This is a genomic window from Luteibacter sp. NPDC104163 (assembly GCF_055584245.1).
This window is the reverse complement of sequence record NZ_JBVJMK010000004.1, coordinates 174,612-229,489: the sequence shown is the minus strand read 5'-3', so window position 1 is coordinate 229,489 and position 54,878 is coordinate 174,612. Positions and strand designations below refer to the sequence as shown.

Annotated in this window: 62 protein-coding genes and 5 tRNA genes (2 of these 67 cut by a window edge); 10 read left to right on the top strand and 57 right to left on the bottom strand. The window is 64.2% G+C overall.

Going from position 1 to position 54,878, the window contains the following annotated elements:
* Positions 1-457 carry the 5' portion of a hypothetical protein gene (locus ACZ6YI_RS07525; RefSeq protein ID WP_465778066.1) on the bottom strand. 143 nt of this gene lie to the left of the window's left edge, so only the first 457 of its 600 coding nucleotides appear in the window; its start codon is at positions 455-457; the stop codon falls past the left edge of the window.
* Positions 458-656: 199 nt separating this feature from the next.
* On the opposite strand from ACZ6YI_RS07525, the gene ACZ6YI_RS07520 reads away from it, so the two are divergent.
* Entirely contained in the window at positions 657-2,171 is a 1,515-nt protein-coding gene (locus ACZ6YI_RS07520) for an acetyl-CoA hydrolase/transferase family protein (RefSeq protein WP_465778065.1), read from the top strand.
* Positions 2,172-2,273: 102 nt separating this feature from the next.
* On the opposite strand, the gene ACZ6YI_RS07515 is transcribed toward ACZ6YI_RS07520, so the two are convergent.
* From ACZ6YI_RS07515 to ACZ6YI_RS07285, 47 genes are all read right to left on the bottom strand, one after another.
* A complete protein-coding gene (locus ACZ6YI_RS07515; protein WP_465778064.1) occupies positions 2,274-3,647 on the bottom strand; it encodes a class II 3-deoxy-7-phosphoheptulonate synthase in 1,374 nt (457 codons plus the stop codon).
* Positions 3,648-3,658: 11 nt separating this feature from the next.
* Complete coding sequence (locus ACZ6YI_RS07510) at positions 3,659-4,195, bottom strand: disulfide bond formation protein B (RefSeq protein ID WP_465778063.1); 537 nt, start codon at positions 4,193-4,195, stop codon at positions 3,659-3,661.
* 260 nt (positions 4,196-4,455) lie between these two features.
* Positions 4,456-4,839, bottom strand: a complete 384-nt coding sequence (gene rplQ / locus ACZ6YI_RS07505) for a 50S ribosomal protein L17 (protein WP_465778062.1) — start codon at positions 4,837-4,839, stop codon at positions 4,456-4,458.
* A 210-nt stretch (positions 4,840-5,049) separates the two neighbouring features.
* Complete coding sequence (locus ACZ6YI_RS07500) at positions 5,050-6,048, bottom strand: DNA-directed RNA polymerase subunit alpha (RefSeq protein WP_045831144.1); 999 nt, start codon at positions 6,046-6,048, stop codon at positions 5,050-5,052.
* Positions 6,049-6,064: 16 nt separating this feature from the next.
* Positions 6,065-6,691 (bottom strand): 30S ribosomal protein S4, encoded by a 627-nt coding sequence (gene rpsD, locus ACZ6YI_RS07495; protein ID WP_029213873.1) that lies wholly within the window; start codon positions 6,689-6,691, stop codon positions 6,065-6,067.
* An 11-nt stretch (positions 6,692-6,702) separates the two neighbouring features.
* A complete protein-coding gene (rpsK, locus tag ACZ6YI_RS07490) occupies positions 6,703-7,089 on the bottom strand; it encodes a 30S ribosomal protein S11 (protein ID WP_007513384.1) in 387 nt (128 codons plus the stop codon).
* A gap of 12 nt (positions 7,090-7,101) precedes the next feature.
* Positions 7,102-7,458 carry a 30S ribosomal protein S13 gene (rpsM, locus tag ACZ6YI_RS07485; protein ID WP_144916975.1) on the bottom strand — a complete coding sequence of 119 codons (357 nt, stop codon included), beginning with the start codon at positions 7,456-7,458 and terminating at the stop codon, positions 7,102-7,104.
* Positions 7,459-7,585: 127 nt separating this feature from the next.
* Positions 7,586-8,905: a preprotein translocase subunit SecY gene (gene secY / locus ACZ6YI_RS07480; protein ID WP_465778061.1), complete on the bottom strand. Its 1,320-nt coding sequence runs from the start codon at positions 8,903-8,905 to the stop codon at positions 7,586-7,588.
* Positions 8,906-8,909: 4 nt separating this feature from the next.
* Entirely contained in the window at positions 8,910-9,341 is a 432-nt protein-coding gene (rplO, locus tag ACZ6YI_RS07475; RefSeq protein WP_440325439.1) for a 50S ribosomal protein L15, read from the bottom strand.
* Positions 9,342-9,347: 6 nt separating this feature from the next.
* Positions 9,348-9,545: a 50S ribosomal protein L30 gene (gene rpmD / locus ACZ6YI_RS07470; protein ID WP_440325441.1), complete on the bottom strand. Its 198-nt coding sequence runs from the start codon at positions 9,543-9,545 to the stop codon at positions 9,348-9,350.
* Complete coding sequence (gene rpsE / locus ACZ6YI_RS07465; RefSeq protein ID WP_029213879.1) at positions 9,538-10,047, bottom strand: 30S ribosomal protein S5; 510 nt, start codon at positions 10,045-10,047, stop codon at positions 9,538-9,540. Before rpsE ends, rpmD begins: the two co-directional genes overlap by 8 nt.
* Before the next feature lie 124 nt (positions 10,048-10,171).
* Positions 10,172-10,522 (bottom strand): 50S ribosomal protein L18, encoded by a 351-nt coding sequence (rplR, locus tag ACZ6YI_RS07460; RefSeq protein WP_440325444.1) that lies wholly within the window; start codon positions 10,520-10,522, stop codon positions 10,172-10,174.
* A 30-nt stretch (positions 10,523-10,552) separates the two neighbouring features.
* Positions 10,553-11,080 (bottom strand): 50S ribosomal protein L6, encoded by a 528-nt coding sequence (gene rplF, locus ACZ6YI_RS07455; protein ID WP_440325446.1) that lies wholly within the window; start codon positions 11,078-11,080, stop codon positions 10,553-10,555.
* Positions 11,081-11,091: 11 nt separating this feature from the next.
* Positions 11,092-11,487 carry a 30S ribosomal protein S8 gene (gene rpsH, locus ACZ6YI_RS07450; protein ID WP_440325448.1) on the bottom strand — a complete coding sequence of 132 codons (396 nt, stop codon included), beginning with the start codon at positions 11,485-11,487 and terminating at the stop codon, positions 11,092-11,094.
* A 201-nt stretch (positions 11,488-11,688) separates the two neighbouring features.
* A complete protein-coding gene (gene rpsN / locus ACZ6YI_RS07445; protein WP_247433841.1) occupies positions 11,689-11,994 on the bottom strand; it encodes a 30S ribosomal protein S14 in 306 nt (101 codons plus the stop codon).
* 14 nt (positions 11,995-12,008) lie between these two features.
* Positions 12,009-12,548, bottom strand: a complete 540-nt coding sequence (gene rplE / locus ACZ6YI_RS07440) for a 50S ribosomal protein L5 (protein ID WP_440325450.1) — start codon at positions 12,546-12,548, stop codon at positions 12,009-12,011.
* Between the two features lie 12 nt (positions 12,549-12,560).
* Positions 12,561-12,872 (bottom strand): 50S ribosomal protein L24, encoded by a 312-nt coding sequence (gene rplX, locus ACZ6YI_RS07435; protein WP_440325452.1) that lies wholly within the window; start codon positions 12,870-12,872, stop codon positions 12,561-12,563.
* A 14-nt stretch (positions 12,873-12,886) separates the two neighbouring features.
* The gene (gene rplN / locus ACZ6YI_RS07430) at positions 12,887-13,255 is read right to left on the bottom strand and encodes a 50S ribosomal protein L14 (RefSeq protein WP_029213886.1); all 369 of its coding nucleotides are present in this window, start codon (positions 13,253-13,255) and stop codon (positions 12,887-12,889) included.
* A gap of 11 nt (positions 13,256-13,266) precedes the next feature.
* On the bottom strand, positions 13,267-13,527 hold the full coding sequence (rpsQ, locus tag ACZ6YI_RS07425; protein ID WP_139980301.1) for a 30S ribosomal protein S17: 261 nt from the start codon (positions 13,525-13,527) through the stop codon (positions 13,267-13,269).
* Positions 13,528-13,539: 12 nt separating this feature from the next.
* Positions 13,540-13,725 carry a 50S ribosomal protein L29 gene (gene rpmC, locus ACZ6YI_RS07420; RefSeq protein WP_440325454.1) on the bottom strand — a complete coding sequence of 62 codons (186 nt, stop codon included), beginning with the start codon at positions 13,723-13,725 and terminating at the stop codon, positions 13,540-13,542.
* The gene (gene rplP, locus ACZ6YI_RS07415; protein WP_247333719.1) at positions 13,725-14,138 is read right to left on the bottom strand and encodes a 50S ribosomal protein L16; all 414 of its coding nucleotides are present in this window, start codon (positions 14,136-14,138) and stop codon (positions 13,725-13,727) included. Before rplP ends, rpmC begins: the two co-directional genes overlap by 1 nt.
* 11 nt (positions 14,139-14,149) lie before the next feature.
* Positions 14,150-14,887 (bottom strand): 30S ribosomal protein S3, encoded by a 738-nt coding sequence (gene rpsC, locus ACZ6YI_RS07410; RefSeq protein WP_216155020.1) that lies wholly within the window; start codon positions 14,885-14,887, stop codon positions 14,150-14,152.
* A 15-nt stretch (positions 14,888-14,902) separates the two neighbouring features.
* The gene (gene rplV / locus ACZ6YI_RS07405) at positions 14,903-15,238 is read right to left on the bottom strand and encodes a 50S ribosomal protein L22 (protein WP_045831128.1); all 336 of its coding nucleotides are present in this window, start codon (positions 15,236-15,238) and stop codon (positions 14,903-14,905) included.
* Positions 15,238-15,510 (bottom strand): 30S ribosomal protein S19, encoded by a 273-nt coding sequence (rpsS, locus tag ACZ6YI_RS07400; RefSeq protein ID WP_029213892.1) that lies wholly within the window; start codon positions 15,508-15,510, stop codon positions 15,238-15,240. Before rpsS ends, rplV begins: the two co-directional genes overlap by 1 nt.
* Before the next feature lie 13 nt (positions 15,511-15,523).
* Positions 15,524-16,345, bottom strand: coding sequence for a 50S ribosomal protein L2 (gene rplB / locus ACZ6YI_RS07395; protein WP_247433827.1), 822 nt, complete (start codon positions 16,343-16,345; stop codon positions 15,524-15,526).
* Positions 16,346-16,363: 18 nt separating this feature from the next.
* The gene (gene rplW, locus ACZ6YI_RS07390; RefSeq protein ID WP_465778060.1) at positions 16,364-16,657 is read right to left on the bottom strand and encodes a 50S ribosomal protein L23; all 294 of its coding nucleotides are present in this window, start codon (positions 16,655-16,657) and stop codon (positions 16,364-16,366) included.
* Positions 16,654-17,256, bottom strand: coding sequence for a 50S ribosomal protein L4 (gene rplD, locus ACZ6YI_RS07385; protein WP_465778059.1), 603 nt, complete (start codon positions 17,254-17,256; stop codon positions 16,654-16,656). The genes rplW and rplD overlap by 4 nt, the downstream gene beginning before the upstream one ends.
* A gap of 11 nt (positions 17,257-17,267) precedes the next feature.
* Entirely contained in the window at positions 17,268-17,909 is a 642-nt protein-coding gene (gene rplC, locus ACZ6YI_RS07380; protein ID WP_440327824.1) for a 50S ribosomal protein L3, read from the bottom strand.
* A gap of 20 nt (positions 17,910-17,929) precedes the next feature.
* Positions 17,930-18,241: a 30S ribosomal protein S10 gene (rpsJ, locus tag ACZ6YI_RS07375; RefSeq protein WP_014402136.1), complete on the bottom strand. Its 312-nt coding sequence runs from the start codon at positions 18,239-18,241 to the stop codon at positions 17,930-17,932.
* A gap of 456 nt (positions 18,242-18,697) precedes the next feature.
* A complete protein-coding gene (gene tuf / locus ACZ6YI_RS07370; protein WP_440327825.1) occupies positions 18,698-19,888 on the bottom strand; it encodes an elongation factor Tu in 1,191 nt (396 codons plus the stop codon).
* A gap of 50 nt (positions 19,889-19,938) precedes the next feature.
* Positions 19,939-22,068, bottom strand: coding sequence for an elongation factor G (gene fusA, locus ACZ6YI_RS07365; RefSeq protein ID WP_465778058.1), 2,130 nt, complete (start codon positions 22,066-22,068; stop codon positions 19,939-19,941).
* Positions 22,069-22,100: 32 nt separating this feature from the next.
* Entirely contained in the window at positions 22,101-22,568 is a 468-nt protein-coding gene (gene rpsG / locus ACZ6YI_RS07360; protein ID WP_045829437.1) for a 30S ribosomal protein S7, read from the bottom strand.
* Positions 22,569-22,584: 16 nt separating this feature from the next.
* Positions 22,585-22,959 (bottom strand): 30S ribosomal protein S12, encoded by a 375-nt coding sequence (gene rpsL, locus ACZ6YI_RS07355; RefSeq protein WP_036115505.1) that lies wholly within the window; start codon positions 22,957-22,959, stop codon positions 22,585-22,587.
* A gap of 173 nt (positions 22,960-23,132) precedes the next feature.
* Complete coding sequence (gene rpoC / locus ACZ6YI_RS07350) at positions 23,133-27,347, bottom strand: DNA-directed RNA polymerase subunit beta' (protein ID WP_465778057.1); 4,215 nt, start codon at positions 27,345-27,347, stop codon at positions 23,133-23,135.
* Between the two features lie 25 nt (positions 27,348-27,372).
* Positions 27,373-31,545: a DNA-directed RNA polymerase subunit beta gene (gene rpoB / locus ACZ6YI_RS07345; protein ID WP_465778056.1), complete on the bottom strand. Its 4,173-nt coding sequence runs from the start codon at positions 31,543-31,545 to the stop codon at positions 27,373-27,375.
* A 239-nt stretch (positions 31,546-31,784) separates the two neighbouring features.
* Positions 31,785-32,156, bottom strand: a complete 372-nt coding sequence (rplL, locus tag ACZ6YI_RS07340; RefSeq protein WP_440327381.1) for a 50S ribosomal protein L7/L12 — start codon at positions 32,154-32,156, stop codon at positions 31,785-31,787.
* 49 nt (positions 32,157-32,205) lie between these two features.
* Complete coding sequence (gene rplJ / locus ACZ6YI_RS07335) at positions 32,206-32,730, bottom strand: 50S ribosomal protein L10 (RefSeq protein ID WP_247433808.1); 525 nt, start codon at positions 32,728-32,730, stop codon at positions 32,206-32,208.
* A 335-nt stretch (positions 32,731-33,065) separates the two neighbouring features.
* Positions 33,066-33,773: a 50S ribosomal protein L1 gene (gene rplA / locus ACZ6YI_RS07330; RefSeq protein WP_440327377.1), complete on the bottom strand. Its 708-nt coding sequence runs from the start codon at positions 33,771-33,773 to the stop codon at positions 33,066-33,068.
* A 3-nt stretch (positions 33,774-33,776) separates the two neighbouring features.
* A complete protein-coding gene (rplK, locus tag ACZ6YI_RS07325) occupies positions 33,777-34,205 on the bottom strand; it encodes a 50S ribosomal protein L11 (RefSeq protein ID WP_045829444.1) in 429 nt (142 codons plus the stop codon).
* Between the two features lie 192 nt (positions 34,206-34,397).
* Positions 34,398-34,958, bottom strand: coding sequence for a transcription termination/antitermination protein NusG (gene nusG / locus ACZ6YI_RS07320; protein WP_465778055.1), 561 nt, complete (start codon positions 34,956-34,958; stop codon positions 34,398-34,400).
* Between the two features lie 8 nt (positions 34,959-34,966).
* Entirely contained in the window at positions 34,967-35,362 is a 396-nt protein-coding gene (gene secE / locus ACZ6YI_RS07315; protein ID WP_440325104.1) for a preprotein translocase subunit SecE, read from the bottom strand.
* Positions 35,363-35,375: 13 nt separating this feature from the next.
* Positions 35,376-35,451: transfer RNA gene (locus ACZ6YI_RS07310), tRNA-Trp, on the bottom strand.
* Between the two features lie 93 nt (positions 35,452-35,544).
* Positions 35,545-36,735, bottom strand: a complete 1,191-nt coding sequence (tuf, locus tag ACZ6YI_RS07305; protein ID WP_440325102.1) for an elongation factor Tu — start codon at positions 36,733-36,735, stop codon at positions 35,545-35,547.
* 60 nt (positions 36,736-36,795) lie between these two features.
* A tRNA-Thr gene (locus tag ACZ6YI_RS07300) sits at positions 36,796-36,871 on the bottom strand.
* A 26-nt stretch (positions 36,872-36,897) separates the two neighbouring features.
* A tRNA-Gly gene (locus ACZ6YI_RS07295) sits at positions 36,898-36,971 on the bottom strand.
* A 17-nt stretch (positions 36,972-36,988) separates the two neighbouring features.
* Positions 36,989-37,074, bottom strand: a tRNA-Tyr gene (locus ACZ6YI_RS07290).
* Positions 37,075-37,242: 168 nt separating this feature from the next.
* Positions 37,243-37,728, bottom strand: coding sequence for an acyl-CoA thioesterase (locus ACZ6YI_RS07285; RefSeq protein ID WP_440325101.1), 486 nt, complete (start codon positions 37,726-37,728; stop codon positions 37,243-37,245).
* 105 nt (positions 37,729-37,833) lie between these two features.
* Between ACZ6YI_RS07285 and ACZ6YI_RS07280 the strand changes: the two genes are divergently transcribed.
* Genes ACZ6YI_RS07280 through ACZ6YI_RS07270 form a run of 3 tightly spaced genes read left to right on the top strand, consistent with a single transcriptional unit; the run spans position 37,834 to position 40,530 of the window.
* Positions 37,834-39,747: a SpoIIE family protein phosphatase gene (locus ACZ6YI_RS07280; RefSeq protein ID WP_465778054.1), complete on the top strand. Its 1,914-nt coding sequence runs from the start codon at positions 37,834-37,836 to the stop codon at positions 39,745-39,747.
* A complete protein-coding gene (locus tag ACZ6YI_RS07275) occupies positions 39,728-40,147 on the top strand; it encodes an ATP-binding protein (RefSeq protein ID WP_440325097.1) in 420 nt (139 codons plus the stop codon). The genes ACZ6YI_RS07280 and ACZ6YI_RS07275 overlap by 20 nt, the downstream gene beginning before the upstream one ends.
* Before the next feature lie 2 nt (positions 40,148-40,149).
* Positions 40,150-40,530, top strand: a complete 381-nt coding sequence (locus tag ACZ6YI_RS07270; protein WP_440325096.1) for an STAS domain-containing protein — start codon at positions 40,150-40,152, stop codon at positions 40,528-40,530.
* A 110-nt stretch (positions 40,531-40,640) separates the two neighbouring features.
* Here the strand turns inward: ACZ6YI_RS07270 and ACZ6YI_RS07265 are convergent, their stop codons facing one another.
* The gene (locus ACZ6YI_RS07265) at positions 40,641-41,105 is read right to left on the bottom strand and encodes a MarR family winged helix-turn-helix transcriptional regulator (protein ID WP_465778053.1); all 465 of its coding nucleotides are present in this window, start codon (positions 41,103-41,105) and stop codon (positions 40,641-40,643) included.
* Positions 41,106-41,205: 100 nt separating this feature from the next.
* Here ACZ6YI_RS07265 and ACZ6YI_RS07260 point away from each other — a divergent pair, with 100 nt between their 5' ends.
* The 3 genes from ACZ6YI_RS07260 (at position 41,206) to ACZ6YI_RS07250 (ending at position 43,972) form a co-directional block, all read left to right on the top strand.
* Complete coding sequence (locus tag ACZ6YI_RS07260) at positions 41,206-41,484, top strand: hypothetical protein (protein WP_465778052.1); 279 nt, start codon at positions 41,206-41,208, stop codon at positions 41,482-41,484.
* Positions 41,485-41,540: 56 nt separating this feature from the next.
* The gene (locus ACZ6YI_RS07255) at positions 41,541-42,338 is read left to right on the top strand and encodes a nucleotidyltransferase domain-containing protein (RefSeq protein ID WP_465778051.1); all 798 of its coding nucleotides are present in this window, start codon (positions 41,541-41,543) and stop codon (positions 42,336-42,338) included.
* Positions 42,339-42,643: 305 nt separating this feature from the next.
* Positions 42,644-43,972: a hypothetical protein gene (locus ACZ6YI_RS07250; protein WP_465778050.1), complete on the top strand. Its 1,329-nt coding sequence runs from the start codon at positions 42,644-42,646 to the stop codon at positions 43,970-43,972.
* 229 nt (positions 43,973-44,201) lie between these two features.
* Here the strand turns inward: ACZ6YI_RS07250 and ychF are convergent, their stop codons facing one another.
* The 8 genes from ychF to ACZ6YI_RS07210 all read right to left on the bottom strand — a co-directional run bounded on the left by ychF (position 44,202) and on the right by ACZ6YI_RS07210 (position 51,724).
* Positions 44,202-45,293, bottom strand: coding sequence for a redox-regulated ATPase YchF (gene ychF / locus ACZ6YI_RS07245; protein WP_465778049.1), 1,092 nt, complete (start codon positions 45,291-45,293; stop codon positions 44,202-44,204).
* Positions 45,294-45,327: 34 nt separating this feature from the next.
* Complete coding sequence (pth, locus tag ACZ6YI_RS07240) at positions 45,328-45,906, bottom strand: aminoacyl-tRNA hydrolase (protein WP_440328590.1); 579 nt, start codon at positions 45,904-45,906, stop codon at positions 45,328-45,330.
* A 51-nt stretch (positions 45,907-45,957) separates the two neighbouring features.
* The gene (locus ACZ6YI_RS07235; RefSeq protein ID WP_465778048.1) at positions 45,958-46,593 is read right to left on the bottom strand and encodes a 50S ribosomal protein L25/general stress protein Ctc; all 636 of its coding nucleotides are present in this window, start codon (positions 46,591-46,593) and stop codon (positions 45,958-45,960) included.
* A gap of 82 nt (positions 46,594-46,675) precedes the next feature.
* Complete coding sequence (locus ACZ6YI_RS07230; RefSeq protein WP_440328586.1) at positions 46,676-47,632, bottom strand: ribose-phosphate diphosphokinase; 957 nt, start codon at positions 47,630-47,632, stop codon at positions 46,676-46,678.
* Between the two features lie 56 nt (positions 47,633-47,688).
* A tRNA-Gln gene (locus tag ACZ6YI_RS07225) sits at positions 47,689-47,765 on the bottom strand.
* A gap of 48 nt (positions 47,766-47,813) precedes the next feature.
* A complete protein-coding gene (ispE, locus tag ACZ6YI_RS07220) occupies positions 47,814-49,217 on the bottom strand; it encodes a 4-(cytidine 5'-diphospho)-2-C-methyl-D-erythritol kinase (RefSeq protein WP_465778047.1) in 1,404 nt (467 codons plus the stop codon).
* Complete coding sequence (lolB, locus tag ACZ6YI_RS07215; RefSeq protein ID WP_465778046.1) at positions 49,199-49,813, bottom strand: lipoprotein insertase outer membrane protein LolB; 615 nt, start codon at positions 49,811-49,813, stop codon at positions 49,199-49,201. Before lolB ends, ispE begins: the two co-directional genes overlap by 19 nt.
* 162 nt (positions 49,814-49,975) lie before the next feature.
* Positions 49,976-51,724: a tetratricopeptide repeat protein gene (locus ACZ6YI_RS07210; protein ID WP_465778045.1), complete on the bottom strand. Its 1,749-nt coding sequence runs from the start codon at positions 51,722-51,724 to the stop codon at positions 49,976-49,978.
* Between the two features lie 117 nt (positions 51,725-51,841).
* Between ACZ6YI_RS07210 and hemA the strand changes: the two genes are divergently transcribed.
* The 3 genes from hemA to ppk2 form a co-directional block, all read left to right on the top strand.
* The gene (hemA, locus tag ACZ6YI_RS07205; protein WP_465778044.1) at positions 51,842-53,113 is read left to right on the top strand and encodes a glutamyl-tRNA reductase; all 1,272 of its coding nucleotides are present in this window, start codon (positions 51,842-51,844) and stop codon (positions 53,111-53,113) included.
* A gap of 32 nt (positions 53,114-53,145) precedes the next feature.
* Entirely contained in the window at positions 53,146-54,228 is a 1,083-nt protein-coding gene (prfA, locus tag ACZ6YI_RS07200) for a peptide chain release factor 1 (RefSeq protein WP_465778043.1), read from the top strand.
* A 136-nt stretch (positions 54,229-54,364) separates the two neighbouring features.
* Positions 54,365-54,878 carry the 5' portion of a polyphosphate kinase 2 gene (gene ppk2, locus ACZ6YI_RS07195; protein WP_440328576.1) on the top strand. 260 nt of this gene lie beyond the right edge of the window, so 514 of the gene's 774 nt are visible here — the first part of the coding sequence; the start codon lies at positions 54,365-54,367; its stop codon lies beyond the right edge, outside the window.

The following is a 54,878-nucleotide window of genomic DNA, read 5'->3' as shown; positions in this document are numbered from 1 at the left end:
TGAAGCCCATGCGCTCCAGTTCCTGCGTGAAGTGGCCGAAATCGGGCGTGCAGATCGGCGTCGCGGACGGCCGGTCTTCGCCCACCGGGGAGAAGATCAGGTCGACGCGCGGCCCCACCGTGCCGACCTGCTGCCGCTCGACACTGAAGGCCCAGCCACCGGAAAGTGGCTGTGCATAACCGAAGTGATCCGTGCTGAGGCGCTTGATCGGCAGCCCCAGGCGCTCGCCCATGGCTTCGGGCGTGAGTTCCGCGACCGATGGCGTCGTGCGAATCAGTTCCAGCATGCCGTGCATGGCCTGCTCGGCGGTGACGTGGGCGGCGGACGCGTTCATGCGGGGTGTCTCCTTCGCTTCGGTAGCGTGCGTGAGCGGGGCCGAGGCGGCCAGTAAGGTGGCGAGGGCCAGCCGCATGGGCTGGCCGCACAAACCGGGGTGGCGCAAGCGTTGCCGGGGCATCGCGACTCCTTCCATGGCCGCCAGTTCGCGGCCCGCCCGAGCGTAGCAAAAGCCTTGCTGCGATTCCGGCACCGTGTCTCGGTTCGTTCAGCCCCGGCCACGCCCTGCCGCACGTTGCCATACCACCATGGTCGGATGGGCCGTGCCTCGATGCGGGTGGGAAAATAAGCGGTCCCCCTCCGCAGCACCGGCTCTCCCCATGTCTTCCGATCGCATCCGCTCCTCCCTCCTGCGCGACCGCGTGGTCAGCGCGGAGGCCGCCGCCGCCTTCATCCAGCCCGGCGAGACCGTGGCCATGAGTGGTTTCACGGGCTCGGGGTATCCGAAAGCCGTGCCACTGGCACTCGCCCGCCGCATCGAGGATGCGCACGTGGCCGGCCAGGCCTTCCGGATCCGCCTGATGACCGGCGCCTCCACCGCGCCCGAACTGGATGGCGCCCTGGCCAAGGCCGATGGCATTGCACTGCGCATGCCGTTCCAGACCGACCCGGATGCGCGACAGCGGATCAATGCGGGCACGCTCGATTACATCGACATCCACCTGAGCCACGTCGCGCAGCACGTGTGGTTCGGCTTTTACGGCGAGATCGATACCGCCGTGGTCGAGGTCGCCGGTATTCGCGAGGATGGCTCGCTCATCCCGTCCACCTCCATCGGCAATAACAAGACGTGGCTGGACCTGGCGAAGAAGGTGATCATCGAGGTCAACGACTGGCAGCCGGAAGGGATCGACGGCATGCACGATGTGTACTACGGCACCGCCCTACCCCCACAGCGCAAGCCGATTCCCCTGTTGCAGGCCGACGACCGCATCGGCGAAACGTCGTTGCGCGTGGATCCTGACAAGGTCGTGGCCGTCGTGCGCACGCACGGCCCGGATCGCAACAGTCCCTTCGCACCGGTGGACGTCACGAGCAAGCGCATCGCCGCGCACCTGATCGAGTTCCTCCAGCACGAGGTGAAGAAGGACCGGCTGCCGGCCAACCTGCTGCCGCTGCAGTCGGGCGTGGGCAACATTCCCAATGCCGTGCTGGCAGGCCTTTCGGAAAGTGGCTTCCGTGACATGGCCGCGTTCACCGAGGTGATCCAGGATGGCATGCTCGACATGCTGCGCGACGGCGTATTGCGCGTGGCGTCATGCACCGGGTTCGCGTTGAGCCCGGCCGCGAACGAAGAGTTCAAGCGGAATATCGAGTTCTACCGCGAGCGGATCATCATGCGCACGCAGGAGATCTCGAATCACCCGGAACTGGTGCGCCGGCTCGGCTGCATCGCGATGAACGGGATGATCGAAGCCGACCTTTACGGCAACGTGAACTCCACGCACGTGATGGGCAGCAAGATCATGAACGGCATCGGCGGCTCGGGCGATTTCGCGCGCAACAGCTTCCTGTCGATCTTCCTCAGCCCGAGCACGGCGAAGAACGGCAGCATCTCGGCCCTGGTTCCCATGGTGAGCCACGTGGACCACACCGAGCACGACGTGTCGATCATCGTGACGGAACACGGCCTGGCCGACCTGCGCGGCCTGCCGCCGCGGCATCGTGCGCGGCAGATCCTCGACCATTGCGTGGACCCGTCGTACCGGGCGCAGCTCGAGGACTACTTCGACCGGGCCTCGCGGGCGAGCTTCGGCAAGCACACGCCGCATCTGCTGCCCGAGGCGCTGTCGTGGCACCAGCGGTGGCTGGACACGGGGACGATGCTGGGCTGACGGCGATGCGGGAGTGAGCCTGCGAACGATGCTCTTTGACGAAGAGCTATCGCTCGCAAGCTCACTCCCACAGGTGGGCTACCGGATGGGCTACCGGATGGCTTACGCCATGCCGCCCGATTTGCGAACAATAAGCATGGCCAGTTCGAGTGACTGCTCGTAGTTCAGGCGAGGATCCACCATCGACTTGTAGGCGCGGTCGAGGTCCTGCTCGACGAGGCCGCGGGCGCCGCCGAGGCATTCCGTTACGTTCTCGCCCGTCAGCTCCAGATGCACGCCACCCAGGCGCGTGCCGGCGGCCGCGTGGATATCGAAGGCCTGGTCGAGTTCGCCGGCGATGTTCGCGAAGCGGCGGGTCTTGTAGCCGTTGCTGGTGCTCTCGGTGTTGCCGTGCATCGGGTCGGCGACCCAGAGCACCCGGCGCCCGTCGCGCTTCACCGCCTCGAGCAGCGGCTGCAACTGGGTGGCGATCTTGTCGTTGCCCATGCGGTGGATCAGGGTCAGGCGGCCCGGCTCGTCATTCGGGTTCAGCACGTCAATCAGGCGCAGCAGGTCGTCCGGCTGCACGGTCGGGCCAACCTTCACCGCGATCGGGTTGCGGATGCCGCGGAAGTACTCCGTATGCGCGCCATCGAGCGCCGCCGTGCGCATGCCGATCCACGGGAAATGGGTGGACAGGTTGAACCAGCCGTCCTGGCGCGGCACCTGGCGGGTCAGCGCCTCTTCGTAGTGCAGCAGCAGGGCTTCGTGCGAGGTGTAGAAATCCACGCGCGAGTAGCTGGAGATCGACTGCCCGGCCAGCGTTTCCATGAAGCGCAGCGAGTCACCGATGCTGGCGACCATGCGCTTGTACTCGGCGGCGAGCGGCGAATGCTCGACCCAAGCGAGGTCCCAGTATTCCGGGTGATGCAGATCGGCGAACCCACCGTCGATCAGCGCGCGCACGAAGTTCATGGTCATCGCCGAACGGGCATGCGCCTTGATCAGGCGCTGCGGATCCGCACGGCGCGCCTCCGGCGTGAACGCCGGGCTGTTGACCAGATCGCCACGGAACGCGGGCAGCGTGACGCCATCGCGCGTTTCCGTATCGGCCGAACGCGGCTTCGCGTACTGGCCAGCAAACCGGCCCACGCGCAGTACCGGCTTCTTCAGCCCGTGGACGAGCACAAGGCTCATCTGCAGCAGGACCTTGAGCCGGTTGGAAATGATCGGGCTGGTGCAGTCAGCGAAGCTCTCGGCGCAATCGCCGCCCTGCAGGAGGAACCGCTCACCCACCTGGGCTTCCGCGATGCGCTGCTTCAGCGCATTGATTTCCCATGAGGTGACCAGCGGCGGCAGTTCGCCCAGCTGGGCGAGCGAGGCCTGCAGCTCGTTCTGGTCTTCATAGGTCGGCTGCTGCAGCGCGGTCCGCGAACGCCAGGTGCCCGGCGCCCAGTCGGCGGCGGGGGGAAGGACGGCTTTGAGGGAATGCGGCATGACGGCGGGACCTACGTAGAAGCGCTGGGGATGGCGCGGGAAGACAGGGAACGGTTTGAGCGGCGCAGGGCCAGCCAGGCCCACACGGTGAGGACGACGAACCACAGGAGGGTCCATGCCGGCATCGGCAGGCCCAGGATCGGTTCGATCTTCGCGCACTCACCGGAGCCGGTGAATGCGAGCTTGAGCATTTTCAAAAAGGGAAAGGCATCGAACAGGTAGCCGAGGCCGGGGCCACAGGCGGGCACCTGGTCCGCCGGCAGGCTCTGCAGCCAGAGGTGGCGGCCAGCGGTCGCGATGCCCCAGGCGCCGCCCAGGGTGATCAGGCTGGCGTATACGACACGCGCGCCCTGCTTCACCGGGCCGTGCAGCGCACCGATCAGGAAGAACAGGCCCATCACGCAGACCGCGATGCGCTGGAAGATGCACAGCGGGCACGGGTCGAGGTGCATCTGGTACTGGGCGTACAGGGCAAAGCCCATGAGGCCAGCACAGATGAGGAAACCAGCGAGATAGCGCGAACGGTACGACCAGGCGAGAGGATTCATTCGGGGATGGTGCGGTGCGGGGACACCCACGTTAACCCGATGTGCACGTGTTTGTCAGCAGGCGAAAGAAGTTTCGTTTGTAACGACGTCAAGGACTTGCGTCCGTTGCGACTCTTTTGTGGGAGCGCGCTTGCGCGCGAGGAACGGTCCCGCAAGGGCCATCGCGCGCAAGCGCGCTCCCACGGGCCCTGGCACGCGCAAAAGAAAAACCCCGGTTGATTGCTCAACCGGGGTTTCGGGTACTGCTGGAACCGGGACGCTTACTCGGCGTCGACGGCTTCACCCTGCGGGCGATCGACCAGCTCGACGTACGCCATCGGGGCGTTGTCGCCCGGGCGGAAGCCGCACTTGAGGATGCGCAGGTAGCCACCGGGGCGCTGCTGGTAACGCGGGCCCAGCTCCATGAAGAGCTTGCCGACAGCCTGCTTGTCGCGCAGACGCGCGAAAGCGAGACGACGGTTGGCGACGCCATCGGTCTTGGCGAGCGTGATGAGCGGCTCGGCGACGCGACGGAGTTCCTTCGCCTTGGGAAGGGTGGTGCGGATCAGCTCGTGCTTGATCAGCGACGCGGCCATGTTCTTGAACATGGCTTCGCGGTGGCTGCTCGTACGGTTGAGCTTGCGACCGGATTTCTGGTGGCGCATGGCGTTTACTCTCTAAGGTCTGTTGTTATGAAAAGGCGGCCAGGATGAGCCGACTTCCCGCGGTTTCCCGCTATTCGAGGCTGTCAAAACGCCCCGTTATAAGAGCACGGCCTCTATGGGCCGCTTTGGAAATCCCGTGGAAATGCGCGTGGCATCCGCGGGTTGGCGCAAAGGATCGGGGCGATCGAAAACCGATCGCCCCGTGGTGCATCAGCCCAGCTGCATGCCGTGCGAAAGGCCCGGCGGCGGCCAGTTTTCAAGCTTCATGCCGAGGGCCAGACCGCGGCCACCCAGCACATCCTTGATTTCCGTCAGCGACTTCTTGCCCAGGTTCGGGGTCTTGAGCAGTTCCACTTCGGTCTTCTGAACCAGATCGCCGATGTAGTAGATGCTCTCCGCCTTGAGGCAGTTCGCCGAACGGACCGTCAGCTCGAGGTCATCGATAGGACGGAGCAGCAGCGGATCGAAACCGCCCTTCTCCGCCTTGGTCGAATCGGACTCGCGGCGCGAGAAGTCGCCGAACACCGACAGCTGATCGTTGATGATTTCCGCTGCCTTACGGACAGCGTCTTCAGCGCCGATGGTGCCGTTCGTTTCGATATCAAGCACGAGCTTGTCGAGGTTGGTGCGCTGCTCGACACGAGCCGCGTCCACTTCGTAAGCCACGCGCAGGACCGGCGCGAACGACGCGTCGAGCTGCAGACGGCCGATCGGCCGCGTTTCGTCATCCGGGTGCTGACGTGCGCTGGCCGGCTGGTAGCCGACGCCCTTGCGCACCTTCAGGCGCATGTTCAGTGCCACATCCTTGGTGAGGTGGCAGATCACATGATCCGGGTTGACGATTTCGACGGTGTGGTCGACGGCGATGTCGCCGGCCGTGACCACGCCCTTGCCCTTCTTCGACAGCGTCAGGGTGACTTCGTCACCGCTGTGCTGGCGAATCGCGACGTCCTTGAGGTTCAGGAGAACCTCAATGACGTCTTCCTGGAGACCTTCCAGGGTGGTGTACTCGTGCAGCACGCCGTCGATTTCGACTTCGACGATGGCGCTGCCCGGAATCGAAGAGAGCAGCACGCGACGCAGCGCGTTGCCCAGGGTGTGGCCAAAACCACGCTCGAGCGGCTCGACCACCACCTTCGCGCGGTTAGCGCCAAGCTGCTCGACGCTGAGGCCACGAGGCCGCAGCACACTAGTTGACGATACTGCCATGCAAGGCTCCGGTGGATTACTTCGAGTAAAGCTCGACGATCAGGGCTTCGTTGATATCGGCCGGCAGATCACCACGATCCGGCACAGCCTTGAACGTGCCTGCGAACTTCTTGCTGTCGACCTCGACCCACGACGGACGAAGATCCATCGTGTCGTAGATCGTCGCCGCTTCCTGCACACGCAGCTGCGTGCGGGCCTTCTCGGTCAGCGAAACCTCATCGCCCGGACGGACGTGGTACGAGGGAACGTTGACCTTCTTGCCGTTGACCGTCACCGACTTATGGGCGACGAGCTGGCGGGCCTGGGCGCGGGTGACCGCAAAACCCATGCGGTACACGACGTTGTCGAGACGGCTTTCCAGGAGGCGAAGCAGGTTTTCACCCGTGTTGCCCTTCTGGGTCGAAGCCTTGGTGTAGTAGTTGCTGAACTGACGCTCGAGCACACCGTAGATGCGCTTGACCTTCTGCTTCTCACGAAGCTGAACAGCGTAGTCGGACAGACGGGCGCGCTTGTTGGCGCCATGCTGGCCGGGCTTGTTTTCGAGCTTGCACTTGGAATCAAGCGCGCGGGCCGGGCTCTTCAGACCGAGGTCGGCACCTTCACGACGCGCAAGTTTGCAGGTAGCTCCACGATAACGGGCCATGGGTATGCTCCTTAGACGCGACGCTTCTTGGGGGGACGGCAGCCGTTATGCGGAATCGGCGTGACGTCAATAATGTTGAGCACCTTGTAGCCCAACGCGTTGAGAGAACGCACGGCCGACTCGCGGCCCGGGCCGGGGCCCTTGATGCGAACTTCCACGGTCTTCACACCGTAGTCGCCAGCGGCGCGGCCAGCCTTTTCGGCGGCAACCTGCGCTGCGAACGGGGTGGACTTACGGGAGCCGCGGAAACCCGCGCCGCCTGCAGTCGCCCACGACAGGGCATTGCCCTGGCGATCGGTGATCGTGACGATGGTGTTGTTGAAGGAAGCCTGCACGTGGGCCACGGCATCCGTGACAACGCGCTTGATCTTCTTCTTGGTCTTAACCGGCTTAGCCATAATCGGTATCCGTTACTTCTTGATCGGACGACGCGGACCCTTGCGGGTACGGGCGTTGGTACGCGTGCGCTGGCCGCGCACCGGCAGGCCGCGACGGTGGCGGAGGCCACGGTAGCAACCCAGGTCCATGAGGCGCTTGACCGCCATGCCGATCTCACGGCGGAGATCGCCTTCGACCGTGTACTTGGCGATCTCGGCGCGGATCTTCTCGACCTCGCCTTCGCTCAACGACTTGATCTGGGTGGTCGGAACCACGCCAGCATCAACACAGACCTTCTTCGCCCGCGAACGGCCGATTCCGTAAATGCTCTGCAGGCCAACCCAGACATGCTTCTGGACCGGCAAATTGACACCCGCGATGCGCGCCATGATGTACTGTCTCCAATGTGCTTCGAGCGCGGTAAACGCGCAATTCTAACCTTATTGAACCTAAACGGGAAGTCCTGCGGCGCCGTGGCGCCGCGGCCTCCCCTACTCGGGGACTTCCAGTCCAATCTCAGCCGCGGCGGAGATTGGACTTTTTAAGCAGACTCTCGTACTGGTGGCTCACAAGATGGGCCTGGACCTGGGCCGTAAAGTCCATCACCACCACCACCACGATCAGCAGCGAAGTGCCGCCGAAATAGAACGGGACTTGCCAGGCGCTCTGCATGAACGACGGCACCAGGCAGACCAGGACGATGTAGAGCGCGCCGACACCGGTAAGACGGGTCATGACGCCATCGATATAGTCCGCCGTGGCACGACCCGGGCGGATACCCGGAATCAGTGCGCCCGAACGCTTGAGGTTATCGGCCGTTTCCTGCGAGTTGAACACGATCGCCGTATAGAAGAAGGCGAAGCCGATGACCAGGACCGCGAAAACGATGTCGTAGACCGGCTCACCCGGGGTCAGCGCAGTGGTGAGCCACTGGAGCCAACGCATCTGGTGATTCGTGCCGAACATGTTTGCCGCGGTCGCCGGGAACAACAGCAGGCTGCTCGCGAAGATCGGCGGAATGACGCCCGCCATGTTGATCTTGAGCGGCAGGTGCGAGGTCTGGCGCTGGAACTGACGCTGGTTGCCCTGCTTCGCGTAGTTCACGGTGATGCGCCGCTGGGCGCGTTCCATGAACACCACGAAGGCAGTGACGCCGAGGATGACCACGACGACCATCAGCAGCTTCAGCCCACCCAGCTGGCCGTTGTCGGCCATGGTCAGGGTGTGTGCCACGGCTGCCGGCAGGCCAGCCACGATACCGGCGAAGATCAGCATCGAGATGCCGTTGCCGATGCCGCGCTCCGTGATCTGCTCACCCAGCCACATCAGGAACATGGTGCCTGCCGTGAGGCCGACCACCGATGCCATGATGAAGCCCGCGCCCGGCATGTAAACCACCGGACCGTGAGCACCCGCCTGGCCCTGGAGATTGATCGCGATACCGAAGGCCTGGAAAGCCGCGAGGCCCACCGTGCCGAAACGGGTATACGTGGTCATCTTCCGGCGACCCGACTCGCCTTCCTTGCGCAGTGCCATCAGCGACGGAATGACCGAACCCATCATCTGGATCACGATCGACGCCGAAATGTAGGGCACCACGCCCAGCGCGAATACCGAGAAGCGGGACAGCGAGCCACCCGAGAACATGTTGACCATGTTCAGCAGGCCGCCGCCGCCCTCAACCAGGCTCGTCATCGCCTCGGGGTTCACGCCCGGAACGGGAATGAAGGAACCGAGGCGGAAGACGATCAGCGCACCAATGAGGAAAAAGATGCGCTGACGCAGTTCCGTCAGTTTGCCCAGCGAGCCGAGCGAATTGCCCTGCGCTCCAGCCACTGGATTACTCCACGCTGCCGCCGGCGGCTTCGATGGCAGCCTTGGCACCGGCCGTCACGAGCACACCCTGCAGCTTGACGGCGCGGTTGATCTCGCCCTTCAGCACGATCTTGATCTTCTTGGCGCGGCTGGTCACGAGGCCAGCGGCGTGCAGGGCGATCGGGTCGATCGTGTCGGCCTGGATCACAGCCAGCTGGTACAGCATGACCTGCTCGGTGTCCGCCTTCTTGAGCGAGCGGAAACCGACCTTCGGCAGGCGGCGCTGCAGCGGCATCTGGCCGCCTTCGAAACCGACGCGGTGGGTGTTACCAGCGCGTGCGTGCTGACCCTTGTGGCCGCGGCCGGCGGTCTTGCCGAGGCCGGAACCGATACCGCGGGCAACGCGGGTGCGGGTCTTGCGGGCGCCCTTGCCGGGCTTGATGTCGTTAAGACGCATGATCGATTACTCCTCAACCCGGACCAGGTAGTAGACCGTGTTGATGAGGCCACGGACCTGCGGGGAATCCTTCAGTTCACGGACATCGTTGAGCTTGCCGAGGCCGAGGGCCTTGACGCTCAGGCGATGACGACCCTGCACACCACGCAGGCCCTTGACCAGGCGCACGCGGACGGTGCCGGTGGTTTCGTTGTTCTTAGCCATTGCCCAGCACCTCTTCGATCGTCTTGCCACGCTTGGCGGCGATGCGCTTCGGCGAGGCGACGGCCTGCAGACCCTTGATCGTCGCGCGGACGAGGTTGATCGGGTTGCGCGAGCCGACGGCCTTGGCCAGCACGTCCTTCACGCCGACCACTTCGAGGACAGCGCGCATGGCGCCGCCGGCGATGACGCCGGTACCCTGCGAGGCAGGCTGCATGTAGACGCGGGCCGCGCCGTGGTTAGCCTTGATGGCGTACCAGAGCGTGCCGTTGTTGAGTTCAATGGACACCATGTTGCGGCGTGCGCGCTCCATGGCCTTGGAGATGGCGACCGGCACTTCACGCGCCTTGCCATAACCAAAACCGACGCGGCCTTCGCCGTCGCCAACAACCGTAAGAGCGGTGAAGCTCATCTGGCGGCCACCCTTGACGGTCTTGGCCACGCGGTTGACGGCGATCAGCTTTTCAAGCATGCCGTCCGAATTTTCGCGATCTGTCGAGGACATCTCTTTTCCTGATAGCCCGGCATGTATATCCGGGACTTCTGTTTACGGCTTGGTCGCCGCTTGGAGTTGTAGGTACATCGGGCGACACCGGCCCCGAAGGGCCGATGCCGTGGCCTGACGCCTCTTAGAACTTGAGGCCGGCCTCACGAGCCGCATCGGCGAGAGCCTTGATGCGACCGTGGTAACGGAAACCCGAGCGATCGAACGCGACCGACTCGATACCGGCGGCCTTGGCGCGCTCGGCAACGATGCGACCAACCGTGGTGGCGGCTTCGACGTTCTTCTTGCTCTTGAGGCCATCGGCGACCGACTTCTGCACGGTCGAGGCGGCTGCCACGACGGTGCCGTTCGGCGCGAAGACCTGGGCGTAAATGTGCTGACCGGTGCGGTGCACGCTCAGGCGGGCGACAGCGAGCTCACGGATGTGGGCGCGGGTCGACTTGGCGCGGCGCAGGCGGGATTCGTTCTTGTTCATCGTCTCGTCTCCAGGAAGCGGATAGGCCGATTAGGCCTTCTTGGCTTCCTTCAGGATGATCGTCTCGCCCGCGTAACGGACGCCCTTGCCCTTGTAGGGCTCCGGCGAACGGTAAGCGCGGATCTTGGCGGCCACTTCGCCCACGAGCTGCTTGTCGGCACCCTTGACCAGGATTTCCGTCTGCGTCGGGACTTCGATGGTGATGCCTTCCGGCGCTTCGTACACGACCGGGTGCGAGAAGCCGAGGGACAGGTTTACGGCCTTGCCCTGCAGCTGCGCGCGGTAACCGACGCCGACCAGTTCGAGCTTCTTTTCGAAGCCGTTGGTAACGCCGCTGACCATGTTCGCGACGATCGCGCGGGCGGTGCCGCCGAACTTGTCGTCAGCGCCAGCGGCCAGGACGACCGTGGCCACACCGTTTTCCTGCGAGAACGAAACGCCCGGCAGTTCGTGGGTGGTCAGGGTGCCCTTCGGGCCCTTGACGGAGACGGTGCCGTTGGCGACCGAGATTTCGACGCCCTTGGGGAGCGTAATGGGCTTCTTGGCTACACGTGACATATCGGGACTCCTTACGCCACCTGGCCGATGACTTCGCCACCCAGACCCTTAGCACGGGCCTGTGCGTCGGTCAGAAGACCGGCGGAGGTGGAGATGATCGAGATACCCAGGCCACCGAGGACCTTCGGCAGCTCGTCCTTGCCGCGGTAAACGCGGAGGCCCGAACGGCTGACACGGGAAATGGTTTCGATAGCCGGACGGCCTTCGAAATACTTCAGCTTGATCTCGAGGACCGGCTTGCCGTTTTCGTCGGCAACGCGCGCATCGAGGACATAGCCTTCGTTCTGCAGGAGCTGGGCGAGGGCCAGCTTCATCTTCGACGACGGCATACGGACAACCGACTTGCCAGTGGCCTGGCTATTGCGGATGCGCGTAAACAGATCGGCGATGGGATCAGTCATGCTCATAGAAAAAACCCTTGAGAGTGCACCGATATCCGAATTACCGGAGATCTTTAAATTGTAAAGCCGACAAGGCGTCGGTCTGCATTGCGCAGACCGACGACTATATCAGGCTGTCGCGGGTTGGGCAACTTCTGCCCAGCCCAGGTCCCTGCCCCGCCCCGAAGGGCCCGGCCGGGCCGCCCCGCGAGGGGCGGTATCAGCTTCTTACCAGCTGGCCTTGCGCAGGCCCGGCACGTCGCCACGCATGGTGGCTTCGCGCAGCTTGTTGCGGCCGAGGCCGAACTTGCTGTAGACGCCACGCGGGCGACCGGTCAGGGCGCAGCGGTTGCGCTGACGCGACGGCGAAGCGTCACGCGGCAGCTTCTGCAGCTTGGTCTGGGCTTCCATCTTCTCGTCATACGAGGCGGTGGCGCTCAGGACGATCGCCTTGAGTTCGGCGCGCTTGGCGGCGTACTTCTTGGCGAGCTTGGAGCGCTTGAGGTCGCGCTCGATCATCGAGGTCTTAGCCATGTTCTACCTGGTAATCAGTTGCGGAACGGGAAGCTGAAGGCTTCCAGCAGTGCCTTGGCTTCTTCGTCGGACTTCGCGGTGGTGGTGATGGAGATATCCATACCGCGCAGCGCGTCGACCTGGTCGAAGTCGATTTCCGGGAAGATGATCTGTTCCTTGATGCCGAAGTTGTAGTTACCACGGCCATCGAAAGCGCGACCCGAGACGCCACGGAAGTCGCGCGTACGCGGCAGCGAGACGTTGATCAGGCGATCCAGGAACTCCCACATCTGGGCACGGCGCAGGGTGACCTTGCAACCGATCGGCCAGCCGTCGCGGATCTTGAACGATGCGACGGAGACGCGAGCCTTCGTGGTGACCGGCTTCTGGCCGGAGATCTTGGCCATGTCGGCCACGGCGTTCTCGAGGATCTTCTTGTTACCGGCGGCTTCGCCGACGCCCATGTTGAGCGTGATCTTCGTGATGCGCGGGACTTCCATGACGTTCTGGTAACCGAAGCGCTCAGTGAGCTTCTTCATTACCGACTCTTTGTAAAACGTTTCAAGACGGGTCATGACTTCGGTTCCTTACGCGTCGACCACTTCGCCAGAGGCGAACACGCGCACCTTGCGCCCGTCCTCGAGCGTCTTGGTGCCAACGCGCTCGCCCTTGTTCGTGGCGGAGTTGAAGAGCTGGACATTGGAGATATGGATCGAGGCCTCACGCTCGACGATACCGCCAGGCTGGTTGGCCTGGGGGTTCGGCTTGGTGTGACGCTTGATGATGTTGACGTTGGAGACGACCACGCGGTCGCCATCAACGCGCAGGACATCGCCGCGCTGGCCCTTGTTCTTGCCGGTGATCACGACGACGTGGTCACCCTTGCGGATACGGTTCATGGTCTGGCCTCCGCTCAGAGCACTTCGGGCGCGAGCGAGACGATCTTCATGAACTTCTCGCTGCGCAGCTCGCGGGTAACCGGCCCGAAAATACGGGTACCGATCGGCTCGAGCTTGTTGTTGAGGATGACGGCCGCGTTACCGTCGAAACGGATCACGGAACCATCGGGGCGACGCACACCCTTGGCGGTACGAACCACCACGGCGTTGTACACCTCACCCTTCTTGACCTTACCGCGGGGGATGGCGTCCTTGATCGTCACCTTGATCACATCACCGACGCTGGCGTAACGGCGCTTCGAGCCGCCCAGCACCTTGATGCACATCATTTCCTTCGCGCCGCTGTTATCAGCCGCGGAAAGCATGCTCTGTACTTGGATCATCGCAGCTCTCCTTAGACTTCAGCGCGCGTGACGATTTCGACCACGCGGTGATGCTTGGTCTTCGACAGCGGACGGCACTCCGCGATACGCACCACGTCGCCCTCGTTCGCACCGGTTTCATCGTGCGCGTGGAGCTTGGTGGAACGACGGATGATCTTGCCGAGCAGCGGGTGCTGCACCTGGCGCTCGATCAGTACCGTGACCGTGCTGGCCATCTTGTTGCTAATGACGCGACCGACGAGGGTACGCGCAGTTTTCGTGTTATCGCTCATATCCGCCGTCCCTTACTTCTTCTCGCCGAGCACGAACTTCGTGCGGGCGATGTCGCGCCGAACGCGGCGCAGCTGGTGCGGCTGGGTGAGCTGGCCGGAGCCCTTCTGCATGCGCAGATTGAACTGCTCCTTGCGAAGGTCCAGCAGATGCTGGTTCAGCTCTTCCGCCGACTTGTCTTTGATTTCTTTGATGGCCATTACATCACCGCCCTGGACACGAACTGGGTCTGGACCGAGAGCTTGGCCGCGGCAAGGCGCATGGCCTCACGTGCGGTGGCTTCGTCGACACCTTCGATTTCATAAAGCATGCGGCCCGGCTGGATCTCGGCGACCCAGAACTCGACGCCACCCTTACCGGCACCCATTCGAACTTCGATGGGCTTGCGGGTGATCGGCTTGTCCGGGAACACGCGAATCCACAGCTTGCCACCGCGCTTGACGAAGCGGGTGATGCAACGACGGGCCGCTTCGATCTGGCGCGCGGTCAGCTGACCGTGCGTCGTCGCCTTGAGGCCGTATTCGCCGAAGCTCACGACGTTCGAGGTAAACGCCAGGCCGTCGTTGCGGCCCTTAAACATCTTGCGGAACTTGGTACGCTTTGGTTGCAACATGGCAACGCTCCTTACTTGGCAGAGCGCTCGCCGCGTTCACGGCGGTTTTCACCACCATCACGACGCGACGACTGCTGCGGCTGCTGATCTTCCTTCGACGCCTCGGCCGTGGCGGCCGCCAGGTCGAAGATCTCGCCCTTATAGACCCACACCTTCACACCGATGATGCCGTACTGGGTCTTCGCTTCGGCGGTGCCGTAGTCGATGTCAGCGCGGAGGGTGTGGAGCGGCACGCGACCTTCACGAGCCCACTCGGAGCGCGCGATCTCGGCGCCGTTCAGACGGCCGGAGACGTTGATCTTGATGCCCAGGGCGCCGAGGCGCATGGCGTTGCCAACCGAGCGCTTCATCGCGCGACGGAACATGATGCGGCGCTCGAGCTGCTGCGCGATCGACTCGGCAACCAGCTGTGCGTCGAGTTCCGGCTTGCGGACTTCGCTGACGTTGATGTGCGTCGGGACGCCCATCATGTCGGTGACTTCCTTGCGAAGCTTCTCGATGTCTTCACCCTTCTTGCCGATCACCACGCCCGGACGGGCGGTGTGGATCGTCACGCGGGCGGTCTTGGCCGGGCGCTCGATCTGGATCTTCGAGATACCGGCGGCGGCGAGCTTCTTGCGCAGCATCTCGCGGACCTTGAGGTCGGCAGCGAGGTACTGGGCGTACTCACCCTTGTTGGCGTACCACTTCGAGTTCCAGTCCTTGGCAATGCCGAGGCGGATACCGGTGGGATGAACTTTATGACCCATCGTCTCTTACCCCAGTCAGTTACCAACAACCACAGTGATGTGGCTGGTGCGCTTCAGGATGCGCGAGCCGCGGCCTTTGGCGCGGGCATACATACGCTTCATCGCCTGACCTTCGTCGACGAAAATGCGGGTGACCTTCAGTTCGTCGACGTCCGCACCGAGATTGTTCTCGGCGTTGGCGACGGCGGACAGCAGCACCTTGCGGACAAGGTGGGCGGCCTTCTTGTTGGTGTAGGCAAGCGTGTCGCTGGCCCGGCCGACGGGCATGCCGCGGACCAGGTCTGCCACCAGGCGTGCCTTCTGCGCCGAGATGCGGGCGCCACGCAGGATCGCTTTGGCTTCAGTGCTCATCACTTGCCCTTCTTATCGCCGGCGTGGCCCTTGTAGGTGCGGGTCACCGCGAACTCGCCGAGCTTGTGCCCGACCATGTTCTCGTTGATAAGCACCGGCACGTGCTGGCGGCCGTTGTGGATGGCGATGGTCAGGCCGACCATCTCCGGCAGGATCATCGAGCGACGCGACCAGGTCTTGATCGGACGCTTGTTATTGGCGGAAACGGCGGCTTCCACCTTCTTTACGAGGTGCAGGTCAACGAACGGACCTTTCTTTAGAGAGCGCGGCATGATCGTTTCCTAATTACTTGCGACGACGCACGATGAACTGCTGGGTGCGCTTGTTGTTGCGCGTCTTGTAACCCTTGGTCGGCGTGCCCCACGGGCTGACCGGATGACGGCCGCCGGAGGTACGGCCTTCACCACCGCCGTGCGGATGGTCGACCGGGTTCATGACAACGCCGCGGACGGTCGGACGGATGCCCTTCCAACGCTTCGCACCGGCCTTGCCGAGCTTGCGGAGGGAGTGCTCCGAGTTGCCGACTTCACCGATGGTGGCGCGGCATTCGACCGGGACGCGGCGCATTTCGCCGGAGCGAAGACGCAGCGTGGCGTAACCCTGCTCGCGAGCGACCAGCTGGACCGAGGCACCGGCCGAGCGCGCGATCTGCGCACCCTTGCCCGGCTTCATTTCGATGCAGTGGATCGTGGAACCGACCGGGATCGAACGAAGCGGCAGGCAGTTGCCCGGCTTGATCGGCGAGTCGGAACCCGACACGAGACGGTCGCCCACCGCCACGCCCTTCGGCGCGATGATGTAGCGGCGCTCGCCGTCGGCGTAGCACAGCAGCGCGATGTGCGCGGTGCGGTTCGGGTCGTATTCCAGGCGCTCGACAACGGCGGCAATGCCTTCCTTGTCACGCTTGAAATCGATGATGCGGTAAGCCTGCTTGTGACCGCCGCCGCGATGACGGGTGGTGATGCGACCAAAATGGTTGCGACCGCCGGTCTTCGACTGCGATTCGGTCAGGGCGGCGTACGGCGCGCCCTTGTGCAGACCTTCGGTCCGCACGCTGACTGCGTCGCGGCGGCCCGGGGAGGTCGGCTTGTGAGTGATCAGTGCCATCTCAATTCAACTCCTGGCTCAGGCCTTGGCCGACACGTCGATCGTGTGGCCATCGGCGAGGCGGACGTAAGCCTTGCGCTTGCCCTGGCGGTTGCCAGTGCGGAAGCGGAACGACTTGACCTTGCCCTTGGTATTCACGAGGTTCACGTCCACGACCTTGACGTCGAAGAGCTCCTCGACCGCGATCGCGACATCAGCCTTGGTCGCCTCGGGAGCCACGATGAACACATACTGGTTGTGCTCAGCGAGGCGGGCAGCCTTTTCAGAGATGTGCGGTGCGCGCAGCGTGTTGAGCGTGCGTTCGGTGCTCATGCGAGCCACTCCTCGACCTTCTTGACCGCGTCCACCGTCATGACGACGAAGTCGCTACCGACCAGGCTGACCGGGTTCAGGGCCAGCACGTCGACGACGTGGATGTACGGAATATTGCGGGCGGACAGGTACAGCGCCTCGGTGGCGTCTTCCGACACCAGCAGGACACGACCCTTGACTTCGAGCTCGGCGAGCTTGGCGATCATCGCCTTGGTGCTTGCCTTCTCGATCGACAGTTCGGAGACGACCTTCAGGCGACCCTGACGGTTCAGCTCGGCAACGATCGAGCGGATGGCAACGCGGTAAGCCTTGCGGTTGACCTTCTGCTCGAAGCTGCGCGGCTTCGCTGCGAACGTCACACCACCGCCCACGAAGATCGGGGCACGGTAGTCACCGTGACGGGCGCCGCCGCCCTTCTGCTTCTTGAACTTCTTCGTGGTACCGGACAGGTCACCGCGCGACAGCTGCGCCTTGGTGCCTGCACGACCGCCAGCCTGGTAGGCAGTGACGACCTGGTGCACGAGGGCCTTCTTGTACTCGCCGCCGAACACTTCGTCCGAGACGGTGAGCGACTTGGCGCCAATAACATTCAGTTCCATGGCGTCTCTCCTCAACCCTTGGTCGTCGGACGGATCACGACATCGCCACCCGGCGCGCCAGGAACAGCGCCCTTGACCGCGATGAGATGACGCTCGGCGTCGACCTTGACCACTTCCAGGCCCTGCACGGTGCGATTGACCGCACCCATGTGGCCCGCCATCTTCTTGCCAGGGAACACGCGGCCCGGCGTCTGGCGCTGGCCGATCGAGCCCGGGGCACGATGCGACAGCGAGTTACCGTGGGTAGCGTCGCCCATCTTGAAGTGGTGACGCTTGATGGTGCCCTGGAAGCCCTTGCCCTTCGACACGCCAGCGACGTCAACCGTCTGACCGACGGAGAACACGGCTTCAGCGGTCAGCTCGGCGCCGACTTCGTACTTGCCAGCGTCTTCCGCGTTGAGGCGGAATTCCCACAGGCCACGGCCCGGCTCAACCTTGGCCTTGGCGTAGTGACCCTTGGCGGGGTTCGTCAGCAGCGAAGCGCGCTTGGCGCCAGCAGTGACCTGAATGGCGCTGTAGCCATCCACTTCGGTGGTCTTCACCTGGGTCACGCGATTCGGGGTCGCTTCAATCAGCGTCACCGGAATCGAGCGGCCATCTTCAGTGAAGAGCCGGCTCATGCCGCACTTGCGGCCAACCAGTCCGATACTCATCTTCGTATCCTTTTATCCGCTCAGCCCAGCTTGATCTGCACGTCGACGCCGGCAGCAAGATCGAGCTTCATGAGCGCGTCCACGGTCTTGTCATTCGGATCGACGATGTCCAGAACGCGCTTGTGAGTACGGGTCTCGTACTGGTCGCGGGCATCTTTGTCGACGTGCGGCGACACCAGGATGGTGTAGCGCTCAATCTTGGTCGGCAGGGGGATCGGGCCGAGGACCGTCGCGCCAGTGCGCTTGGCCGTCTCGACGATCTCGCTGGCCGAACGGTCGATCAGACGATGATCGAACGCCTTGAGCCGAATGCGAATCTTTTGGTTCGCCATAAAACCGTGTCCTATTTTCGAAAGAACGTTCTTGTGATTCGAAGTGGCTTCTCGCCACCCCGCACAACCCAGGTATTGCCAACTACGGGTGCCGCAACGGGCCGCCCGGGAACGCCAAAAGGCGCCCTGAACGACCCGAAAAAGTCAGGCAGGCCGCGAAAACGGCCTGCCCAGACAGAAAAGTATAGAATGCGCAAAACGTTAGGTCAACAGAGCTCGCGCCCGTTGGCCTAGATTGCGGCATCCTATCCGGCTTCCCTGCCTGCGAACTCGAAGCGCTTTCCGTGCACCTCATTTCGCGTGGTCCCGGCACCGCTAGGGCACTCGGGGGATATAGCCCGACGAGTATAGCCGGGTAGTTTTGAAATAGGAACCCCTTCTGGCTAAAAAATAGCCAAAAAAAAGGCGGGGGCTTTCGCCCCCGCCCTTCCCTGACCCCATGAGGGCCTGGATGGCTTACTTCGTGATGCTGGAGACCACGCCGGCGCCAACGGTACGGCCGCCTTCGCGAATAGCGAAGCGCAGGCCGGCGTCCATGGCGATCGGGTGGATCAGGGTGACCGACATCTTCACGTTGTCACCCGGCATCACCATTTCCACGCCTTCCGGCAGCTTGATCGCGCCGGTGACGTCGGTGGTGCGGAAGTAGAACTGCGGACGGTAGTTGTTGAAGAACGGGGTATGACGACCACCCTCATCCTTCGACAGCACGTACACCTCGGCTTCGAACTCGGTGTGCGGCTTGATCGTGCCGGTCTTGGCCAGCACCTGGCCGCGCTGCACGTCGTCGCGCTTCAGGCCGCGGAGCAGGAGGCCGGCGTTGTCGCCTGCCTGGCCCTGGTCGAGCAGCTTGCGGAACATCTCGACGCCCGTGACCGTGGTCTTCTGGGTGTCGCGGATGCCGACGACTTCGATTTCTTCACCGACCTTGATGACGCCACGCTCGATACGACCCGTGACGACGGTGCCGCGGCCCGAGATCGAGAACACGTCTTCCACCGGCATCAGGAAGGTCTTGTCGATGTCGCGTTCCGGGGTCGGGATCCAGGTGTCCAGCGCATCAACGAGGTTGATGATCGCCGGCACGCCGATTTCCGACTGGTCGCCTTCGAGAGCCAGACGAGCCGAACCCTTGATGATCGGGGTGTCGTCGCCCGGGAAGTCGTACTTCGAGAGCAGTTCGCGGACTTCCATCTCGACGAGCTCCATGAGCTCGGCGTCGTCGACCATGTCGGCCTTGTTCAGGAAGACCAGGATGTACGGCACGCCGACCTGACGCGAGAGCAGGATGTGCTCGCGGGTCTGCGGCATCGGGCCGTCAGCGGCCGAGCAGACGAGGATCGCGCCGTCCATCTGGGCGGCACCGGTGATCATGTTCTTGACGTAGTCAGCGTGGCCCGGGCAATCGACGTGCGCGTAGTGGCGCGTGGCCGATTCGTATTCCACGTGGGCGGTCGAGATCGTGATACCACGAGCCTTCTCTTCCGGCGCCGCGTCGATCGAACCGTAGTCCTTGAACTCGCCACCGAAGCGCTCTGCACCGACCTTCGTCAGCGCGGCGGTCAGCGTGGTCTTGCCGTGGTCGACGTGGCCGATGGTGCCGACGTTGACGTGCGGCTTGTTACGCTCAAACTTACCCTTTGCCATGACTTGGAACCTCTAAAGATCGTTGAATAGGGTGGAATGAAGAAGCCCTATCAGGACTTCTTCATGACCTCGTCGGCGATGTTCTTCGGCGCCGGCTCATAGTGGTCGAATTCCATGGTGAACGTGGCGCGGCCCTGGGTCTGCGAACGCAGCGAGGTGGCGTAGCCGAACATTTCACCGAGCGGAATCATCGCGTTGACGGTCTTGCCGGACGGGGTCTCTTCCTGACCGGTCAGCATGCCGCGACGACGCGAGATATCGCCCATCACGTCACCGACGTAGTCTTCCGGCGTCACGACCTCGACCTTCATGATCGGCTCGAGCAGCACCGGCTGCGCCTTCGCGAAGCCCTGCTTGAACGCCATCGAAGCGGCGAGCTTGAACGCCATTTCCGACGAGTCGACGTCGTGGTACGAACCGAACACGAGCTTGACCTTGACGCCCACCACCGGGAAGCCGGCGAGCGGACCCGCGGTGATCGTCTCGCGGAGGCCCTTTTCAACCGACGGGATGAATTCCTTCGGAATCACGCCGCCCGTGATGTCGTTGATGAACAGGAAGTCGTCCTTGATACCAGCGGCGAGCTTCTCGTCAGCGCGGTCGGCATCCGAGATCGGCGACAGCTCGATCACGACGTGACCGTACTGACCCTTACCACCCGACTGCTTGGCGTGCTTGTAATCCGACTTGACGTCCTGAGCCTGGATCGTTTCGCGGTAAGCCACCTGCGGCTTGCCGACGTTGGCTTCGACGTTGAACTCGCGCTTCATGCGGTCCACCAGGATGTCCAGGTGAAGCTCGCCCATGCCCGAGATGATCGTCTGGCCCGATTCTTCGTCCGTACGGACGCGGAACGACGGATCTTCCGCAGCCAGACGGCCGAGGGCGATACCCATCTTTTCCTGGTCCGACTTGGTCTTCGGCTCCACCGCCATCGAGATCACCGGCTCCGGGAACGACATGCGCTCGAGGGTGATGATGCTGTCCTGCGCGCAGAGCGTGTCACCGGTCGTGACGTCCTTCAGGCCGACCGCCGCGGCGATATCGCCAGCGCGGACTTCCTTCAGTTCGTGACGCTCGTTGGCGTGCATCTGCAGGATGCGGCCGATGCGCTCCTTCTTCGACTTGACCGGGTTGTACACCTGGTCACCGGCGTTCAGCGTGCCCGAATAGACACGGAAGAACGTCAGCGCGCCGACGAACGGATCCGTCATGATCTTGAACGCGAGAGCCGAGAACGGCGCGTCGTCCTTGGCCGGACGGGTATCCGGCTGCTCGTCTTCGTTCACGCCTTCGACCGGCGGACGGTCGATGGGCGACGGGAGCAGGTTGACGACGGCGTCGAGCATCGCCTGGACGCCCTTGTTCTTGAACGCGGTACCGCAGAACACCGGGATGATCTCGCTGCGCAGGGTGCGCAGACGCAGACCTTCGATGATCTCGGCTTCGGTCAGCTCTTCGCCGCCGAGGTACTTGTCCATCATCTCTTCCGTGGCTTCCGCCGCGGCTTCGATCATGGCGGTACGGTCGGCCTCGGCCTTCTCGACGAGGTCGGCCGGGATGTCGACGTACTCAAACTTCATGCCCTGGGACTCCATGTCCCACTTGATGGCCTTCATCTTGAGCAGATCGACGACGCCTTCGAAGTTGTCTTCGGCGCCGATCGGCACCTGCATCGGCACCGGGTTGGCGGCGAGGCGCGACTTCAGCTGGTCGACGACCTTGTAGAAGTTGGCACCCGTGCGGTCCATCTTGTTGACGAACGCAAGGCGCGGCACCTTGTAACGGTTGGCCTGGCGCCACACGGTTTCCGACTGCGGCTGCACACCACCCACCGCGCAGAGCACGAACACAGCGCCATCGAGCACGCGGAGCGAACGCTCCACTTCGATGGTGAAGTCAACGTGTCCCGGGGTGTCGATGATGTTGAAACGGTGCTCGGGCAGCGAACGGTCCATACCCTTCCAGAACGCCGTGGTGGCGGCGGAAGTGATGGTGATACCGCGTTCCTGCTCCTGCTCCATCCAGTCCATCGTCGCAGCGCCGTCGTGCACCTCGCCAATCTTGTGACTGACACCGGTGTAGAACAGGATGCGCTCCGTCGTGGTGGTCTTGCCGGCATCGATATGAGCCATGATGCCGAAATTGCGGTAGCGCTCGATGGGAGTGGTGCGTGCCACGGTCTTTCCTCAGATCTGAAGCTGGAAGGGGATTACCAGCGGTAATGCGAGAAGGCCTTGTTGGCCTCTGCCATGCGGTGCGTTTCTTCGCGCTTCTTGACGGCGCCGCCACGGGACTCGGAAGCCTCGAGGAGTTCAGCAGCCAGCTTGCGCGGCATCGACGTCTCGCCACGCTTGCGGGCGGCATCGATGACCCAACGCATGGCGAGAGCCATACGGCGGCCCGGACGGACTTCGACCGGCACCTGGTAGGTCGCACCGCCGACGCGGCGGGACTTCACTTCGACGGCCGGGGCGATATTGCCGAGGGCCTTTTCGACCAGCTGGACCGGCTCTGCGTGCTTCTCGCCGATGGCCTCGAGGGCACCGTAGACGATGGCTTCAGCGACCGACTTCTTGCCGGACTTCATCACCATGTTGATGAAGCGGGCGATCAGCTGGCTTCCGTGCTTCGGGTCCGGGAGGACCACACGGGCGGGATGGGAACCTTTACGCGACATAATTCTTGTCCTTTACTCAGCTCTTCGGGCGCTTGGCGCCGTACTTCGAGCGCGACTTGCGACGCTTGGTCACGCCGGCGCAGTCGAGACTGCCGCGAACCGTGTGGTAACGCACACCCGGGAGATCCTTGACGCGACCGCCGCGGATCAGGACCACCGAGTGCTCCTGGAGGTTGTGACCTTCGCCACCGATGTAGCTGATGACTTCGAAACCGTTGGTGAGGCGCACCTTGGCAACCTTACGCAGCGCCGAGTTCGGCTTCTTCGGGGTGGTCGTATAAACGCGCGTGCAAACACCGCGGCGCTGCGGGCTGCTCTGCAGGGCCGGCGAAGCGCTCTTGTAAGCCTTCGGGCTGCGGGATTTGCGCACCAACTGGTTGACTGTCGTCATGCGAAGCTATTCCTGAGAAACATAAAGGCAGACCGAATGATCGGCCCGCCGTATAAGCGATTTTGACGTGCGCCACCGCACTATGCGGCTGGCACCCATCGTCCCTGAATCCGAACACGAGGTGCATCCATGCACCTCATTTCGTATGTACGGGCGAAGCCCGTACAGGAGCCTCACTCGGCGCTATCGTTGGACCCGGCGGGAGCTTCTTCGAACGTGACGGAGGAACCCGAACCCTGGAGGGTCTGGAGATCCTGGTCCGTCAGGCCGCTCTGGCTACGACGCGAAGCGTGGTAGGCCAGACCCGTACCCGCAGGGATTAGCCGCCCAACAATAACATTTTCCTTGAGGCCACGCAACGTATCGCGGGTGCCCCGGACCGCCGCCTCGGTGAGGACGCGGGTGGTCTCCTGGAACGAGGCCGCCGAGATGAACGACTCGGTGGCGAGGGAGGCCTTGGTGATGCCGAGCAAGACCGATTCAAACTCGGTCGGACGCTCGCCACGCTTCTCGGCGCGCTCGTTTTCCTCGTTGATCCGGACGCGCTCGACCTGCTCGCCGCGGAGGTACGTGCTGTCCCCTGCCTCGGTGATCTCGACCTTGCGGAGCATCTGGCGAATGATCGCTTCGATGTGCTTGTCGTTGATCTTCACGCCCTGCAGGCGGTACACGTCCTGGATTTCCTTGACCAGGTAGCTGGCCAGCGGCTCGACACCCAGCAGGCGCAGGATGTCATGCGGATTCGGCTCGCCGTCCACGACGGTTTCGCCCTTCTCCACGTGCTCGCCTTCGAACACGATGACCTGACGCCACTTCGGGATCAGCTCTTCGTGCTCGTTGCCATCCGCATCCTTGATGATGAGACGCTGCTTGCCCTTGGTGTCCTTGCCGAAGCTGATGATGCCCGAGCGCTCGGCGAGGATCGCCGGCTCCTTGGGCTTACGGGCTTCGAACAGATCGGCCACGCGCGGAAGACCACCGGTGATGTCGCGGGTCTTCGACGTTTCCTGCGGGATACGGGCGACGACGTCACCCACGCCCACTTCGGCGCCGTTCTGGATCGACACGATGGCGCCGGCCGGCAGGAAGTACTGGGCCGCGATGTCCGTACCCGGCAGCTTGAGCTCACGGCCCTTGCTGTCTTCCAGGCGGACGATCGGGCGCAGATCCTTGGCCTGCGTACCGCGACGCTTCGGATCGGTCACCACCGCCGACTCGAGGCCGGTCAGTTCGTCGGTCTGCGACTGGACGGTCACGCCATCGATGAAGTCGATGAAGCGGACCACACCGGCCACTTCCGTGACGATCGGGTGGGTATGCGGATCCCAGTTCGCGACGGTCTGGCCGGCCTTCACCGGGTCGCCGTCCTTCACTGCGATGGTCGCACCGTAAGGCACCTTGTAACGCTCACGCTCGCGGCCGTTCACGTCGATGACGCTGACTTCGCCCGAACGCGATACGGCAACCAGGTGGCCGGCCGAGTGCTCGACCGACTTCAGGTTGTTGAACTTCAGCGAACCGGTGGTGCGGACGGTGACGTTATCCACGGCAGCGGCACGGGAAGCCGCACCACCGATATGGAACGTACGCATCGTCAGCTGGGTACCCGGCTCACCGATGGACTGCGCGGCAACCACGCCCACGGCCTCACCCATGTTGACCAGGTGGCCACGGGCCAGATCGCGGCCGTAGCACAGGGCGCACACGCCATGGCTGGCACGGCAGGTGATCGGCGAACGCACCTTGATCAGCTGGACGCCGGCCTTGTCGAGCTTGTCGACCAGGCTTTCGTCAAGCAGCGTATCGCGGGTGACGATCGGCTCGTCGCCTTCGCCCGGGGCGTAGACGTCTTCGACCACCGTACGGCCAAGCACGCGCTCGCGCAGCGGCTCGACGACGTCGCCGCCTTCCACGATCGGCGCCATCATCACGCCGTCTTCGGTGCCGCAATCGTGCTCGGTGATGACCACGTCCTGGGCCACGTCGACGAGACGACGGGTCAGGTAACCCGAGTTCGCCGTCTTCAGCGCCGTATCCGCCAGGCCCTTACGAGCACCGTGGGTGGAGTTGAAGTACTGGAGGACGTTCAGGCCTTCGCGGAAGTTCGCCTTAATCGGCGTCTCGATGATCGAGCCGTCCGGACGCGCCATGAGGCCGCGCATACCGGCAAGCTGACGAATCTGGGCCGCGCTACCACGCGCACCCGAGTCAGCCATGATGTACAGCGAGTTCATCGTCTTCTGGTTGACCTGCTTGCCTTCGGCATCGGTGACCTTCTCGGTACCGATACCGTCGATCATGGCCTTCGCGACGAGTTCGTTCGTACGCGACCAGATGTCGACGACCTTGTTGTAGCGCTCACCGGCGGTCACGAGACCCGACTGGTACTGCTCCTGGATCTCGACGACTTCCTTCTCGGCTTCCTCGAGGATCGCCTTCTTCTCAGCCGGGATCTTCATGTCGTCGATTCCGATCGAGATACCGGCGCGCGTCGCGAAACGGAAGCCGGTGTACATCAGCTTATCCGCGAACACGACCGATTCCTTGAGACCAAGGAGACGGTAGCTCTGGTTGATCAGGCGCGAGATGTTCTTCTTGGTCAGCTCCGTGTTCACCAGGGCGAACGGGAGGCCTTCCGGGATGATCTCGGCCAGCAGGGCGCGACCGACCGTGGTATCCACGATCTGGGTGCTTGCCGTGCGCTCGCCGGTCTCCGACACGTTGAACACGCGCACGCGGACCTTGACCTTCGCGTGCAGTTCGACCGCACGGTTGTCATAGGCGCGACGCACTTCGCCGAGGTTCGCGAACACCATGCCGGTGCCCTTCGCGTTCACCAGCTCACGGGTCATGTAGTACAGGCCGAGCACGACGTCCTGCGACGGCACGATGATCGGCTCGCCGTTCGCTGGCGACAGCACGTTGTTCGACGACATCATCAGGGCGCGGGCTTCGAGCTGCGCCTCGATCGAGAGCGGCACGTGCACGGCCATCTGGTCACCGTCGAAGTCCGCGTTGAACGCGGTACAGACGAGCGGATGCAGCTGGATCGCCTTGCCTTCGATGAGCACCGGCTCGAACGCCTGGATGCCGAGACGGTGCAGCGTGGGCGCACGGTTCAGCATGACTGGATGTTCGCGGATCACCTCTTCGAGGATGTCCCACACCTGCGACTCTTCGCGCTCGACGAGCTTCTTGGCCGCCTTGATCGTGGTGGCTTCACCACGAGCCTGCAGCTTGGCGAAGATGAAGGGCTTGAACAGCTCGAGCGCCATCTTCTTCGGCAGGCCGCACTGGTGCAGGCGCAGGGTCGGACCGACCACGATGACCGAACGGCCCGAGTAGTCGACGCGCTTGCCCAGCAGGTTCTGGCGGAAGCGGCCCTGCTTGCCCTTGATCATGTCGGCCAGCGACTTCAGCGCGCGCTTGTTCGTGCCGGTGATGGCACGGCCGCGGCGGCCGTTGTCGAGCAGCGCATCGACCGATTCCTGCAGCATGCGCTTCTCGTTGCGGACGATGATGTCCGGCGCAGCGAGTTCGAGCAGGCGCTTCAGGCGGTTGTTACGGTTGATGACGCGGCGGTACAGGTCGTTCAGGTCGGACGTGGCGAAACGGCCGCCGTCCAGCGGGACGAGCGGGCGCAGGTCCGGCGGGAGCACCGGGAGGACGGTCAGCACCATCCACTCCGGCTTGTTGCCGGATTCCAGGAACGCCTCGATCAGCTTCACGCGCTTGGTGAGGCGCTTCAGCTTGGTTTCCGAATTGGTCGAGGAGATCTCTTCCTTCAGGCGGATGACTTCGCCCGGCAGGTCGAGGCTCTTCAGCAGCTCGTAGACGGCCTCGGCGCCCATGCGGGCATCGAACTCGTCGCCGTGCTCTTCGGTGGCTTCCAGATACTGGTCTTCGCTGAGCAGCTGGCCGCGCTCGAGCGCGGTCAGGCCCGGATCGATCACGACGAACGCTTCGAAGTACAGGATGCGCTCGATGTCACGCAGCGTCATGTCCAGCATGAGGCCGATGCGCGACGGCAGCGACTTCAGGAACCAGATGTGCGCGGTCGGGCTGGCCAGCTCGATGTGGCCCATGCGCTCGCGACGGACCTTGGCCAGGGTGACCTCGGTGCCGCACTTCTCGCACACCACGCCGCGGTGCTTCATGCGCTTGTACTTACCGCACAGGCACTCGTAGTCCTTGATCGGACCGAAGATGGCCGCGCAGAACAGACCGTCACGCTCAGGCTTGAACGTGCGGTAGTTGATGGTTTCCGGCTTCTTCACTTCGCCGTACGACCACGAGCGGATCAGCTCCGGCGAAGCCAGGGCGATCTTGATCGCGTCGAAGTCCAGCGTCTGTCGCTGCTGGTTGAACAGATTGAGCAGGTCTTTCATGCGTAATCTCCGATAGCCGCGACGATCACTTGTGGAGCTCTTCGAGCTCGATGTCGATACCGAGCGAGCGGATTTCCTTCACGAGGACGTTGAAGGACTCCGGCATGCCCGCAGCCATTTCGTGGTTGCCGTCGACGATGTTCTTGTACATCTGGTTACGGCCCTGCACGTCATCCGACTTGACCGTCAGCATTTCCTGCAGGGTGTACGCCGCGCCGTAAGCTTCCAGCGCCCAGACTTCCATTTCGCCGAAGCGCTGGCCGCCGAACTGCGCCTTGCCGCCCAGCGGCTGCTGGGTAACGAGCGAGTACGGACCGGTCGAACGCGCGTGCATCTTGTCGTCGACGAGGTGGTTCAGCTTCAGCATGTGCATGTAGCCGACGGTGACCGGGCGATCGAACGCCTCGCCGGTACGGCCATCGAACAGCACGGTCTGGCCGGATTCCGGCAGGCCCGCAAGCTTCAGCATGTGCTTGATTTCGGTTTCCTCGGCACCGTCGAAGACCGGGGTGGCCATCGGGACGCCGTCACGCAGGTTGTCCGCCAGGTTGACGATCTCGGTATCCGTCATCGAGGCCAGGTCGACCAGGCGCGTGGCACCTTCGGCGCCGGCGTTGCCGTGGTTGTACACCTCGTGCAGGAACTCGCGCAGCTTGGCCGGGGTTTCCTGGGCCTGGATCATCGCGTCGATCTTGTGGCCGAGACCCTTCGCAGCCCAACCAAGGTGGACTTCGAGAATCTGGCCGATGTTCATACGCGACGGCACGCCCAGCGGGTTCAGGCAGATGTCGACCGGACGGCCGTCAGCCGAGAACGGCATGTCTTCGACCGGAACGATCATCGACACGACACCCTTGTTACCGTGGCGGCCGGCCATCTTGTCGCCCGGCTGGATGCGGCGCTTAACGGCAAGATAGACCTTGACCATCTTGAGCACGCCCGGCGCGAGGTCGTCGCCCTGGGTGATCTTGCCCTGCTTCTCCTTGAAGCGCTTGTCGAAGTTCTCCTTGTGGCGCTTGACCTGCTCGGCCGCGCGCTCGAGGAACTCGGAGACTTCCTCTTCCTTGACGTTGATCTTGAACCAGTCGTCCTTCTTCAGGCCGTCCAGGTAAGCATCATCGATAACCGCGCCACGCTTCAGGCCGGCCGGGCCGCTCATCGCGGTCTTGCCCACCAGCTGCGCACGCATACGGGCGTAGATGGCGCCTTCAAGGATGCGGAACTGGTCGTCGAGATCCTTGCGGATACGCTTCAGTTCAGTCTCTTCGATCTGCTTGGCGCGCTTGTCCTTCTCGATGCCGTCGCGGGTGAAGACCTGCACGTCGATGACGTTGCCGTCCATGCCCGGGGGCACGCGCAGCGAGCTGTCCTTAACGTCCGAGGCCTTCTCGCCGAAGATGGCGCGGAGGAGCTTTTCTTCCGGGGTGAGCTGGCTCTCGCCCTTCGGCGTGACCTTACCCACCAGGATGTCGCCGGCCTTCACTTCTGCACCGATGTAGACGATGCCGCTCTCGTCGAGGCGGGCCAGGGCCTGCTCGCCGACGTTCGGGATGTCCGCGGTGATTTCCTCGGCGCCCAGCTTCGTGTCACGGGCGATGCAGGTCAGCTCCTCGATGTGGATCGAGGTATAGCGATCTTCCTGCACGACGCGCTCGGAGATGAGGATCGAGTCTTCGAAGTTGTAGCCGTTCCACGGCATAAAGGCGACGAGCATGTTCTGGCCGAGCGCGAGCTCGCCCAGGTCGGTCGACGAACCGTCGGCCAGCGTGTCGCCCACGGCCACCACGTCACCGACGTTCACCAGCGGACGCTGGTTGAGGTTGGTGTTCTGGTTGGAGCGGGTGTACTTGGTCAGCGTGTAGATATCGACGCCGGCATCATCGTCGCCCACTTCGGCTTCGTTGACGCGCACGACGATACGGGCGGCATCGACCTGGTCGATGACACCACCACGCTTGGCGGCCACGGTGACGCCCGAGTCACGCGCCACGGCGCGCTCGATGCCCGTGCCGACGAGCGGCTTCTGGCTGCGCAGGGTCGGAACGGCCTGGCGCTGCATGTTCGCGCCCATGAGTGCGCGGTTCGCGTCATCGTGCTCGAGGAACGGCACGAGCGCGGCTGCCACCGACACCGTCTGCATGGGCGAAACGTCCATGTAGTTGATCTCGGCCGACGGACGCAGCTCGGACTCGCCGCGGAAACGGCAGGACACGAAGTCTTCGAGGAACTTGCCTTCCTTCGAGAGCGGCGAGTTCGCCTGCGCGATGACGTGGTCGCCCTCTTCGATCGCGGAGAGGTAATCGACCTTGTCGGTGACCTTGCCGTTCTCGACCTTGCGGTACGGCGTCTCGAGGAAGCCGTAGGCATTGGTGCGGGCGTACACGGCCAGCGAGTTGATCAGGCCGATGTTCGGGCCTTCCGGCGTTTCGATGGTGCAGACGCGGCCGTAATGGGTCGGGTGCACGTCGCGGACTTCGAAGCCGGCGCGCTCGCGGGTCAGGCCGCCTGGGCCCAGTGCCGAGACGCGGCGCTTGTGCGTCACTTCCGACAGCGGGTTGTTCTGGTCCATGAACTGCGAGAGCTGCGACGAACCGAAGAACTCCTTCACCGCCGCCGCGACCGGCTTGGCGTTGATGAGTTCCTGCGGGGTCAGGCCTTCGGATTCAGCCAGCGAAAGGCGCTCGCGAACCGCGCGTTCAACGCGGACGAGACCGATGCGGAAGGTGTTTTCCGCCATTTCGCCGACCGAACGCACGCGGCGGTTACCGAGGTGGTCGATATCGTCGACCGTCCCGATGCCGTTGCGGATATCGATGAGCACGCGCAGCACGTCGAGCACGTCGGAGGTTTCGCCGAGCTCGCCGATGAGGCGCTGGCACTCTTCTTCCTTACGGTCGCTGAAGTACTTGTGGTCGTAGAGCACGCCCGGGCCCACGACGTCCTTGCGGCCGACGCGGCGGTTGAACTTCATGCGGCCCACGGCCGACAGGTCGTAGCGGTCGAAGGTGAAGAACAGGTTGAAGAACAGGTTCTGCGCGGCATCCTTGGTCGGCGGCTCGCCCGGACGCATCATCCGGTAGATTTCGACCAGGGCCTCGAGCTGCGTGCGCGTGTTGTCGATGCGCAGCGTGTTCGAGATGTACGCACCGCGATCGAGGTCGTTCACGTACAGCGTCGGCACGGTTTCGATACCGGCCTTGCGGAAGTGCTCGAGGTGCTCGAGGGTCAGCTCGTCGTTGGCCGCGGCGATGACTTCGCCGGTGTCCTTGTCGATCATGTCGATCGCGACGATGCGGCCGACCGGGTAGTCGTCCGGCACTTCGAGCGTGGCGATCTTCTCGTTCGCCAGCTGGCGGACGTGGCGCGCAGTGATGCGCTTGCCGGCTTCGACCAGCACCTTGCCATCGACCACGAGGTCGAACGAGAGGGTTTCACCGCGCAGGCGCTCGGCGACGAGATCAAGCGTGACCGCGTCCTTCTTGCCCAGGTGGAACACGTTGTGCTCGAAGAAGATGCTGAGCATCTCTTCGTTGTTGTAGCCGAGCGCGCGCAGGAGCACCGTGACCGGCAGCTTGCGGCGGCGGTCGATACGGGTGAACAGCGCATCCTTCGGGTCGAACTCGAAATCGAGCCACGAACCACGGTAAGGAATGACGCGCGCGGAGAACAGCAGCTTGCCCGAGCTGTGGGTCTTGCCGCGGTCGTGGTCGAAGAACACGCCCGGCGAACGGTGCAGCTGCGAGACGATGACGCGCTCGGTGCCGTTGATGATGAAGGTGCCGGTGTCGGTCATGAGCGGAATTTCGCCCATGTAGACTTCCTGTTCCTTCACGTACTTCACGGCCTTCTTCGAGGCCGGGCTGTCCTTGTCGTAGATGACCAGGCGCACGGTGGCGCGCAGCGGCGCACCGAAGGTCATGCCACGGTTGCGGCACTCGCGCTCGTCGAACGCCGGCTCGCCGAGGCGATAGTCGACATATTCGAGGGCGGCGTTGCCGGAATAGCTCGAGATCGGGAACACCGACTTCAGGGCCGCGTGCAGGCCTTTCTCTTCACGCGCCTTCGGGTTGGTGTGCTCCTGCAGGAATTCCTTGTACGAGTCGGTCTGGATGGTCAGCAGGTTGGGCACGCCCAGCACGGGGGGCCGCTTGCCGAAATCCTTGCGGATGCGCTTCTTCTCGGTAAACGAGTAGGTCATGTTTTTTACCGCCTCGGTAGTGCCACCGCCTGGCGTGCGATGGCTGAAGGTGAATCGAAAATCGGAGATCGGGATTCGAACCGCGGAGCCCGCTGGAGGCGGCTCTCGAATCGCGATGTCCCATTTGCGACGGGATGGAACAACTACACGTACAGCATTCAGAACGGCCAAAGCCCGGGGGCTTACGCCCCCAGGCCTGGCTTGACGCTAAGTCGAACGTAAGGCGCGCAAGGCGCCGATTACTTGAGTTCGACCGTGGCGCCGGCAGCTTCCAGATCCTTCTTGAACTTGGCAGCGTCTTCCTTCGAAGCAGCTTCCTTCACGACGCCACCGGCTTCGGTGAGGTCCTTGGCTTCCTTCAGGCCCAGGCCGGTGATGGCGCGGACGGCCTTGATCACGTCGACCTTCTTGTCGCCAGCGGACTTGAGGATCACGTCGAACTCGGTCTGCTCTTCAGCAGCGGCAGCGGCCGGGCCGGCAGCAGCAGCGGCAACCGGGGCAGCAGCGGAGACGCCGAAGGTGTCTTCGATCGACTTCACCAGTTCCATGATTTCCGTCAGGGACTTGGCCTTGATGGCTTCAACGATCTGTTCGGTGGTCAGGGTGGACATTGTTTCTTACCTTCTGAAATGGGTTTCGATGAGAAAAGAGTCAGCGAGATCAGGCTTCAGCCGGGGCTTCGGCGGCGACTTCGCCACCACCCTGCTTGTCCGCGACGGCCTTGATCGCGCGAGCGAACATGGTGACCGGCTCGGCCAGCACGCGGGCCAGCATGGCCAGCGCTTCTTCGCGGGTCGGCAGCGAGGCCAGCACGTCGACGTGCTTGGCGTCGAACAGCTTGCCCTCGATGGAAACGACCTTCGGCTTGAGCTTGTCGTTGGTCTTCGCGAATTCCTTGATCAGGCGGCCAGCGGCGCCCGGTTCCTCGGTCGAGAACGCGTACAGCAGCGGACCGGTCAGGGCGTCAGCGACGACCTCGAACTCGGTACCGGCAACAGCGCGTGCGGCCAGGGTGTTCTTGACAACTTTCAGGAACACGCCCGACTCGCGAGCCTTCTTACGCATCGCGGTCATCTGCGAGACCGTGGTGCCTGCGTATTCGGCAGCGACCAAGGAGTGTGCCTTCGCGGCAACCTCAGCGAGCTCTGCGACTACTTCTTGCTTCTGAGAAAGATTGAGAGCCATTGCACTCCTCCAATTGAACTCCGCTCACGACTCCTGCCGCTTGCGGTCCTGGGCGACATCATCCTGACGTCGGGGACGGGCTACGTCCCGGGGGTGGTGGCCATTCCAGAGTCGAAACGATTCCAGAAGGGGCTGCACCATCTACGCCGGCTGGGCCTTGGGACCCGATTAAGCGAACCCGCTAACGATGACGGCGGTTCCTTGCCAACACGAGCTCCCTGCTCGTCGCCATCGCGCGCTGATCGCGCCTGCGGTCTTTGACGGCTGCCCGATGTTTCAACCGGGCTGCCCTCAAAAACGTGCCCTCGCCGGCGAACCGGCGAGGGTCGTAACACTTACTTGGCCGAGGTGTTCACGGTCGAGGTATCGACCGGCACGCCCACGCCCATGGTGCTCGACAGCGCAACCTTCTGGATGTACTGGCCCTTCGCGGCAGCCGGCTTGGCCTTCACGAGGTCGCCCAGCAGGGCATTCAGGTTGTCGGCGAGCTGGGCAGCGTCGAAGCTGGCCTTGCCGATGGTCGCGTGGATGATGCCACCCTTGTCGTTACGGAACTTCACCTGGCCGGCCTTGGCGTTCTTCACGGCCGTGGCGACGTCAGCGGTGACCGAGCCATCCTTCGGGTTCGGCATCAGGCCACGGGGACCGAGCACCTGGCCGAGCTTACCGACGACGCGCATGGCGTCCGGCGTGGCGATGACGCGACCGTAGTTCAGGTCGCCCGCCTGCATCTTCTCGGCGAGGTCGTCCATACCGACGGCGTCGGCGCCAGCGGCGAGCGCGGCGTCAGCCTTCTCACCGGCCGGCACGAACACGGCGACGCGAACGGTCTTGCCGGTGCCGTGCGGCAGCAGCGAGGAACCGCGGACGCCCTGGTCCGACTTCTTGGCGTCGATGCCGAGGCGGATGGACACGTCCACCGACTCAGCGAACTTCGCCTTGGCGTTGTCCTTGACGATCTTGAGAGCTTCGTCGATGCCGTAGGTCTTGCCCGGCTGGACGGCGGCCGCTGCGGCCTTCATACGCTTGGTGATCTTTGCCATGTCTTAACCCTCCACCACCAGACCCATGGAACGCGCGCTGCCGGCGATCGTACGCACGGCGGCATCCAGATCAGCAGCCGTGAGATCCGGCTCCTTCTGCTTCGCGATTTCCTCGAGCTGCGCACGGGTGACCTTGCCCACCTTGTCGGTGTTCGGCTTCTGCGAGCCCTTGGCCACGCCCGTGATCTTCTTGAGGAGGATCGAGGCCGGCGGGGTCTTCGTGATGAAGGTGAAGGTACGGTCCGAGTAGGCCGTGATCACGACCGGGATCGGGAGACCCGGCTCGAGCTTCTGCGTGGCGGCATTGAACGCCTTGCAGAATTCCATGATGTTCAGGCCGCGCTGACCGAGGGCGGGACCCACCGGCGGCGACGGGTTGGCCTGACCGGCCTTCACCTGCAACTTGATGTAACCAATGACTTTCTTTGCCATTTTACGTTCCTCGCGAGTGCTGGCGCCTTGCGGCTCCTCGCTGTTGGCCATCCCTGGGAATGATGGAATCCGCACCTGCGGACCCCGTAAACACGGACACGCCGGAGCACAAAGCTCCAGCGTGAACCGGGCATTATAGGCACTTCACACGGCTTATGCAAACGCCGTGCCGGTAAGGCCGCCTTGGCGGCCTCAGGCCTTCTCGACCTGGCCGAACTCGAGCTCGACCGGGGTGGAACGACCGAAAATGAGCACCGCGACGCGCAGGCGGCTCTTTTCGTAATTGACTTCCTCGACCACGCCGTTGAAGTCGTTGAACGGGCCCTCGGTGACACGGACCATCTCGCCCGGCTCGAAGAGAACCTTCGGACGGGGCTTTTCAACGCCTTCGCGGACCCGGCTCAGGATCGCGTCGGCCTCGGAATCCCGGATCGGGTGCGGACGATCGGCGGTGCCGCCGATGAAGCCCATGACCTTCGGGGTTTCCTTGACCAGGTGCCAGCACTCGTCATCGATACGCGGCGTCTTGCCGTTGGTATCGGTTTCGATCTGGACCAGGACATAACCAGGGAAGAACTTGCGCTCGCTGCGGCGCTTCTGGCCGCCGCGCATCTCGATGACTTCCTCGGTCGGAACCAGGATTTCACCGAACTTCTCTTCCATGCCCTCGCGCACGACGCGCTCTGTCAGGGCCTTGCGAACCTGCTGTTCGAAACCCGAATAGGCGTGAACGACGTACCAGCGTTTGCTCATGCCTTACCTCAGTGTCCGAGCTTGAGCAACCAATCGAGCACGATCGACTTCAACAGCCAGTCGATGAGCCCCATCAGAAGCGAAAGAATGATGACGACCACGATGATGATACCGGTGGTCTTCAGCGTTTCGTCGCGCGAAGGCCAGACGACCTTGCGCAACTCGAACTGCGACTCCGAAAGGAAGCTGCGCAGCTTACGGCCCGGAGCCGTGAATGCACCGATCGCCAGGGCGGCGACAACGGCGACGACGACAGCCGCACCACGGGCCAGGCCCGGGACGTTCGGATTGTCGGCGTAGTAATAGAAGCCGGTGATACCGGCCGCGAGAACGATGAAGGCAAGCAGCAGCTTGCCGATGTCGGCCGGGCTTGTGCCCTTGGCTTCTTGTGCCTTCGTGTTCATGCGTGCTCGAAAGTGGCACGCCAGGAGGGACTCGAACCCCCAACCTGCGGTTTTGGAGACCGCTGCTCTGCCAATTGAGCTACTGGCGTACAGGTGAAACGGTTGAACCACGAGGGCGGCCAGTCATGGACTGAGCCGCCCCGTGGCGGGAGGCCGACCCCAGGGGGCCGGCTTCACGGATCTCACTTGAGGATCTTCGACACCACGCCGGCGCCGACGGTGCGGCCACCTTCGCGGATAGCGAAGCGCAGACCTTCGTCCATGGCGATCGGGAAGCCCAGCTCAACCGTGATCTTCACGTTGTCGCCCGGCATCACCATCTCGGTGCCTTCCGGCAGCTTGATGGAGCCCGTCACGTCCGTGGTACGGAAGTAGAACTGCGGACGGTAGTTGCTGAAGAACGGGGTGTGGCGGCCGCCTTCGTCCTTCGACAGGACGTAGATCTCGCCCTCGAAGTTCGTGTGCGGGGTGACCGAACCCGGCTTGGCCAGGACCTGGCCACGCTCGACGTCTTCACGCTTCAGGCCACGGACCAGCACGCCGACGTTGTCACCGGCCTGACCCTGATCCAGCAGCTTGCGGAACATTTCGACGCCGGTCACGGTGGTGTTCTGCGTAGCGCGGAGGCCGATGACCTCAGCCGCATCACCCACCTTGATCACGCCGCGCTCGATACGACCCGTGACGACGGTGCCGCGACCCGAGATCGAGAACACGTCTTCGACCGGCAGCAGGTACGGCTTGTCGATTTCGCGCTGCGGCTCCGGGATCCAGGTGTCAAGCGCGTCAACGAGCTTGATGATGGCCGGAACGCCGATGTCGGACTGGTCGCCGTCTAGGGCGAGACGGGCCGAACCCGCGATGATCGGGGTGTCGTCGCCCGGGAACTCGTACTTCGACAGCAGTTCGCGAACTTCCATCTCGACGAGCTCGAGGAGCTCGGCGTCGTCGACCATGTCGGCCTTGTTCAGGAACACGACGATGTACGGCACGCCGACCTGACGCGAGAGCAGGATGTGCTCACGGGTCTGCGGCATCGGGCCGTCAGCGGCCGAGCAGACGAGGATCGCGCCGTCCATCTGGGCGGCACCGGTGATCATGTTCTTGACGTAGTCAGCATGGCCCGGGCAATCGACGTGACCGTAGTGACGGGTCGGCGATTCGTATTCCACGTGGGCGGTCGAGATCGTGATGCCGCGTGCCTTTTCTTCCGGCGCTGCGTCGATCGAACCGTAGTCCTTGAACTCACCACCGAAACGCTCTGCACCGACCTTCGTCAGTGCGGCGGTCAGCGTGGTCTTGCCGTGGTCGACGTGACCGATGGTGCCGACGTTGACGTGCGGCTTGGTGCGCTCGAACTTACCCTTTGCCATGAGACCTAAACTCCCGTTGGAGTCAAATTAGAGAAAAAGAAACCGTCGCGTACGACGAAGTGGTGCTCATGACTGGAATCGAACCAGCGACCTCTTCCTTACCAAGGAAGTGCTCTACCGACTGAGCTACATGAGCACATGACGCAGCGCGCGGAGGATCAATGGAGCGGGAGACGGGAATCGAACCCGCACAATCAGCTTGGAAGGCTGAAGTTCTACCATTGAACTACTCCCGCACTGCGCGGAACTCGTATGGTGGAGGAAGGTGGATTCGAACCACCGAAGGCGTAAGCCAGCAGATTTACAGTCTGCCCCCGTTGGCCGCTTGGGTATTCCTCCAACAAAGAACGCCTATTGTCGCGAGCACCCCCGAAACTGTCAACAACTTCCGCACATTGCAAACGCTTGCGGTGACAGCCTGGGAGACCCCGGACAACACCCACCAGTACGGGTAGCTGGCAGGTCGGCCGCGAACTATACAAGGGCGTTAGGCCTTTGTGAAGTGGTTCAGATCTCGCGCGTCTTCTTCACCAGCGGCTCCATCGCCCGCGACATTTCCATGAGCTTCAACGCGTATTCCTGCAGGCGCAGGTCGCGCTCCTCCACCGGCACCCACGGCGGAACGGGGGTCGGCTTGCCGCCATCCGGCTTGTCCATCGCCACGAACACCATGACGCAACTGGTCGCCAGGCGCGGTTCGCCGCTGCGCAAATCCCTGGCCAGCACATCCACCGCGAGGTGCATGCTGGAGGTGCCGGTATGGATCAGGCGGGCCGACACCGTCACCAGGTCGCCGATGTGGATGGGCGCCAGGAACTGGATGCCGCTGACCGAGACCGTGACGCAATACGCCCCGCTCCAGCCCACCGCGCAGGCGTAGCCGGCTTGGTCGATCCACTTCATCACCATGCCGCCGTGGACCTTCCCGCCGAAATTCACGTCGGTGGGCTGGGCCAGGAATCGGAATTCAACGTCACGCTGGGTACCGGGCATGCCCTTACCTTGCTGGGGAAAGCGCGCATTATGCGGCCCGGGCGGCTTGTCGCGACGCCCCGGCAGGCATAGATTCAAGCTAACCCACCCCGGAGCCGCCGCCCCATGGTCCTTCGCAGCATCGCCTCGCGACTGGCCCTGGGCGTCCTGTTGGGGTCCGCCATCGTCCTGATCGTCACCGGCGGCCTGCTGCTGAGCCATACGCGCGAGCAGATGCTGCAGCAGACCCAGCGCGAGGCCGAAGCCGTGGCGGGCGCCGCGGCAACCCGCATCCAGGGCCGGATCGATGCCGTCGCCAAGGTCGCCCAGGTGGTGGCCGGGGTACTCAGCACCCGCCGCGACCAGGCCCCGGGAGTCATCCATGACGTCCTTGCCGTGAACCCCGAGCTGGTCGATGTCAGCGCCGTCTTCATCCCCCGCGACGTCAACCACCTGCGCCCCGAGGACGCCCCCGTGGCCCGCCGGGACCCCGACGGCAAGCTGGTGGCCGGCGACCGCCTGTCCGACCCCGAGCCGTACTGGAGCTCACCCTGGTTCGTCCGCGGCCTGAACTGCGACCGGGGCTGCTGGCAGCCGCCCTTCCGCCCTGCGGGACGCGACGAGACCCTGATCGGTTACTCCGTGGCGATCCCGGGCAAGGATGTCCCGGTCATCGGTGTCACCGACGCGACCATCAGCCTGGGCTGGCTGCAGCAGCTCCTCGGCGAGCTCGCCAAGCCCGACCATGCCTCGGCCTTCGTGGCAGATGCGAACGGTGACTTCCTCGCCCATGACTGGCGCTCCTACATCGGCACGCGTGGCAGCAAGCCGCTGCTCGATGCGATCGCCCGCCAGCAGAATCCCGTCCGGATCACCCCGGAGGAAGGCGGCCGGGTCAGCGAGCCGGTGTGGGTCTATTTCGTCCCGATCCGCGGCACGCACTGGACGTTCGGCCTCTCCATGCCCGAACGGCAGGTGCTCGCCGACCTGCGCCGCACCTACCTCGTCGATGTGCTGCTGGGCGTCCTCGCGCTGATGGGCGTGTCGCTGATCACCCTGGTCATCACCCGCCGCCTCATGGCGCCGCTAACCGTCCTGGCGGACCGCGCGGAGAACGTCTCGCGTGGCGACCTTGATTTCGAGCTTCCCACGGTCCGCCGCGATGATGACGTCGGCCGGCTCACCCGCGCGTTCGACCAGATGCGCCGGCAGCTGGCAGGCCATATCGACACCGCGCAACGCATCGCTCGCGACCAGGCCCGCATGACCAGCGAACTGGAGATCGCCGGGCAGATCCAGCTCGCGCTCATCCCCGATCCGCACTGGATCGCCGACGACGGGCGACTCGAGGTGCATGCCGCGCTACGCCCCGCGAGCGCCGTCGGCGGCGACCTGTACATGTATTTCGCGCTCGGCAACAAACATGTCTGCGTGATGGTCGGCGACGTTTCCGACAAGGGCATCCCCGCCGCGCTGTTCATGGCGCGCACGATCACGCTGGCCCGCACCATCGCGACGCACGCCCGCTCGCCCAGCGACATCCTGGGCACGCTCAACCGTGAGCTGTGCAAGGGCAACGACACCTGCATGTTCGTCACCCTGCTCTGTGGCGTGATCGAAACGGAGAGCGGGCTGCTTTCGCTGGCGAGCGCCGGCCATGAACAGCCCGTGCTGCACGCCGGCGGCAGCGCCATCCTCGTCGATGTGGAAACCGGCCCCGCGCTCGGCCTCGACCGCGAAGCGCAGTACCCTGTACGGGTACTCACGTTGCTGGGGGGCGATACCTTGCTCATGTATACCGACGGCGTCAGCGAGGCGCATGCGGGCAACCAACGCTTGTACGGCACGCACGCGCTGCTGGATAGCGTGTCGCGCATCGACGAGGGCGCCAGCCCGGAAACGTATGTCGATCGCGTACTGGAGGATGTGGACGCCTACACCGCGGGCGCGCCCGCGTACGACGATATCGCCCTGCTTGCCCTCACCTGGCATGACACGGGCGTCGAGGGAGCGCGGATCCATGCGGCTGTGCATTCCTAACCGCCTGGAGGACGTGTTCCAGGCGCTGGAGCACGCCGAATCCACGCTCGACCGCGCCGACGTGCACGACGCCTGCCGCGCGGACGTACGCCTGGTGCTCGAAGAATTGCTCGTGAACACCGTTCGCCACGGCTATCCCGATGGCCGCCACGGCACGATCGAGATAAAGCTCGAGGCCCGGACGGATGCGGTCCGCCTCGAACTGCGCGATGACGCGCAGCCGTTCAATCCGCTCGAACATGATCCGCCCGACCTGCCCGGCGACCTCGCCGACCGCGAGATCGGCGGCCTCGGCCTGCACCTGGCACGCAGCATCGCCACCGATTTCGAGTATGCACGCGATGCCCACGGCAACCGTGTCGTCATTCGCTTTGATCCCACCTTGTCCGACGAGTCTTAACCATGACCCTCATCGTCCGCAGCGAGAGCCCGACCCCGATCCGCACTACCGTGTGGCTCGAGGGGCGCCTCGATGCCAACACCTTCACCGACCTCGACGACGCCCTGCGCGACATCACGCCGATGGTCGACAACGAAGGCACGCTGGTCCTCGACCTGTCCCAGCTCGATTACATCAGCAGCGCCGGCCTGCGCAGCCTGGCCCAGCTGCGCAAGCAGATGAACGATCGCGGTGCGCGCACGCTGCTGCTCAACCCGCAGCCGCAGGTGAAGAAGGTCTTCGAGATCGTGAAGGCGGTGCCGGTGAAGGAGGTATTCGCGAGCATCAATGAGCTCGACCAGTATCTCGATCACATCCAGCGGTCGGTAACCGGGCAGCCCTGAGGGCACTCATCGCGCGCGAGCGCGCTCCCACAGGACAGCGGCTATGCCCCACCCCTTGTGGGAGCGCGCTTGCGCGCGATAGCCAACGGAGCCATGAAGCGGCGACGCGCCTACTTCACACTATCCGCAAGATTCCCACGCAACATCTCCAACTGCTGCTTCAACGAGCCCAGCGTCTCGACATCGCAGCTCATCGCGCAGAACAGGTCGACCGGTACATCCGCGGCCTTCGCCTGCAGCGCCCTGCCCTCATCGGTCAGCGTCACGATCACCTGCCGCTCGTCCGACTTGCTCCGGGTACGTTCGACCAGACCGGCCACCTGCAGCCGCTTTAGCAACGGCGTCAGCGTCGCCGAATCCAGGAACAGCTTCTCGCCCAGCTCCGACACGGTCACGCCATCCCGCTCCCATAGCACTAGCATCACCAGGTACTGCGGGTAGGTCAGGTCCAGCTTCGCCAGGAGCTGGCGGTACACCTTGCCCATCGCCAGGTTGGCCGAATACAGGGCGAAGCAAAGCTGCCCGTCGAGGGTGCGCGGGGGCTGGAGGCCTTCGGGGGAGGATTTCTCGCTCATGCCTCGAATGTAGGGACGCGACTATTCAATTGCAAGCGATTGAATTGCGTGGCGAGACACCTGGTCAGGCCTCAGGCACTATGGCGAAAAAGGGGGAGCCATGAGCGCAATGGACTGGTTCGTCAACTGGACCGACGCCGCAGACGCGTTACATGTGGTGGTGCGTGCCGTTCCGGCCGCCATCATGTTCCCGGTCATCTTCGTCGTGGTCCAGGCACTCATGACCGTCAGCGATGCCTACGACCTCGGGAACGCGGCCGCGATTCGTGCCACTTTGCATGGCAGCCATCTCGATGTGCACGGCCTCGCGTGGTCGCTGGGCATCGCCTCGGCCATGACGCTTTGGGGCGTCATTGCCCGGCGGCTGTACAGGGACTGACGCCAGTACACGCGCGCGTGGCACCATGACTTAATAGTCGCGCAGGGAGGCAACGCATGATCAGTGAAGAAGTAAGGGAAGAAGTGGCTCGCCGCTTGCGCCGAGCCGAAGAGGAGCACGACGTTAAAGTGCTCCTTGCGGTCGAATCCGGCAGCCGCGCCTGGGGTTTCGCCTCACCCAACAGCGATTACGACGCGCGCTTCATCTACGTACACCGTCCGGAGTGGTACCTCTCGGTCTCGCTGGAAGAACAGCGTGACGTTATCGAGTACCCGATCGTGGACGAGATGGACATCAACGGCTGGGATGTGCGCAAGGCGTTGCGACTCTTTCGTCGCTCGAACCCGGGGTTCGTCGAGTGGATCCAGTCGCCGATCATCTACGAGCGCAGCGGCCCGTTTCACGAGGCGGCCAGGGCGCTTCTGGGTGAGGTTTATTCGGTAGAGCGCGGCACTTACCACTACCGCAGCATGGCGAAGACCAACTACCGCGGATACCTGCGCGACGAACTGGTTCCGCTAAAGAAATACTTCTACGTCCTGCGCCCTTTGCTCGCCGTACGCTGGCTGGAACGCTTCGGCAAACCGGCACCCATCGAATTCGAAACCCTACGCACGGTGATTGAGCCAGGCACGCCGCTCCAACGGGCGATCGACGACCTGCTGGCGGTCAAGCGCGAATCCCCTGAAATGGGGCTCTCACCGCGCATCCCGCCGATCCAGTCCTTCATTGAGGACGAACTGGAACGACTGGAGCACACCGCGCCACCGCACCAAGTACGCCATGCCGGCGGCAAGGAAGATGCCGCGCTATCGACGCTTTTCCGGCACGTACTGCGCGACACATGGACCTGAGTGGCTTATCCGCACCGTGAAACACCCTGCCTGTAGCAGCACAAATTGCCCAACGCATGCGTTTGCGCGGCGAGTGAGCTGATTGTTAGGGCGGACGTGACTGACGATCGCGGACCCACTCGCAATCAAAGTGCAGATGTCATGCCAACCTCCGTACTACTGAAGGCCTAGCGCGGTGGGGCTCAGGCTGCGGCACTATGCACAAGCTGCACCACAACGCGCCGCAGGGACGATGAAAACAAAAGAAGGCCCATGAGGTCCGCGGGTCAAATGATCCCTAGCGGACACGTCGGATGGAGGAAGGTATGTGCCGACTTGGAATGACGTACGCGGCGACTTTCCTCCTGACGGCGCTATCAGCCTGTGCGCCAGCCATCACGTACAAGAAATTCGACAACGACGGACAGGTCTCGCGCTCCGGATCGTCTAATGGCGAAGCTCCCGAATCTGAGCACCCGGCCAATCCGTTGGACGGCGAATTTGCTTTCGCACTCCCCTCCTCCAGCGTCGCCTTCGGAGTCCCATCCACCCCACATCGCAATGACGATGCCTCGGCCAAGGGCGACGACACCAAGCAAGAAAGCGCCCCGCCTGCAGCGAAGGAGAAGGACTGCACCAAGAATTGGAATGACTGCTGGGCTGACCTCGACCCCAAGATCACAGCGCATCCCGACTTGGGCCGGCTGTACATTGGTCGAGTGAACACCGGTCTCAAGTTGGCGCTAACGTCTAATGGACAGCCCATGTTGATATCGTCGGTGGAGTCGACCTGGACCAGTCCCGCCAAGGGGATCTTTACTCGCGTTGGCGCCGAGGCCGCCAGCGGCTTCGCTATTGCTGGCCCGTACGGAGCTGTAGCAGCAGTATTTATTGGGGAGGTCAGCCAAAATACGACGTACAGCCCGATGGGCGCAAATCTCATGTCAGATTATCAGACGCTTAAGAACAGCGGATATTTGTGTGACGATACGAACAAGGCACCCGATCCAGAAAGTTCCCCGACATTAACGCTCCCGGTAGTCCTGGATTTGGATCGGTCGTTTCCAGAAGATAGCCGGGCGTCGAATCCACCGGGAAAAGGGACCGCCCCGTCTGCATGCTGGCACCGTTTTCCGAAGTCGGACGACAACTACTCAAACACCGGATGGTTCTATCGACTCACTGAGGCGAATCCAGACGCGACATTTGCGGAAAGTGACTTCCGGAAATTCGTTCCTCCCATTTACAGACAGGGGATTTCTAACGCCACACTTGAATCCATGGGGGTCACGTACATTGGTCAATCATCGAAGCTACCTGACCGTGCCGACATCGCGTACTTTCCGACTTCTGCGTGCCACGCGATGACACTAGAAATAGCCTGGTGGCACTCGATATTCGAGGGCCTTTCCCTTGGCGGCAACAGCGGGCTAAAGGCGCGTCAAGCGAAAGTCTACGACGTTGTTATCGCAGACCCCCACTTCATTCAAGAGCTCAGTATCGACAAAGGAAGTCGCAAGCTAACGCTGCTAGGTTGTGGCGGCTTTGCTGGAGGCACCGCGCAGGTGCCAGGCGCAGACGAATCTAACGCTGAGTTGATCAAGCAGATAGACGCTGTTCGCGCTGCGCAAAAGAAATGGCAAAAGGGATCGTAGCCCTCATTCAGCTCCAGAGCTTCCAGACTGCCCTACCACCGCAACTCGAAGTGCATTGGCTCGGACCTTACCACCCCCGCCAACCGAGAAACGTCCAGCCTAAGGCGGCGCTAGCCGTTGAAGGCATGCATTCGAGCCAGCGAATGTCCAATCACGAGGGCGGTTCATCTGCCGCCCGGGCTTGTGCAAAGAGTCAAAAAAAGCCCCGGCATCACCGGGGCTTTATTCATCAGACGTTGAAGCGGAAGTGCAAAACGTCGCCTTCCTTAACGATGTATTCCTTGCCCTCCAGCCGCAGGCGCCCGGCTTCCTTGGCCCCCTGCTCGCCCTTGTACTTGATGTAGTCATCGTAGGCGACGGTTTCGGCGCGGATGAAACCACGCTCGAAGTCGGTGTGGATGACGCCGGCGGCCTGCGGCGCGGTGGAGCCGGCGCGGACCTGCCAGGCGCGGACTTCCTTCTCACCGGCGGTGAAGTAGGTCTGCAGGCCGAGCAGCTTGTAGCCAGCGCGGATGACGCGGTTCAGGCCCGGCTCGTCGAGGCCCATGCTCTGCAGGAACTCGTCGCGCTCGGCGTCGTCGAGCTGCGAGAGCTCTTCTTCGATCGCGGCGCACACCGGTACCACCTCGGCGCCCTCTTCCAGCGCGCGGGCGCGGACGGCGTCGAGGTGAGGGTTATTTTCGAAGCCATCTTCCGCCACGTTGGCGATGTACATCAGCGGCTTCATGGTGATCAGGAACATGTCGCGGACCAGCGCCTTTTCGTCGGCGTCGAGGCCGGCGGAACGTGCGCTGCGGCCCTGGTCGAGCACCTTGGCCAGCTTCTCGAGCACCGGCTTGCGGGCCAGCGCGTCCTTGTCGTTGGCCTTGGCCGAACGCGTCGCACGGTCCAGCGCCTTCAGCACGGATTCCAGGTCGGCCAGCGCCAGCTCGGTATCGATCGTTTCGATATCCGAGATCGGGTCGACCTTGTTGGCGACGTGGATGATGTTGCCGTCTTCGAAGCAACGGACGACGTGGGCGATGGCGTCGGTCTCGCGGATGTGCGCGAGGAACTTGTTGCCGAGGCCCTCACCCTTCGAGGCGCCAGCGACCAGGCCGGCGATGTCCACGAATTCCATGGTCGTCGGGATGATCTTCTGCGGCTTCACGATCGCCGAGAGTGCATCCAGGCGGGGATCCGGCACCGGCACGATGCCGGTATTCGGCTCGATCGTGCAGAACGGGAAATTGGCCGAAGCGATACCCGCCTTGGTCAGCGCGTTGAACAGGGTGGACTTGCCGACGTTAGGCAGGCCGACGATGCCGCATTTGATGCCCATGGCGAACTCTGTATCCGGTAGTTTTTTAAAGAGGTCAGGCGACCGTGTGCAGGCGTTTCATCGCCTCTTCGAACTTGCCATCCTGCGCCAGCGGCAGCACGTCGAACGCGCGCCCGATGCCGTGCATGATGGCGTCCTCGTCAGCCGCGTTCGCGCGGCCGAGGACCCACGAGGTGACCTTGTCCTTGTGCCCCGGGTGGCCGATGCCGACCCGCAGGCGGTGGAACTTGCCGTGGCCCAGGTGGGCCATGATGTCGCGCAAGCCGTTCTGGCCGCCGTGGCCACCATCGAACTTCATGCGGACGGTGCCGGGCGAGAGGTCCAGTTCGTCGTGGGCGACGAGGCACTCTTCCGGCTCGATCTTGTAGTAGCGCAGCGCGGAAACGACCGCGATGCCGCTCTTGTTCATGAACGTGGCCGGCTTCAAAAGCCAGACAGGCTCGCCGCCGATGCGCACCTTGCAGGTCTCGCCGTGCAGCTTGCCGTCGAACGACCAGCGCTCGCCCTGCTCCTGGGCAAGGGCATCCACGCACCAGAACCCGGCGTTATGCCGGGTCCTGACGTATTCGGCCCCGGGGTTACCGAGGCCGACGATAAGACGTAGTGACGCCATGCGAAGTAAACGCGTGGCCCGCGACGCAGTGCGCCGCGGGCCACGAGCCGATTACTTGGCTTCGTCCGAAGCGCCCTCGGCGCCTTCGGCCGTCGGGTCGACTTCTTCCTGGATCGCGGCGACGGTGACGACGGCGACGTCGTGCTCCTTGCCCAGGCCCAGTTCCGGCACTTCCACGCCCTTCGGCAGCTTCAGGTCCGACAGGTGGACGATGTCGCCAGCCTTCAGGTCGGCCAGGTCGAGTTCGATGAACTCCGGCAGGTCCTTCGGCAGGCACGACACGGTGACTTCCGTGAGGTTGTGCGAGATGACCAGGCCAGCGGTCTTGCCAGCCGGGCTCTTTTCCTGGTTCAGGAAGTGAACCGGCACGGCGACGCGAACGGCTTCGTTCTCGTTAACGCGCTGGAAGTCCATGTGCAGCATGAGCTGCTTGAACGGGTGCTTCTGCCAGTCCTTGATCAGGACCTTCTGAGCCTTGCCGTCGACGGTCAGTTCGATGACCGACGAGTAGAACGACTCGAAGCGCGAACCGAGCAGGATGTCGTTGTGCAGGACCTGGATGGCCTGCGGCTCGGCGCCTGCGCCGTAGACGATAGCCGGCACGTAGCCCGCGGTACGAAGGCGGCGGCTCGCACCCTTCCCTTCGATCTTGCGGCTCGTGGCGGTGAGCTTGTGGTTGGTAGCCATGGTGGTGTTGCCTCAAGTAAACCGCCTCGCGGCGGTGGTAAAGGTCTTCCCCGCGACCAGGGAAGACCGAAAAAACGGTGGATCAGTCGATGTAGAGCGAGCTCACCGATTCGCCGTAGGCGATGCGGCGGATCGTCTCCGCGAGCAGTTCCGCGACCGACAACTGGCGGATTTTCGCACAGTTACGGGCGTTATCGCGCAGCGGCAGCGTATTCGTGACCACCAGCTGGTCGAGCTGGGAGTTCTCGATGTTGCTGATCGCGGCGCCCGAAAGCACCGGGTGCACGCAGTACGCGACGACCTTGCGGGCGCCCTTTTCCTTCAGCGCCGCCGCGGCGGCGCAGAGCGTGCCGGCGGTGTCGACGATGTCGTCCACCAGCACGCAGGTCTTGCCTTCCACGTCGCCGATGATGTTCATGACCGTGGCCACGTTCGCCTTCGGACGGCGCTTGTCGATGATGGCCAGGTCGGCGTCGTCCAGGCGCTTGGCGAGCGCACGCGCACGCACCACGCCGCCGACGTCCGGGCTGACCACGATCAGGTCATCCATACTGTGGTGACGCCAGATGTCGGCCAGGAGCACCGGCGAGGCGTACACGTTGTCGACCGGAATATCGAAGAAGCCCTGGATCTGGTCCGCGTGCAGGTCGATCGTCAGCACGCGATCCGCACCCGCGGTCGCAATCATCTTGGCGGCAAGCTTCGCCGTGATCGGCACGCGCGCGGAGCGCGGGCGGCGATCCTGGCGGGCGTAGCCGAAATACGGCATCACCGCGGTCACGCTGCCGGCCGAGGCGCGCTTGAGCGCATCCACCAGCACCAGCAGGTCGAACAGGTTTTCCGCGCTGGGCGCGCCCGTCGGCTGGATGACGAACACTTCCTGCTTGCGGACGTTTTCCTCGATCTCGATCTGGGCCTCGCCGTCGCTGAAGCGACCGATGAGGGCCTTGCCCATCGGGATGCCAAGGCGTGCGGCAACATCGTCGGCGAGCGCACGGTGCGCGTTACCGGTGAAAAGCATCGGGGTGGACGTATCCACGAGGACTCCTAGAGGGAACAGTTAGGTTGAAATCGGCGCAGTGCCACCCCTGGAGGTGGCTGGGGCGGCAGGATTCGAACCTGCGCATGCGGGAATCAAAATCCCGTGCCTTAACCAGCTTGGCGACGCCCCAACAATTTCGTGATCACATGCCGCAGCCCGCGGCCCTTTCCGTCCTTAACTACACGAAGCCCCTTGCCCCGATCCGTGCCTGCGCAACCCGCAGCGGCGATGGATCGACACCCGCCGCCACGTGGGCCGTAAAGCCTGCGGGGCAGCGCGAAGCGACCGCGAGGGCCGCTTCAAAGGTTCTCGTTTCCAGGAAGACGCAGCCACCACTGCCGGAAAGCCTGGCGTGGCCGAAGCCCGCCAGCCAGTCCAGCGCCGCGGCCACCCGCGGGTGCCGCGCACGGACCACCGGTTCGAAGGCGTTCTCCGCCGAATCCCCGGAAACAAAGGCCGAAATTGTCGCCCGAGGGGCATTTCGAGTCAATTCGGGGGCGGCGAACAGGGCCGGGGTGGGCACGTGCTCGGCCGGATCGACCACCACGTACCAGCGCCGGGGGAGCATGATCGCCTCGAGCCGCTCGCCCACGCCCTCGGCCCAGGCCGAGCGGCCACGGACGAACACCGGGACGTCGGCGCCAAGCTTCAGGCCCAGCGCGGCCAGGGCGTCCTCGTCCAGGCCCGTGTTCCACAGGGTATTGAGACCGACCAGCACCGATGCGGCATCCGAACTGCCGCCGCCGAGCCCACCGCCCATCGGGATCCGCTTGGCGACGTCGATCTCGGCGCCGAGCCGGGTGCCGGTGGCCGCCGCCAGCAGGCGGGCCGCGCGCACGGTCAGGTCGGTCTCCTCGGGCACGCCCGGGATATCCCGCGGCCGGATGATCACCCCGTCCTCGCGGACCCGCAGGCGGATCTCATCGCCCCAGTCGAGCAGGCGGAAGACCGTCTGCAGCTCGTGGTAGCCATCGGCGCGGCGGCCGACGATGCGCAGGAACAGGTTGAGCTTGGCCGGGGCCGGCCATGCGGTCCAGTCGCCCCGGGCAAGCGGCGCCAGCATGCGGCTCATGAACACCCGCAGGTGGTCGGGGAAGCCGTTGTCGCGGTCGCGCGCCAGGGCCTCGGCGAACTCCGGGGCCCGCTTGTCGACCACCGCGAAGCCGTGCTTCGCATAGAACGGCGCGTTCCAGGGCACGTCGGCCAGGGTGCCCAGATCGACACGGGCATAGCCGGCCTCGCGGGCCCAGGCGCAGGCATGCTCGAGCAGGGCCGCGCCGATGCCGCGGCGACCGAACGCCGGCAGCACATCGATCTCGGCAATGCCGATGGCGCCCGGGTTGCCGTCCGTATCCAGGCAGACGAAACCGACGACCTCCTCCCCGACCACCGCGACCCAGCACAATCCACGGGTGATCAGCTGGCGAACCATGTCCACTGGCAGCGACATGCCGGAATACGACGGCCACGCCTCATGCCCGCGAAACAGTTCCACCGCCGCACGTTCGATCTCGCAGAGGCGCCCGGCGTCATCGGGGTGAGCGCGGGCGATGGTGAAGGCCGTCACTGCCCCAGCTGCCACGACTCGATCGCGAGACGCACCTTGTAGGGCGGCTTCTCCGCGAACACCTTGCTCGGCATCGCCGGCTGGCGCGACGCGTCCCAAGCCTTGTATTCAACGGTCCAGCCATCCTGGACCAGCTGCGAGGGCAGCTTGTCATCGCCAAAGCGGATATCGGCCGGGCCAGTGTCGGCGCGCAGGCCGAGGACCCAGCGCTTCAGCTCGGCCATCGGGATCTGCCAGCCCACCGTCTGCGCCATCAGCGTCTCGGCGTCGCGGCCGCGACGGGTGCCGCCATCGAGGCCCTCGAGCTCGGCGCCATCGGGACCACCGGTCAGCCGAAAGCTCCGGCCCGTGACCGGCGCGCGGACGGTGAAGTCGTAACGGTCGCCATCCTGGTGCCAGGTCAGGCTGCCCGAATGCGAATCGGTGTCCGTGGCCACGGAAAGCTTGCCCTGAAGCGTCCAGTGCGATGTATCGGCCAGGTCGCGCTCGCGCTGCGCCTGTTGGCTCATCGTGACCACATCGCCTTCGCGGTGGACCGTGGGGCGCGTCGGGGCGCAGGCGGCCAGGAGAGTCAGGGAGGCCGCGAGGCAGGGCCGGATGTAACGGGACATGCAAACTCCGATGTAGGAGCGCGCTTGCGCGCGATTAAAGCGATGGAACGGGATGCGAAGGGTTGCGCGGGTGGCTATCGCGCGCAAGCGCGCTCCCACAAAAGCGTCTTGTAGCGGGCCCTGTGGCGGTGCCGTTAAGGGCGTCGCTCACAGGGTGAGCTCCTACGGTTTGAGCTTCTGCTCGGTTTTCTGCAGGGAGGCGTTCTTCGGGTCGATCCGGCGTACTTCGTTCAGCACCTTGCGCGCTTCGTCGCGCTCGCCGCGCTGCCAGAGCACCTCGGCGAGGTGCACGCCGATGTCGCCATCCTTCTGCTTCGCCCATGCACCACGCAAGGTGGACTCAGCCTGGTCGAGCTGGCCCTGGCGGAATTTCAGCCAGCCCCACGAATCGGCGACCGACGGATCATCGGGGCGTGCGGAACGCGCCGCCTGCAGCAACGACTGCGCCTCGGCGAGATCGCGATCGTTATCAGCGAGCGTATATCCCAGCGCGTTGCTGGCCTCGATGTCGCCGGGCTTCATCTCCAGGACCTTGCGGAAGTCCGCCACCGCCTGGTCGACGCGCCCCGCCTCGGCATAGGCCAGGCCACGCGCGTAGAGCATGTCGGTGTCGTCCGGCTTGACTCGCAGCGCCTTGTCGTACGAAGCGACCGCGGCATCGAAATGGCGCGAGTCCATGTACAACTCGGCATCGACCGCGAAGGCCTTCACCAGGGCTTCGGGGCGGTCGGCGTACGTCGTCTGCAGGTCCGCGACGATCTGGTGGGCGTCGTCATCCTTGCCCTGCAGGTGCAGGATCACCGCACTGCGCACCGAGGCATCGAAGATCCGCGGATCGTCGTCGCCCACCGCGGCGTACCAGTCGAGGGCGTCTTCCTTCTTGTCGAGCAGTTCGGCCAGCTGCCCCAGCGTGAAGGCGTTATCGGCCTGCACATCATCGGGACGGTGACGGATCTCGTCATACAGACGGCGCAGCGCGGCCTTGTCGGCCGCACGCGCGGCCAGGGTCATCCGCATCGTGTAGGTATCGGCATCCTGCGGACCCGTGGCAACCACGGTCGCGGCGCCCTTCTCATCGCCGCCCTGCGCAAGCAGCGTGGCATAGGCCAGGCGCAGGCGCGGGTTCTTCGGATCCTTTGCGACGGCCTTCGCGAACAGCTTCTTCGCCCCTTCCTTGTCGCCCGCGCGGAACTTCTGCTGGGCGGCCCAGGCGTAGGTGGCGCCATCGTGGAAGCGCTTCTGCGCCTCCTCGCCCATGCGCTGGGCGTAGTCGTGGCGGCCTAGGTTCTCACCCAGTTCGGCCATGGCCAGCCAGGCGGTGGCCTCGTTTGGCAAGCGCTGGGGCGTGGCGATCCGTTCGAGCAGGACCCCGGCCTGGGCCGCGTCGCGCCCCTGGACGAGGGTGCGGCCGAAGGCCCGCCACGCGTCCTTGTCGCCCGAAGACACGAGGATCTCCAACTGGCGCTGGGCCTCGGCGGTGTCGCCGCGATCCAGCGCCATGCGGGCGCGGCCCTCGGCCAGCTCAGCCGGCCTGGCGCCCAGGGCGGCCCAACGGTCGAGCGCCCGGTTGGCGGCGTCCTGGTCATGGATGGCCAGGGCCAGCTCGGCGGCGCGGCTGGCCACGATGGGGTCGTTGCTGAGCGCCGCGGCCCGCCCGTAAGCGTCCGAGGCGGTCTTGAGATCGTTGGCGGCGATGGCGAAATCGCCGGCCATGACCTGGGCCTCCAGGTCACGCTCTGGCGGCACGATCGCCACGTGCAGGCGGTCGAGGGGCTGGACGCCGGTCCGCACCTGCTTAGGCTGCTGGGTGGCGGGTGGTGTGGTGGTGGCGCAACCCGAGATGGCCGCGGCGGCACCCATGAGGACCACAAAATGCCGCACTTGCTTGAACTTGGACCAACCGGTCAGCACACTACTCTCCGTTGTTTTTCCGCTACGGACAGGCCCGTGCAAGCGCCCGAAGCCTTGTCAGCGCACAATGCGCCCTTAGCTTAGCCGACGCCACCCCTGCCGAGCGCAGCCGCCGACATGCCATTGATCGCCCTTGGGCTCAACCACCTCACCGCGCCGGTCAGCCTGCGCGAGCAGGTTGCGTTCGACGCCACGGTGGCTCCCGAGGCGCTCGGCGACCTCACCCGGCAGCCTGGCGTGGAAGAGGCGATGATCCTTTCGACCTGCAACCGCACCGAGCTCTACGTGAGCGTGGCCGACGGTTTCCAGGCCGTGCCGGGCCAGTGGCTCTCCCGGCAACACCGGTTGACCCCGCAGCGGCTGGATGAGTTCCTCTACCGCCACGACGAGCAGGAAGCCGTGCGCCATATGTTCCGCGTGGCGACGGGCCTGGACTCCATGGTGCTGGGCGAGCCGCAGATCCTCGGCCAGGTGAAGGACGCCTACCAGCAGGCGCGTGGCGCCAATGCGCTGAAGGCGCCCATGGAGCGCCTGCTCCAGCACACCTTCGCCGTGGCCAAGCGCGTGCGCACGGATACCCGGATCGGCGCCCATACCGTCTCGGTGGCCTACACGGCCGTTCGCCTGGCGGAACAGGTCTTCACCGACCTGCGCCAGGCCTGCGTCCTGCTGATCGGCGCCGGCGAGACGATCGAACTGGCCGCGCGCCACCTGGCCGACAAGCAGGTGCGCCGGCTGATCGTGGCCAACCGCACCCTCGAGAACGCCCAGGAGCTCGCCGGCCGTTACAGCGGCTATGCGATCGCCCTGGCCGACCTGCCCCGCCACCTGGCCGAGGCCGATATCGTCATCAGCTCCACCGCCTCGCGCCAGCCCGTGGTCACCCGCGCCATGGTGGCCGATGCGATCGCCCAGCGCCGGCGCCGGCCCATGTTCATGGTGGATATCGCGGTGCCGCGCGATATCGAGGCCAGCGTGGCCCAGCTCGACGACGTCTACCTTTACGGCATCGACGACCTCAAGCAGGTCATCGACGAGAACCGCCGCTCGCGCGAGCTGGCCGCCCGCGAGGCCGACGCGATCATCGACCTGCAGGTCGAACGGTACATGTCGTGGCGCCGCGCGCTGACCCTGCGCAACCCGGCCGTCGACATGCGCGTGGCCGCCGAGGCCCAGCGCGACGAGGTCCTCGCCAAGGCCCAGGCCATGCTGGCGAAGGGCCGCAGCGCCGAGGAAGCCCTGGCCTTCCTCGCCAATACGCTCACCAACAAACTGCTCCACGCGCCCAGCGCCCGCCTCCGCGATGCCGCCCTTTCCGGCGACCTGGACCTGCTCCACGCCGCTGGCCGGCTGTATGGACTGGACCCGGACGACGACGTTTCCGCATGATGTACGGCTCCGAGCCGTCCTTCGTGCCCTAGATGACCCCGTCGATCCGCCGCAAACTCGAAGCCCTCGCCGAACGCCACGAAGAGGTGGGCCTGCTGCTGGCCCAGCCCGAGGTGCTCGCCGACGGCAACCGCTTCCGCGACCTTTCGCGCGAATACGCGCAGCTGGAGCCGGTGGCCGCCTCGCTGAAGGAGCACGACAACGCCGAGCGCGAACTGGCCGATACGAAGGCCATGCTCGACGACCCGGACATGCGCGAGATGGCTGCCGATGACATCGGCCGGATCGAGCAGCGCCTCGCCGAACTCGATGGCGAGCTGCAGATCCTGCTGCTGCCGAAGGACCCGCGCGACGAAGGCAACCTGTTCCTCGAAGTGCGCGCCGGCACCGGTGGCGATGAGGCCGCGATCTTCGCCGGCGACCTGTTCCGCATGTATGCCCGCTACGCCGAACGCCAGCGCTGGCACGTCGAGATCCTCAACGCGAATGAAGGCGAGCACGGCGGCTATAAGGAAATCGTGGCGCGCATCGAGGGCCGCGGGGCCTATTCGCGCCTGAAGTTCGAATCCGGCACCCACCGCGTGCAGCGCGTCCCGGAAACCGAATCGCAGGGGCGTATCCACACCTCGGCGGCCACCGTCGCGATCCTGCCCGAGCAGGACGAGGTCGCGGACATCGAGATCCGCGATGGCGACCTGAAGGTGGATACCTTCCGCGCCTCCGGCGCCGGCGGCCAGCACGTCAACAAGACCGATTCGGCGATCCGCATCACCCACCTGCCCACGGGCACGGTGGTGGAATGCCAGGATGAGCGCAGCCAGCACAAGAACCGCGCGCGGGCGATGAGCCTGCTGAAGGCGCGCCTGCTCGATGCCGAGCGCAGCAAGCAGAGCGCCGCCCAGGCCGAGGCGCGCCGCCTCCAGGTCGGCTCGGGTGACCGCAGCCAGCGCATCCGCACCTACAACTTCCCCCAGGGCCGGATCACCGACCATCGCATCAACCTCACCCTGTACCGGCTCCTCGAGGTCATGCAGGGCGACCTCGACGAACTGGTCGACACCCTCACCCGCGAAAACCAGGCGGATGAGCTGCAGAGCCTGACCGCCTCATCGTAAGAACCCGCGACACCCGGCAACCCTGTGGGAGCGCGCTTGCGCGCGATCGCGCGCAAGCGCGCTCCCACGAGGGGCAGCCGACGAAGCGCTGACACAACCCGTGGCATGCTTGGACCAAACCACGCAAGGACCCGCCATGGGCAAGAAGAAAAAGCAGTACGAGCACGACCTCGAGGCGCTGCAGGTTGAACTGGTCGGCCTGACCCGCTGGCTGCGCCGCACCGGCAAGCGCATGGTCGTGATCTTCGAAGGGCGCGATGCCGCCGGCAAGGGCGGCACCATCAAGGCCATTACCGACAAGCTCGATACGCGCGCCGCGCGCGTCGTCGCACTGGGCAAGCCCACGTCGGAAGAAGACAGCCAGTGGTACTTCCAGCGCTACGTGCCGCACCTGCCGCACGCCGGCGAGCTCGTGCTGTTCGATCGCAGCTGGTACAACCGCGCCGTGGTCGAACCGGCCATGGGCTTCTGCACGCCAGCCCAGTACGACGCCTTCATGAAGGCGGTGCCCGCCTTCGAAAAGCTGCTCACCGACGATGGCATCATCCTGCTGAAGTACTGGCTGGCCGTGGACCAGGCCGAGCAGGAGGAACGTTTCGCCGAACGCGCCGCCGACCCGCTCAAGCGCTGGAAGCTTTCGCCCGTCGACA

Coding starts and splice junctions, on each gene's coding strand:
- rpsQ (WP_139980301.1), bottom strand. CDS start 13,527: ATGAGCGATAACACGAAAACTGCGCGTACCCTCGTCGGTCGCGTCATT.
- hemA (WP_465778044.1), top strand. CDS start 51,842: ATGCCATTGATCGCCCTTGGGCTCAACCACCTCACCGCGCCGGTCAGC.
- rpsD (WP_029213873.1), bottom strand. CDS start 6,691: ATGGCCCGTTATCGTGGAGCTACCTGCAAACTTGCGCGTCGTGAAGGT.
- pth (WP_440328590.1), bottom strand. CDS start 45,906: ATGGCGTCACTACGTCTTATCGTCGGCCTCGGTAACCCCGGGGCCGAA.
- rplW (WP_465778060.1), bottom strand. CDS start 16,657: ATGAGCACCGAACGCACGCTCAACACGCTGCGCGCACCGCACATCTCT.
- ychF (WP_465778049.1), bottom strand. CDS start 45,293: ATGGGCATCAAATGCGGCATCGTCGGCCTGCCTAACGTCGGCAAGTCC.
- lolB (WP_465778046.1), bottom strand. CDS start 49,813: ATGTCCCGTTACATCCGGCCCTGCCTCGCGGCCTCCCTGACTCTCCTG.
- ACZ6YI_RS07270 (WP_440325096.1), top strand. CDS start 40,150: ATGACCCTCATCGTCCGCAGCGAGAGCCCGACCCCGATCCGCACTACC.
- rpsE (WP_029213879.1), bottom strand. CDS start 10,047: ATGTCCTCGACAGATCGCGAAAATTCGGACGGCATGCTTGAAAAGCTG.
- ACZ6YI_RS07235 (WP_465778048.1), bottom strand. CDS start 46,593: ATGGCTACCAACCACAAGCTCACCGCCACGAGCCGCAAGATCGAAGGG.
- rplN (WP_029213886.1), bottom strand. CDS start 13,255: ATGATCCAAGTACAGAGCATGCTTTCCGCGGCTGATAACAGCGGCGCG.
- ACZ6YI_RS07250 (WP_465778050.1), top strand. CDS start 42,644: ATGTGCCGACTTGGAATGACGTACGCGGCGACTTTCCTCCTGACGGCG.
- rplO (WP_440325439.1), bottom strand. CDS start 9,341: ATGCGTCTTAACGACATCAAGCCCGGCAAGGGCGCCCGCAAGACCCGC.
- tuf (WP_440325102.1), bottom strand. CDS start 36,735: ATGGCAAAGGGTAAGTTCGAGCGCACCAAGCCGCACGTCAACGTCGGC.
- rplL (WP_440327381.1), bottom strand. CDS start 32,156: ATGTCCACCCTGACCACCGAACAGATCGTTGAAGCCATCAAGGCCAAG.
- rpsK (WP_007513384.1), bottom strand. CDS start 7,089: ATGGCTAAGCCGGTTAAGACCAAGAAGAAGATCAAGCGCGTTGTCACG.
- ACZ6YI_RS07265 (WP_465778053.1), bottom strand. CDS start 41,105: ATGAGCGAGAAATCCTCCCCCGAAGGCCTCCAGCCCCCGCGCACCCTC.
- ACZ6YI_RS07275 (WP_440325097.1), top strand. CDS start 39,728: ATGCGGCTGTGCATTCCTAACCGCCTGGAGGACGTGTTCCAGGCGCTG.
- secE (WP_440325104.1), bottom strand. CDS start 35,362: ATGAACACGAAGGCACAAGAAGCCAAGGGCACAAGCCCGGCCGACATC.
- rplF (WP_440325446.1), bottom strand. CDS start 11,080: ATGTCACGTGTAGCCAAGAAGCCCATTACGCTCCCCAAGGGCGTCGAA.
- nusG (WP_465778055.1), bottom strand. CDS start 34,958: ATGAGCAAACGCTGGTACGTCGTTCACGCCTATTCGGGTTTCGAACAG.
- rpsM (WP_144916975.1), bottom strand. CDS start 7,458: ATGGCGCGCATCGCGGGTGTCAATTTGCCGGTCCAGAAGCATGTCTGG.
- rplE (WP_440325450.1), bottom strand. CDS start 12,548: ATGACCCGTCTTGAAACGTTTTACAAAGAGTCGGTAATGAAGAAGCTC.
- rpoB (WP_465778056.1), bottom strand. CDS start 31,545: ATGACCTACTCGTTTACCGAGAAGAAGCGCATCCGCAAGGATTTCGGC.
- rpsG (WP_045829437.1), bottom strand. CDS start 22,568: ATGTCGCGTAAAGGTTCCCATCCCGCCCGTGTGGTCCTCCCGGACCCG.
- rplJ (WP_247433808.1), bottom strand. CDS start 32,730: ATGGCTCTCAATCTTTCTCAGAAGCAAGAAGTAGTCGCAGAGCTCGCT.
- rpsL (WP_036115505.1), bottom strand. CDS start 22,959: ATGACGACAGTCAACCAGTTGGTGCGCAAATCCCGCAGCCCGAAGGCT.
- rplR (WP_440325444.1), bottom strand. CDS start 10,522: ATGAACAAGAACGAATCCCGCCTGCGCCGCGCCAAGTCGACCCGCGCC.
- ACZ6YI_RS07500 (WP_045831144.1), bottom strand. CDS start 6,048: ATGGCAGTATCGTCAACTAGTGTGCTGCGGCCTCGTGGCCTCAGCGTC.
- rpoC (WP_465778057.1), bottom strand. CDS start 27,347: ATGAAAGACCTGCTCAATCTGTTCAACCAGCAGCGACAGACGCTGGAC.
- ACZ6YI_RS07285 (WP_440325101.1), bottom strand. CDS start 37,728: ATGCCCGGTACCCAGCGTGACGTTGAATTCCGATTCCTGGCCCAGCCC.
- rplC (WP_440327824.1), bottom strand. CDS start 17,909: ATGAGTATCGGACTGGTTGGCCGCAAGTGCGGCATGAGCCGGCTCTTC.
- ACZ6YI_RS07520 (WP_465778065.1), top strand. CDS start 657: ATGTCTTCCGATCGCATCCGCTCCTCCCTCCTGCGCGACCGCGTGGTC.
- ACZ6YI_RS07255 (WP_465778051.1), top strand. CDS start 41,541: ATGATCAGTGAAGAAGTAAGGGAAGAAGTGGCTCGCCGCTTGCGCCGA.
- prfA (WP_465778043.1), top strand. CDS start 53,146: ATGACCCCGTCGATCCGCCGCAAACTCGAAGCCCTCGCCGAACGCCAC.
- ACZ6YI_RS07510 (WP_465778063.1), bottom strand. CDS start 4,195: ATGAATCCTCTCGCCTGGTCGTACCGTTCGCGCTATCTCGCTGGTTTC.
- rpmC (WP_440325454.1), bottom strand. CDS start 13,725: ATGGCCATCAAAGAAATCAAAGACAAGTCGGCGGAAGAGCTGAACCAG.
- rpmD (WP_440325441.1), bottom strand. CDS start 9,545: ATGGCTAAGAACAACGAAACCACCGGCACCGTCCGCGTGCGCCTGGTC.
- rplV (WP_045831128.1), bottom strand. CDS start 15,238: ATGAGCACTGAAGCCAAAGCGATCCTGCGTGGCGCCCGCATCTCGGCG.
- rplX (WP_440325452.1), bottom strand. CDS start 12,872: ATGAACCGTATCCGCAAGGGTGACCACGTCGTCGTGATCACCGGCAAG.
- rplA (WP_440327377.1), bottom strand. CDS start 33,773: ATGGCAAAGATCACCAAGCGTATGAAGGCCGCAGCGGCCGCCGTCCAG.
- rplK (WP_045829444.1), bottom strand. CDS start 34,205: ATGGCAAAGAAAGTCATTGGTTACATCAAGTTGCAGGTGAAGGCCGGT.
- rpsN (WP_247433841.1), bottom strand. CDS start 11,994: ATGGCTAAGACCTCGATGATCGAGCGCGACCTCAAGCGCTCCAAGCTC.
- rpsH (WP_440325448.1), bottom strand. CDS start 11,487: ATGAGCATGACTGATCCCATCGCCGATCTGTTTACGCGCATCCGCAAT.
- ACZ6YI_RS07515 (WP_465778064.1), bottom strand. CDS start 3,647: ATGCCGCATTCCCTCAAAGCCGTCCTTCCCCCCGCCGCCGACTGGGCG.
- rplP (WP_247333719.1), bottom strand. CDS start 14,138: ATGTTGCAACCAAAGCGTACCAAGTTCCGCAAGATGTTTAAGGGCCGC.
- rpsJ (WP_014402136.1), bottom strand. CDS start 18,241: ATGGCGAACCAAAAGATTCGCATTCGGCTCAAGGCGTTCGATCATCGT.
- rplB (WP_247433827.1), bottom strand. CDS start 16,345: ATGGCACTGATCACTCACAAGCCGACCTCCCCGGGCCGCCGCGACGCA.
- ACZ6YI_RS07280 (WP_465778054.1), top strand. CDS start 37,834: ATGGTCCTTCGCAGCATCGCCTCGCGACTGGCCCTGGGCGTCCTGTTG.
- rplQ (WP_465778062.1), bottom strand. CDS start 4,839: ATGCGCCACCAGAAATCCGGTCGCAAGCTCAACCGTACGAGCAGCCAC.
- rpsS (WP_029213892.1), bottom strand. CDS start 15,510: ATGCCGCGCTCTCTAAAGAAAGGTCCGTTCGTTGACCTGCACCTCGTA.
- tuf (WP_440327825.1), bottom strand. CDS start 19,888: ATGGCAAAGGGTAAGTTTGAGCGTAACAAGCCGCACGTCAACGTCGGC.
- rpsC (WP_216155020.1), bottom strand. CDS start 14,887: ATGGGTCATAAAGTTCATCCCACCGGTATCCGCCTCGGCATTGCCAAG.
- rplD (WP_465778059.1), bottom strand. CDS start 17,256: ATGGAACTGAATGTTATTGGCGCCAAGTCGCTCACCGTCTCGGACGAA.
- ACZ6YI_RS07260 (WP_465778052.1), top strand. CDS start 41,206: ATGAGCGCAATGGACTGGTTCGTCAACTGGACCGACGCCGCAGACGCG.